We start from the raw sequence: 54,993 nt of genomic DNA, 5'->3' as shown, positions 1-54,993 counted from the left end.
TCGGCCTGTTCATCGGCTCGGTCCTGCTGCTGGGCTTTCTGGGCATGGCCGTCAGGATACCCCGCCTGGTGTACCTGCTCGTCATCCTGGTCGAGCTAAGCCTGATTCTGGGCCTGCGCTACCTGAGCAAGAAGCAGGCGCCCGGCTTTCTGATGGGCTGGCTCTCCTTCACCTTCATCCAGCCCCGCCGCCTGGCGGTGGGGCCCATACCCACCCCTTCCACCCATGACCAAAAAGCCCAAAACGGCCGCGTTTAAGGCCGTGATGCCCGTGCACAGCTTCGAGGGCGACAAGGTGGTCTTCAAGGACGGCCGCGTCGCGGTGGGCTTCCGCGTGGAGCCCGCCGAGATGGAAAGCTGGACCTCGGAGGACTACGACGCCTTCCAGACCGCGCTGGTGGGCGTGCTGCGGCCCCTGCCGGTGGGCACCATCGTGCAGAAAACCGACATCTATTACGACCGGCCTTACCGCGAAGACAAGACGCAGCAGACATACTTCGAGAACAAGATGAACAAGCACTTCTTCGAGCGGCTGGTGCTGTTCCAGAAGTCCTACCTGTTTCTCTCCTTCGCCCCGGTGGCCGTGAAGTCGCCCAAGACAAACGCCGTGAATGCGCTGGTGGCCCGCGCCGGCGAGTCCGTGCTCAAGAATCCATTTGCCCAGCTCGTGCACACGCTCGAAGCGGCCGAAAGCGGGGCCGTAGAATTCATCCAGGGCATCAAAAACCTGGGCGGTGTCACCTTCGAGCGGCTGCCCAGCGCGGAGATTCACCAGCTCTACCTGCAGTACTTCAACCTCAACTTCGACGGCCAGCCCACCCGGCAGGAGCGCGAAATCGGCAACGACCTGGGCACCTTCAGCGTGGGCGAGCACAAGGTCAACGTGCTGAGCATGGTCGGGCAGGGCTCGGATGCCTACCCGGCCGTGCGCAACTCCTACGGGGTGACGGCGCCGATGCTCTACCCGCTGACCCACATCCTGCAGTGCCCGCACGTGCTCACCCAGGCCCTGCTTATTCAGGATACCCGCGCCGAGCTCAGCTCGCTGGACACTGACCGCAAGCTAAACGCCTCGCTCTCGTTTCTGGCCACCCAGGACAACCACCTGCGGGCCGCCGAAGTCGAGGAGTTCACGGCCGAAGTACGGGCCGAAAACAAGCAGATTGTGGGCCTGCACCTGAGCTGCGTGCTCTGGGACACCAACGACACGAGCCGGCGCGAGAACGTGGAGCGGGCCACCGCGGCCTTTCGCTATATGTTCGGCACCGAAAGTGTGGTCGAAAGCTACCTGGCTTTGCCCGTGTTCTTCGGGTTGCTGCCCGGCAACGCCTGGCAGGTGCCGGACCGCTGGCTGACGAGCACCGCCGACCGTGGCGCTTGCTACACCCACTGGACGGCCACCTACAAAACCGACCCGGTAGGGGAGTACCTGACGGACCGGTTCCGGAATCTGGTGCAGGTGAACCTGTTCAACACGGCTCTGGACAACCAGAACGCCATTGTCATCGGCCCCTCGGGCTCGGGCAAGAGTTACACCTTCGGCAACCTGATAGTGCAGCGCTTCGAGAAGGGCGCCCGGCAAATCATTATGGACGTGGGCGGCACCTACCGCAATGTGCTGCAGTCGCTCAACGGCGAGGACTTCGACAACACCTACTTCGAGTACGACCCGCAGCGGCCCATTGAGTTCAACCCCTTCGTCGTGCCGCGCGACACGGCGGGCAAATGGCTCTACAACGACGAGAAAACCAACTTCCACCTGGCATTGCTCGCGGCCCTCTGGAAAGGCGGCAAAGACACGGCGCTCGACAAGTCGGAGCGTACGATTCTCTCGCGCTTTCTGATTGAGTACTACGCCTGTCTCAACGAAAGCCCGCGCCTGAACCAGAAAGACGAGGAATTTCCCGGCATGGAGAGCTTTTACCGCTTCGTCGAGCAGTACGACCAGGAAATGCAGAAGCCGGTAGCCCTGCCCGGCGACGGCGTGGAGCCAGACCCACTGGATGGCGCCCGCCGGCAGTACCAGAAAAACCTGAAGTACATCGACATGCACCAGTTCTTCCTGGTGCTGGGCCAGTACATCACCGGCGGCCGCTACGAGCGGGTGCTTAACGCCAAGCGCGACGTGGATTTGAGCGAGTACCGCCTCATCTGCTTTGACCTGGCCAAGGTGCAGGCTGACCCCGACCTCTACCCCGTGGTGGCTATGCTTATCACCGAGCTGAGCCTGGACCTGTTCCGCAAGTTTCCCGACGACATCAAGTACATCGCCCTGGACGAGGCTTGGACCATGCTTTCGGGGGTGCTCTCGGAGTTCATTGAGTCGATGTACCGCACCATCCGCAAAACCAACGGCTCGGTGACCATCATCACTCAGGGCATCACCGAGATTACCAGCAGCAAAATCGGGCCGGCTATCATCAACAACTCGGCCACCAAGATTATTCTCCGCCACGTCAATCCCGACTCCCTGGCGCAGCTGCAGGCTCCGCTGGGCCTCACCGGCCACGAGATGGATTTGATTAAGTCGGTGCGCTCGACCGAGGCGCTGCGCGAATTCTTCATCAAGCAGGGCGCCAAGGGCAAGGTCTTCGCCCTGGAAGCCTCCCCGCAGCTCGATGCCATCCTGACCTCCAAGCCTGTAGAGCGCAACCACCTCAACAAGCTGGTCAAGTTCTACCAGCAGACCCAGCAGCGGCCCCGCACCGACAAGAACGGCCACGTGCTGCTCAATGCCGAGGGGCAGATAGAGTACGAGCCCGTGCGGGTGCAGCGCTTGGATTACGCCGTTGACCAGTTTGTGGAAGATAAACAGGCCCGACGCGGGGCTCTGGCGAAATGAGCATGCTCGCGATGGTTGCCTATGGCATCGACCCGGGCTTTCTGCGCGCCTGCGACCAGACCCTGCAGGTCGTGCTCACCGCCTGCCGCTTCATCACACCCAGTTTGATGGGCATCGCGCTGCTCTACACCATCGGGCGCGGCTTTATCTCAGGCAGCGGGCTGGCTATGGACTGGGGGCCGATTATCAAGGCCACCTGGATATTCTTTTTGCTCTTCTTCTACCAGACGCTGATGGATACGCTCGGCACGGGGCTGGCGGCTTTCACGGCCATGTTTTCAACCGATAAGTCGGCGGCCGAAGCCATCCGGGACCTGACCACGCCGGCCTCGGTGGCCGCGGCGGCCCGCAACGACTCCATGGGCATCGGCGACATCGTGGCAGGCGCAAGCTCGCTGATGACCAGCATTTCCCAGACGCTGAGCTCGTTCACGCTCTCAGGCATTCTGACGCGGCTGTTTACGGCCACGGCGGTGCTCATCATCCGCCACATCATGCAGTTTATCCAGCAGTTCATTCTGGGTTTTCTGTACGTGTGCGGGCCGATTGCCATGACCCTGTCGGTGATTCCGGCCTTTGGGCAGCTGGCCATGAAGTGGCTGCAGAACTTCCTGGCCGTGCAGCTCTGGGGCCTCACGTTCGTGCTGCTCGACACCATCTACGGCTTCTACGCCGAAACCGCGCAGGCCCCGAACGGGCTATTCAGCGGCCTCACAGGTGGCCCGCAGCAGTCGGTGGACGATGAGAAGTTCATGGTCATGTCCGTGGCCTTCGTGCTGCTCTACGTGATGGTGCCCTACCTCACCTCCATGTTTATTGGCTCTTCGGCCGTGCAGGGCTTTGTGGGCTCCATGGTCGGCTCGGCCGTGGGTGCTGCAACGGCGGTGGCCGGGGTGGCCTCGCCCGGCGGCGGGGGCCTGTCGAGTGCCGTGGGCCGGGCCCTGGGCAACGGGGGCGGCCGCGGCGGGGGAGGTGGTCACAATTCATCCGCTGGGGGAGGAGGTAGTGCCGGCGGCCATGAAGCCGGTGAATCCGCTTCGACCTCCGCTTCCTCGGGCCTGCCCACCATCACCATGTCGGAAGCGCTGAACCCGTCCTACCGCCAGCGGGCCTCGGGCATCTGGACCAAATAACCCATTCCTCTGACTCCCTATTCATGAAGAACCTTCCCTTATTCATCGCCACGGGCTTTACGCTGGGCCTGACCGCAGCTTGTCAATCCAACCCCACGCCGCCAGTAGCAGCATCCACTCCGGCAAAGACGGCCGCCACTCAGCCCACAACCAGTCTTCCTGCTCCACTGCCCATTACAGCAGTGGACTTGAAGCCTGGCGTAGCCGAGCAAACACCCCGGGAGGGCTATCTGCAGGTCGTTTCTGCCAAGGCTCTGAAAGCGGAGCCCATGCAGCTGCGGCTGCCGGCCCTGTGGCAATCGGACCTGGACCGCGCCGGTGGCCAGAAAGCCGCGCCCGGCTACCGCATTTCCTACGAGGCCGTGCTGCAGTGGATACCGCAGGGCTTCGGCCGGCAGAAGGTGCCGGCCTCGCTGCCACTCTACTCGCCCAACGGCCAGGATTCGCTGGCTTCTTTCCGGGTCGGAGGCCTCAACCTGAATGTACCCGGCCGCGAGCGGTACTCGGTTACGCCCATCGAGCCCCGCAGGCCGCTGACGGTGCGCGGCACGCTCTACGCCTTCCTGGGCCAGAATGAGCAAAAACAGCCTGCCCTGGTGGTGTACCCCTACCGGGGCCGTGCCGGCGGCTTCGACGACTCTTTCAAAAAGGTGCTGCTGCCCATCAGCCAGTAAGGGCGGTGGGGAGAAAAGCACCCTATATCACAACCAGACTCTCAACTTCTCAATGGATTCCGCCAAAGACTTAAGTACCTCTTTCTCCACCATGCGCAACCTGGCGCTGGGCAGCCTGCTGGCCCTGCTGCTCGTGGCCCTGGCCTCGGGCTTTTTGGTGTACCGGGCCTATGAAAACAGCGGCCGGCGCGTGTACGTCGTCTCCCAAACCGGCTCGGTCGCGGCCCTTTCGGCCGGCAATGACGCCCACACGCCTTACGAGGCCCGCAACCTGGTGCGCCAGTTCATGCAAACCATGTTCGGCCACGACCAATACACCTACAAGGCCAACCTGGACGCGGCCCTGCCGCTAATTGAAGGCCGCGGCGGCCGGCGCATCTACGAGGGCTTCACCCGCGGGCAGGTGCTGCAGAACTACGAGCGCTACGCCGCCCGCAATGTGGTGACCGTCGACAGTGTGCTGGTGGACATGAGCAAGCGCCCCTGGTCGGGCTCGGTCTACATCAAACAGCGCATTTTCATCGGGGGCCAGCAGAAGGAGCCCCTGCCGCTGGCCGCCAAGTTCAACCTAGTGGAAACCAACCGCTCGGATGCCAACCCCTACGGGCTGCTCATCACCAACTTCGACTACATCCCTTACTCGCCGCAGCTGACGCGGGAAGAACAGGAGCTGCTGCAGGCCCAGGAAGCCGACCGGCAGCGCCGCCTGCAGGAAGCCGAGCGCGGCATGGCCCCCGCGGGCGCGCCGGCCGCACCCGCTGCCACACCTCCAGCTACTGCCCCGGCCCCCGCGGCGCCGGCTAACTAATCACCAATTCCTTTCACCGATGCGACTTTACACCCTTTCGGCCCTTGCGGGGCTGCTCTTCCTTCTTCTCCAAACGGCGCCAGCTGCCGCGCAAAGCGCAGTTACGGCCTCATCGGCTACCGCCGTGGCCACCACCGACAACCTGCTGGACGTGGCTGTATCCGACTCATCTACGACTTACCTCGTTTTTGGCGGGCCCGTGTCGCTGGTCGACGTGGGCATGGCCAATAACTACCTGGTCAAGATTGAAGCCAACGCCGTGTTTGTGCGCGCCAGGCGCAAGCACGCGCCGCCTACGCCCATACTCATTCGTTACGGCTCCAAGTACTGGATGGGCCGGCTCGTGTACGTGAACCGCCCGGTGCTGCAGCTCTACGACTTCCAGAAGGACGGCGCGCTGAGCATCAACGGCAAAAGCGCCAGCTCCACGGGCGCCGCCCCGGAAAACGAGCTGGCCCTGGACAAGGAGCGCGAAAAGAAAGCTGTCGTCGAGGGCAAGCTGCAGACGCTGCGCAAAGCCCGCGAGGAGCATCAGGCCGTGGCCGTGGTCGACAACGACCTAGTGTTGTCGCTGGCCAACGTGCGCAATGACAAGGATTTCACCTACCTGCGCTTCAAGGTCATCAACAAGACTAACATCGACTACAACGTGGACTTCACCGACTTCCAGCTGGTGGAAAACGCGCAGAAGAAGTTTCTAGCCCGCAAAAAGAACGAGGCCCGGCGCCCGCTGGCTCCTTCCGGTGGCCAGCCCAACCAGACGATTACCGGGCGCACCACCGGGTATCTGACCTATGCCATTCCGCTGTACGCAGCCACCGAGCGCGGCTACCTGGAAGTAACCCTGCGCGAACTCAACGGCGCCCGGGTACTGGTGCTGCCTGTGCCTTCCCGCGTGATTAACCGCGCCGCCACCATCTAACGCTGCCGCTATTTCTATGGAACCTATCATTCCCCCTACCCAACCAGCCGCCCCGGTTTCCCGCCCGGAGAGCGAGCAGCCCGCGCCGGCCGCCGCGCCCGTGAAGCGCACCCCCACGGAAATACTACGCTCGAACTGGATGGCTTTTGCCGGCCTGCTGCTGGTGCTCATCATCGGCGGGCTGTTTCTATGGCTGAAAGCAGCTCGGGAAGCAGCCCAGCAGGAACGGGAGCCGGTCGCGGCTGCCTCGGCCAACATCGAGCCTGAAATTCCCTCCGTGGAAACCGCGCCCCCAGCGCCGGCCACCTCCCCCTCGGCCCAGATTGAAGCCCAGCGCCGCGCCGAGCAGGATGCCCAGAGCGCCCGGGCCACGGACCAGGATGTCGTTGACGTGTTTGCCGTCGATACCACTGGCCTGGCCCTACGCAAGCGCCGCCGGGCCCAGGCAGCCGCGCAGGCTGCCACCCGCCGCGCCGAAGCGTCCCGCCTGGCCGCGGCCGACGTGGATACCATTGAAACCACTATCCAGGACCCTTCCACGGGTTCCTACCGTGCGCAGACCCTGGTGGTGCCCCGCCGGCGCCTCACGGCTGGTGGCGGAAGTAGCCGCCGGGCGGGTACCGGTCGAGCCGGGCGCAGTCTGGTACCGGCCCGGGACGTGGACGGCACTCCGTTTGAGACCGACCCGGACGTGCTGGCCATGCTGGGCTCCTCCCCGCCGGAAACCCGCGCGGCCTACGAGCGCATGACCGGCAAGCGCTACCGCGACCCCAACCAGACCGCGCAGCTGCTGGCCAATCGAATGAGTGCCCCCGGCATGGATGGCTTCAACACGGTGAAAGTGGGCAACGCGAGTCGGATGATGGCCCAGGGCAGCCAGCGCGAGCAGCAGCTGGCGCCGGACGTGTTTTTCAAGTGCGTCATCAACGGCGAGCAGAAGGTGCGCACCGGCTCGGTGGTCATCCTGCGCCTGCTGGAGGATGCCGTGGTTTCCGGCGTGACCTTCCCTAAGAACATGGTCTTTGCCGGCGTGGCCACCGTGGGCACCAACAACGTGACGCTGGAAGTTAACCGCCTGGGCCCGACGCGGGTGCAGGCTGACATCTACGACTTCAACTACATGCCGGGCATCATGATAGACCCGGTGAAGCGCGTGGCCAAGGAAGCCGGCATGGCCGGCAACGAGTTGCAGCAGCAGACCACCCAGGAAATCAGCACGGCCATTGACCGCTCGGCTTCGGCGGCCAACTCGGTGGTGGGCGTGGGCGGCCGCGTGGCGGCCTCCGTCCTGTCGCGGCCCAAGACCCGCACCAAACTGCGCGACGTGCTGCTGCCCGACGGCTACCCCATCCTGATTACTACCGCGGCCGCCGGTCAGCTGGGCCCGGAAGCGGCGGCGCGCTGATTCTCTTTCCTTCACTAAACCGCACCCAACGATGAAAAAGACACTTTTGCCGGCCCTCGTAGCCCTGGCGTTGGTTCTGGCTCCCACTACCGATACCGCGGCGCAAGCTGTGGTGAACGACCCGCTGCACATGGGCGTGCACATCGGCGACTTCGCCAAGCGCCTCGCCCAGTGGACTGAAACGGTCAAAAACTACCAGGTCATCAAAGACGCCAAGCAGATTGCCGGCGTCACCAAGGACATTACCGGCCAGGTGAAGGACATCACCGACGAGACCCTGCAGCTGCAGCGCCAGGTGCAGGCCGACCTGCGCAAGGTGCAGAGCATCCAGGACCTGCGCCTCTCCAACCCCCAGGAGCTGTTTGCCCGCGCCCTGGCCATGTCGGGCCGGGGGCAGAGCAACCAGTACATGCCCGTGTTTCAGAAGGCTGAACGCCTGCGCCAGGCCCTGCAGCTCAACAACCCCCAGCAGGACCTGAACACGGTGTACGACGTGTTTTCGCGCTTCGGCTCGGGCTCCACGGCCGGCAACAACCGCATGAGCTCCCAGCAGTACCAGCTCAAGCGCGAGGAAGCCGCCGTCTCCACGTTTGCCTACGAGGAGATGATGCAGAAAAAGAAGATTGCCACCGCCTTCGGCTACTACAAGATTGCCGACGAGATGACCCAGCAGAGCATCGAGATGAATGCTACGCTCAAGAACCCCGGCCGCTACGCCATGACCGAGGGCGAGCGGATGGTGGCCCTGAATACCTCCAACGACAACATGATTAAGGCCATGCAGCTGCGCCAGGAAGCCGACCGGCTGCTGGCCGAAGCCGCCCAGCCCGGCCCCTCGCGGCAGGCCGCCGAAATGGTCTATTCCGATATCCTGGTACAAAACGCCCTCATCAAAGCCGACCGGGCCCGTCCCCGCAACTAACCCCTTATGAAGAACCTATTGCTAGTGGCCCTGCTGCTGGCAGGGGCCGGCGCCGTGCCGGCCTCCGCCCAGCGCCACGTCAAACACATTGCCAGCTGGGGCGCCCACCTGGGCCGCTCCGAGAAGGGCGACTTCTACGAGCTGAGCTACACCTCAATGCTCACCAACCGCCTGGCCCTGCGCGCCAGCGGGCTGCGCGACGCCGGCAACCTGAGCGGCCGCGGCGAATACGCCAGCTACGTGGGCCGGGTGCTGCTCGCCCCGCAGCTGTTTCGCCTGGGCGAAGTGGCCTATGTGCACCTGCTGCTGGGGGCCGGCGCTGGCTACGAGCGCACCGGCGAAAACGGTACCAGCGAGCCGGCCCCTGATGCCAAGGAGCCCCAGCGTTTCGCCTACGGCCCGCAGGCCGGGGCAGAAGTCGACTGCTTCCTGGGCAACCGGCTCTCGCTGGTAGCCACTGCCACTAAAGGCTACCTGTTCAACAACCCCCTTATCGACCAGTGGCCCGGCTACGCCAGCGCCGGCCTGCGCTACCATTTCCGCTAACCCTGCTTTTTGACCAATGAAACGACTGGCTTATCTGCTGCTGAGCACCACCACCCTAGCCATGGCCGGCTGCTCCAAAGACGACGCGACACCCACCGGCCCCAAGGAATACCAGGTCGAGTACCGCATTTCCTCCACCACTGCCCCGCTGTCGGACTACATCAGCTACGACAACGAAAGCGGCGGCACGACCACGCTCAGCAACGTCCCGCTGCCGGCCACCTACCGCTTTAAGCGCACCATGAAGCAGGGCGACCACCTGAGTTTGCTGGCCAGTCTCGACGGGGGCACGGCCGCCTCGGAAATCACGGCTTCCATCCTGCTGGATGGCCGGGAAGTGAAAAAGGAAACCGGCCGCGGGGCTGACGCCCAAGCCGTGCCGGTGTACGTGATAGGGCAGTAGGGAAGAAAGCTGAACTCCGCGGGCCTGCTGCTCTTACACCTTACCTAAGTCAAAGAAAAAGCCCAACCAGATTCCTGGTCGGGCTTTTTCATAAGCCAGGGTTGCTATTCCGCCTTGGTCAGCTCGCGCTGCAGCAAGGCCTGCAGTTGCTGGTAGGATTCCGGACAGAGGCGGATTGTCGGTTCAGCGGCGGTGCAATAGAGGAAAGTGGGGTCGGCCAGCGCCACGGCGTGGGCCCAGGCAGTTTCGGAAACGTCAGCGGAAAGGGATAGTAGTGGGGTGAATTCTTCTTGGATGAGCCGAATGACCAGCTTTTGCACGGTAGGGCAAATGCTGGAAAAGCGGCGATACGGACTCGCGGCCATGGAAAATATCGACGGAAAGGATGGGAAACGCCCCGCCTGCGGCCGCGGGTGTGGCGCCGGGCAGGATATTATCAGCTCAGCGGCCCGTTGCAGGCGCTATCGTTTGCTGATGACAGGAAGTGGGGAGCGTTAGGCCAGGGAGCCCACAAACAGGGCAGGCCGCTGCTGGATGGGCAGCGGCTGCCGGTGAGCCCAGCGCAGCCAGTCCGCAGAGTGAACCGCTGACGAGGGGCAGTTATGCAAAGCGTAGGATTTCTGAGCTAGCATACTCGGCAATCAGTTTGGCAGGCAAAGCTAGCCAATACGGGCAAAACAGGCAGCTGTTGCGCTTTTTAACCTGCAAAATTGATAGCATCCGGCACCAACTTGTACCAGGCCAGCATCTCCCGGCTTATGCTGGCCTGTGGCCTACTCAGCAAAACAGGAGAGTCTGAGCCGTAACCGCGTACCCTATCAGAACCCCACGCAATCAGTTGCGCAGCTGAGCCTACTTGGCGCATTCAAACGCCCCTCATTGGAATTTATTCGCCAATTTCCGCCTCATACTGGAATTTTATCCTCATTCGCTACCCCCTGCGGCTCCGTTAATGGAAAATCAGAACACCTGGGCCAATCTGCCGGAACTGCTGCACCAGGTCGAAAGGGACCTCGCTGACCCGAGCGTGTATTACCTGCTGGGCGGGCATTACTACGACCGCGACAATCACCCGCGGCGCCGGCACTACCCAGCGGTGTTTTCCCTGCACCACGGCGAGGTCGCCAACCTTGAAATCGGTCCCGACTTCGTGGCCTTCGACACGGAGTTCGTGCGCTACCCGGAAGACGATGAGCCGCACGCCCCGGGCCCTTGGGTTGACCGCTTTCGCGCCACGATTCCGTTCGAGCAGCTCTACCAGCTGCTGCGCAAAGTCATCCCGTCTGGGGAGGAAGTGGACGAGCGGCTTACCTTTCTGCCGACCGATTCGGTGTACTACAATGAGCGTATCCACCGCGAGAACTACCCTACCCCGTGGACTATTAACCAACCGTAACGACCGTCTTATGCCCCGCGAGCCGCATGATGTAGCCGCCGTTCTGCACCAGGTGCACGCCGGCCTTTCCACCCCGCAGCATCATTTCATGGTGTGCACGACCTACTTTGAGACGGAGAACGGCCCGGTCATGCTCGGCACACTGCATCTGCACCAGAGCACGGTGTGGAATCTGCAAATCGGTGCCGACGGTTTCACGTGTGAGGTGCTGCTCCAGCCCGGCAGCCAGCAGCCCCGCTCGTCGGTGCGCGTAGCCTACGCCAACATCTGGCAGGTGCTGCGCGGGGATGGGCCCAATTTCAACGCTGGCAAGCGGGCGGGCTTGCTCTACGAAAACAACCACGCCTTATCCAGCTTTGCCAAGCAAGGGCTGGCGGAATAGCATGGAAGAACTGCTGCAACCGCGTCACCCGCTCGACAAGCACCACCAGGCCCAGCTGCAGGCCTTGCAGCAGCTGCCCGAAGGCCAACGGGCCGCGATGGCCCGGCTGTTCCGCCTGGGCAACGCCACGTACCGGTACCAGCAGCTGGCCGACGGCGAAGTCACGGAGGAAGATTATCGGCACTGGCTGGAAGGATTGCCCGAACGTTTTCGCCAAGCTATGGAGAAGGGCGGCTTTGCGGGCGCTAAATCCAGCTTGGCCCTGCGCCGGCATGCGCTGGAGCGGCGCGACGTGGGCTACTCCGCTTTTATGCAGGCCATCTTGTCCCCGGAGGACTGGGCCTTTGAGCAGCAGCAACGGGCTGCCGCTGGGTTATAGAGCAGATTCTCCATTCGGCAGTCCAAGCTGCTTATTTGCCGAAGCATACCAGACCCCGTGAGCCCTTACTGAGCCCATTGCCATGGCGCAGTATTGCACCAAAAACAGTGTTCTAGCGCTACCAAGACACTTTTGTTAAATCCTACCGGAAAGTGATGAGCCCTTTGTGAGCCCTTTAAGAATCAAGCAGCGTGTACTGAGTGCCCACGCCGGTTTTGCCGGATTTCTGCAGCCAGCCGCCCTTTTCCAACTCGCTCAGGTAGCGGGTAGCAGTAGGCTTGCTCACGCTCAGCTGCTGCTGCACCAGGGTGTTGGTAATGCTGCCGTGCTGCCCGGTATAGAGCAGCACCGGCACCAGGTCGGCGCGTACTCCCTGGGCCTGCCAGTAGGCCGGCGAGTACTCGGCAAACGCTACGATAAAACCCGAGGCTTCGAAGTAGAAACGCGGGGCCGGCAAGTGCACCGTACGGCACTCATTCAACATCTTAATGGTGCCCCGGCCCCAGGATTCAATGTAGCCCGCCCGGAAAAGCGTGTTGGCCACGTCCGGGTTGAAGGGCTTGGACGGGTGCTTGCGCAGCAGGTTTTCCACGGTCCAGCTGTCGGGCAGGTGGCCCTCGTTCCAGAACTGCAGCCGGTCCTCGTACACGCTGATTTGCACCGGCGTGCCGCCGCTGTAGTCCTTATGAGCCAATGCATTGAGCAGGGCCTCGCGCAGAGCAGCCGCCGGAAAGGGCGGTTCTTCGATACGGCTGGCGCCTTCGTAGCGCACCTGAGCCTTGGCGTACTTGGTTTGCAACAAGTCCAGCGTCCGCTCCACCTGCAGCAGCAGCGGCCCGTGTACCTCATCCTGGTAGCGCAGGTCATCGTCGGTAGCAAAGAAGCCGATTTTCACGTACGCCCCCGTCACAAACTTCTCGGGGTTCGGGTGAAACAGCAGCACCGCCGCTCGCTTCAGGTAGTCGCCGTCGACCAGGTTCAGGTTATCAAGCAAAGCCTCGTTGCTGTCGTGCAGCACCTGTTCATCGACGCGCCCGCTTTTGGCGGCGCGCTGGCGAAACAAGTCAAAAGCCTCGGCCGACAAATCAGCCGCGGCAACACTCGGCACCGGCACCCCGTCCCAGCGCTTGCCCTGCTTCTGCAGCAGAAACGCGCTCAACGCCGGCCCCTTGAGCTCCTGCTTGGTGCTGCCGCTGCGGTAATGGTACTGCCCGCGGTAGCTAATAGGATATGGGTAGGGCTCGACGACGATTTCCAGGTACTCCAGTCCGGCCTCCTCGTGGCGGTTGACTTCCACCAGGATGCCCATCAGGTCGCGCACTTGGTTGGGCAGGTCCTCCAGCAGCTTGCGAATATTGGACAGGCCTACCACGCGGCCGTCGTCGTTTTTGCCGATGAAGATGCGCCCGCCCTGCGCGTTGGCAAAGCCGCAAATCCACTTGAAGTATTCCTCCCGCCACGATTCCTTCCACTCAATGTTTTGCTGTTCGCGGGCGGTGCTCATGGATGACGGTAACGAAGCGACGGGGTAGGGAAACAAAAAGACCAATAGCAGGCAAGTTACCCAATTCCCACGCTGAAAACCGCTGGTTGGAGCAACAGCAAAGGCCGTGCGCTACCACTCGATAGCTTTATGCTGAAGCATCATCGGATGTTCCACTGGTGGGTGTTGGGGAGGGCGGCGGTGCTGAGCCCAAGCCGGTACGTGGTGAGCGGATTAAGGGTGGCCCGTAGGCTAGCGGCACCGTGTTTATCGCCTTGCAGCTCCAACAGCGCGCCGAGTACTGCGCGGACGCGGGGCGGGGCCTGGCGGCTGGCCAGCTCCACGAGGCGGCGGCGCTCGGTCGAGGCAAGTACTTCGACAAAACGCTGCACCCGGGCTAACACTTTATCGGGCCTGGCATCGGGAATGCGGCGCAGGTCGCGTAGCACCTCCAGCCACTGCAGCAGCGGCACATCGCTGGCATGTTCCGGCACCGGGCGCACTACAAACGCCACCCGCTTTGGCCGGGTGCGCCGCGGCTTGGGGGTCGTTACTTTGATGGTAGCGGGCACCTGGGTAGTCAGGCCTAGCTGGTTATAAAGTGCAACGCCGGTGAGATAGGCTGATACTATCCCTTCTTCAGTAGTAGTCAGGATGCGTAAGATGGCACCTTCGGACGGCGGCAGCTGCCCAAATCGACTGCTCTGAGGCCGGTAGTACTGCCCTTTGGCGTAGCGGACCACCAGCCCATCCCGGCTGAGTCGGCTCAAGGCCGCCGCCACCGCGCCGAACTGCGACGGCTCGGTCACTAGGTCTGCGTAGGTCAGCAGCCGGCCCGGCTCAACCGCCAATACCTGCTGACGGACCCGCTGCATGATAGACTCTGGCATGAGCACGCGGTGAGATTCATTAAGCAAGGTACGTCACAGTGTCAAGTTTTCACAAGTAAAAACTTGACACTATTTTCGGAGAAGGAGTTCCAGCCGTTGAGCTAGTGTCGGCTTATACCCTGGGCAACACGACGCGGTGTTGGCGTGAGTGGGAAGACTGGCTGCGCGCCGCCTGACAGGGCAATAAGTTGCGCGCAGATAATTTCGCAGGGCAAACCTGAACCGGCCCCAGTTTAGACATCATAATTAACACTTATGATACCTAAACTAATTCTTCGTACTTTCGGTCCGATGAGTACTGAAATCACCCTGATTCCGGCCGAGCCCCAACCGCTGGGGTCCCGACTCGCCTCCGCCGCCGACAATGTTGCTCGCTACCTCAAGCTCGGCCTGGAAGGCGCCGACAACACGGTGCTCGCGTACTCGGCCGACTTAAAAAGCTTCGGGGCGTATTGCGCGGAGCACGGGCTGTGCCCGCTGCCGGCTGACGTGGCCACCGTGGCCCGGTACGTGGCTGACCTGGCTGACCTACCCCGCAAGCTCTCGACCATCAAGCGCCACTTGGCCGCCATCCACAAGCACCACCAGTTACGCGGCTATCCGTCGCCGGTGCACGCTGATGAGCTGGCCTTGGTGCTAGACGGCATTACCCGCGCGCTGGGCAAGCGGCAAAAGCAGGCGCCGGCCTTTACGGTCGAGGAGCTTAAGGAGAGCATCCGCCGCCTAGACGTCACCACCACGGCCGGCCTGCGCGACCGGGCGTTGCTGCTGCTGGGGTTCGCTGGTGCCTTCCGGCGCTCCGAGCTCGTGGCCTTGGACGTGGAGCACCTGGAATTTACCGAACGGGCGCTGATTGTACACCTGCCCAAAAGCAAGACCAACCAAGCCGGTGAAGCTGAAGACAAAGCAGTGTTCTACGCTCCCAGCGCAGAATTCTGCCCGGTGCGATGCGTGCGGGCCTGGGTAAAGGTGCTTGGCCAAGCAACCGGGCCTTTGTTTGTTTCCCTTCGCAGGGGTAAAGAAAAAGGAGATGCCTACCCGACAAAGCAGCGGCTATCACCATTGCGAGTTAATCTGCTGGTCCAGCAACACCTTAATTACGATGCTGATGGGCTGCAAATTCAGGGGCGGAATTACTCCGCTCATTCGCTCCGGGTATCATTCATTACTATTGCAGTGGTGAAAGGGCAGTCCAATCGGGCCATTAAGAACCAAACCAAGCAAAAAACGGATGCTATGATTGACCGGTACTCCCGACTGGATGATGTGGTAACGTACAATGCCGCCCAGAGCCTCGGGCTTTAGCTTTTATCCAAGGCAATCAGATTGATATCCAAGCACTCACCATGCAGAATACAACCAACATCCCAACGCTTAATAATCAAAGCCTTGCCGGGTACGTGTCGGCTATCAGCACAAAGTATGCGGATGCAGAATTTTATAAGGAAAAGATGCGGGACAGTGGGCACGGCGAAGGCCCAACACTACTGCTGACCATTTGTAAAGATGATGAGATTCTAGAAGAAGAATCCTTTTTCTACGCCAACCAGTCTAAACTTGACGAGGACTTGAAAAACCTGGTTTTCTATCTGAATTTCGCTTAGACCTGTTACCCTGCACCTACTCAGTTATGGAAGAACATTTGGAAGGAGTGCCGAACCGGGTAGGTAATCTGCATGCGGTTCTCCGGGAATTGGAAATGGAAAGTGACCGTGGGGTAGCTATCCTAGGCGTCAGTATGCTTGACCAGCGTCTACTGGAATTACTTCATCACCTTTTCGTCCCCTGTTCGCAGACAAAACAACTGCTTAGTGGACCTATTAGCTCGTTTGCTAACAGATTGAACTTGGCAATGGCAACGGGTCTGATTGCGGCAGATGAATATGCCGAATGCAACCGATTGCGAGCGATTCGCAATGACTTTGCCCACAAATTCGAATTGGATTTCTCGTTTAGTAACGAACAAGTCAAGAAGCGATGTGAGAAGCTGGAGATGTTTTACGAGCCGGATGGTGAAGAAGAACTACCTGATGACAACCCCGAAGCGGAAGAGCAGTTCGAAAGTGAAATCACCCCCCGTGAGCTTTTTATAAAAAGCGTAGCGGAGGTGTATGTCTGCTGGCTTATTCGTGAATTTCACACGCAGCACCGTCGCATGAAGCGTTCAGGAATGGATGATGCCAACGAGTATCTGAAAAGTCAGGCTCAGAAACAATAAATCAGGTCTGCCTCGCTCAGCAGCTCAGATTAATATAGCATTCCTGCATTTCCAGTCTGATTAAATTCTCCTGCCGCAGTCCAGGCTTACATTCACCCGTCCCAAAGTAAAAAGCCCTGTTATATGCCAAATATTTCTGTTATCCAACCACTTACCAATAGCGCCCTTGCTGATTACCTCAAGGAAGCCCGCAAGCGGTTTCCAATAGCAGAGTTCCGCAAGGAAATGAAGGGAGGTACTACAAATCCCAAAGAAATAATAATAACTATAGCGGATAAAGATGTCATTCTGGAAGAAAAACGCTTTAGCTATTTAGAAGATACAGATTCAGAGTCTGATTTTGAAACCTTGGCTCAGAATCATGATTTTACAGGGGAAGACGCAAACCAGATATACTTCAGGCCTAAAGCCAATATATTGATTCTACTCGGAGAAGAGCTGATAAAAAGCCCAGTGATGGCAATTTACGAGCTTATTAAAAACAGTTATGATGCTGATGCCAAAGTCGTAAGCGTTGATTTTGAACAAGTTGAAGACCCGGCAAACGCTACAATCAGGATTCAGGACGATGGTACCGGTATAACGGAGGAAGTCTTGGAAAATGTCTGGTTTGAACCAGGCTCCGACTTCCGGAAACCCCTAAGGCCAGATGGCACCAGAATCATTAAGCGCAGCCCGGTATTTGGTCGGATACCAATGGGCGAAAAAGGTGTCGGACGCTTTGCCGTTCACAAACTTAGCAGTCGCATCAATCTAATTACCAGACCATTCTCTGTAGAACAGGGCAAACTACTGGATTACGAACTGCACGTAGAGATAGACTGGAGAGCATTTTCGCAGCAGAAATACTTGCAGGATGTAGGCATTTTCTGGACCAAGGAAACAGACCCGGAGAACTTCTTTTTCAAAGAAGCATCGGGCACGTATATTGAATTACAGGAACTGAAAGAGAGTTGGACACGGGGCATGGCCCGCCAGCTAAAAAGAAACACTCTTTCAATGCTTTCTCCGAAGAATGATTCGGACAAATTTCGAATCGACCTGAACTTTAATAATGGCTGGCTCGATTCATTGCCCGACGTCGCAGAGATTCTTAAAGCAGCTCCGTATAAATTAACAGCGTTACTGGATTCTGATTACAATCTGACGTTTGAGTACAGGTTCGAGCTTAAAAACAATCCAAACCTTGGCACACGCGTGATTGATGCCTCATCACCTGAAGGCAGCAATAAACACCAACGAAATATCAGGGATGAAATACGCCCTTTTGTGCAATCGTATTATGCTAAAAGAAAGGAGGTTGCAGCTCCTGAAGTTGATGCAGCTGTTGATGCATTCTTGGCCGAACCAGCCCCTTTCGGCACACTGATGCTCGAATTGTATTCTTACGACTTGGATTCTGAGTCGCTCAGGGACACAATGTCCGATTATACGCTGATTAAGAACCTCCTACGGGAGCACGCGGGTGTCAAAATGTTTAAAGGTGACTTGCGTGTGTACGATTATGGCGACCCGGGAAATGACTGGCTGGGGCTTGACCTCAAACGTGTTCAGAATAAGGATTGGTTTTCCAATAACCAAGTAATAGGTTTTGTCTACCTAGACCCGGCAACATCCGGAGCGTTGATTGAGAAGACAAACCGGGAAGGCTTTATCCTCAATACTGCTTTTGAACGGCTGGAATTATCACTTGATTTTATATTGACTGACTTCAAAGCGGAAAGGTCAGCTGACCGGAGGCTGTGGCTGGCATTCAATCACCGAGGGACACCTGAAACATTTGAAGGAAGTATTGCCGGATTCCGTCAGCTTGTAAACGATGCCGAGATTCCGGATAGCAAAACAAAAGAAAGGTTACTGCTTGAGGCTGGCAGAATTGAGGCCCGCTATGAACAGGACCGTAATTCACTGTTGATTCCTGCCGGTGTTGGAATGACCGCTTCCTTTGCTATCCATGAAATCGAGAAACTCGTTCCCCGGATGCAAACGAGCGTAAGCGAATCGCCACTGGATGTTGTAAGAATGCGGGACCAAGTAGCCGAGCTGGATGACTATGTCAATGGCATTCTGTCAATTATGAAGAAAGGCGGTGTCAAACCTCTTTCTGTAAAAGAAACCATTGACCAGGCAGCGAAGAACTACAACCTCAAAATGCGGCTCAGGAACATTAATCTTACCGTTGATGTGGACCCACAGGCAGAGGAGATTAAAGCTGAAAAACGGCTGTTGCTCACTATGCTTATGAATCTTATTGACAACAGCATCTACTGGCTGGAGGCTGTTAACAGAAAAGAAAAAGGTATTTTTATTTCTGCTCAGCGAAGAGGTACTGATATCTCATTGCTGGTAGTAGATAATGGTACGGGATTCAAGGACAAAGTAGAGGACCTCGTCAAGCCATTCTTCAGCCGTAAAGAGAATGGCATTGGCATAGGCATGTATCTGATTGACACAGCCATGATGCGGTTTGGAAAACTCAACGTTATCTATGACAAGCAGGAACTGCTAGCCCGGAATGTCCCCCCTCTCTTCGACGGGGCTGCCGTTGAGCTTGTGTTTAACAATCAATAACTAAAGCTGGAATGCTACTTGCCCAACTAAGAGAACCACAGGTCGCAATCATTGATGACGTTCAATCCGAAGTACGCCCCATCATTGACAAGTTAAGGGAGCACTCAATCAGTGCCAGATTTTTTGATGCCAGTCCGGAGCACTTGGAGCAGGCTGAACAGCCTATTCAAAGCATTGAGCTGATATTTCTGGACCTGCACTATAATACCAATTTCAACAACTCTGATTTCCAGCCCGAACTGTGTGCACAGATTATTGAAAGTATCGTTCCTCCCGGTAAGAGATACGTTCTGGTAGTATGGACGCGGGACCCGGATAAAGCAGACCAGGTTATTGAGATTCTGAGAATACTTGACCTTCTGCCGGTTAAGACTATCGTCAAGTCCAAGAATGAGTTTCTGTTAGGAAATGATATTGATGTCGAGCGTCTGCTTGCTGAAATTGATGCTGAGATTACCAGCATCACCGATGTCATTATGTTTGACGGGGAGATTGTTGACATCGAAGAAGACAGCGTAATGGTTGATTGCCTCATGGATAAAGAGGGTAAAAAATTTCAACTACGCCGATTTGACCGCCGTCCGCTTGAAGGCGTAGTGGATTTAGACAGAGGGAAATACATTACCATCACAGTAACAACTAAGCCAGGTAGTACAACCTTTGAGTTCTCAAAAGCTGCCGGCGACCCTTCGGGGCTGTTCAGTAAAGCCGGTTATATGCATGATATTGACGAACGGCTGTTCAAAGGCAAATAAATGGCGCGCTTAACATTTAAAGACGTAGGCCAAGGTGACTCTGTCATATTGGAATGGACGGATAATGACGAACAGCACATCGGTATTTTCGACTGTAACAGGAAAGGGAAAACCAATCCGGTCCTTGAGCACATTATTGCTAAGGGCTATCACCATATTGACTTTATCATCCTTTCCCACCCGCACGAAGACCATTATTCTGGCTTCACCGAACTGCTGGAATACTGTTCGGCGCATGGGATTAAGATTGGCTGGTTTGGCAACTCGTCGTTCAATCTCAATAAGCAGTACTGGGTCCAGTTTGAACCTGGCCACGATGCTACCCAAGAGCTGGAAAAGATGCTTCAGCTAATCAGCAAGCTCCTCAACGAGGGGACCCTTGGAGATATAGCACCCCTCCTGCAAGGGGTTACTTTAGAGTTGAGCGAGCACCTGACATTAAAAGTGCTGTCACCGGGGCATCAGGAAATGCAGCAATACCAGGAAAAAGTTGATTCTGACGCGGGAGCCAACAAAAAGGAGGCCAGCCAAGCAGCCAATCTTCTCTCCACAGTGTTCCTGATTACTTCAGGCCAGAACAGGGCTTTGGTTACTGCTGATGCTGTTGCTGTTACGTTCGAGAGAATCCATAGGCAGGCGTTGCTGCCAGCAGTACCTCTGGCTCTGGTGCAGGCTCCGCATCATGGCTCTAGGAAAAACTACTCCGCCACATTCTGGGGTGGATTACTGAACGCTGAAGGCCGCCGCGCAGTAGTCTCGTCCGGGGTAAACGATAAGTACCGGCATCCTCACCTTGAAGTTCTGACTGAACTTGATGGGCTGGGGTTTGCCATACACGCGACCAATATCATTTACGGGATGCAGGAATTCCTTACGCTTAAACAAAAGACCATCGTCTTGGACATGGCCAGTGATTTAATCGATAGGGATGGTGGTGACAAGGAATTTGACCTGTAATCTATAGATTACTGGGACAGAATAAGGGCCCTACACTGATTGCACCTGTGGTAATTCGTAGCCATGGCGTACCACACTGTTCTGCAGGTACCAAACCTTGCCTTTCACAGAGTCACTGAGCCGCAACTCTCCCTTACCTATCTTAATCAGAAAGCCGGCATCATCAGCTTTAAGCTTCTTATTCGCCTTTTCCCATTCCAGCAAGTGTGCCACATCCTCTATGGTAATGATTCTGCGGGGAGCTGTAGCAGTTGCTGAAACCGTTTGTTCCGCATACAGCTCTTCAAGCAGCTGCGGGTTTTTCTCCAGCACCAAGTCGACAACGGACCTGCCGTTTTCAACCTCACTATCCGTAAGAGGACGTTTTTTATTGATGCTTAGGGCGATTGCAGCACATTTCCCCCGTTTATGCGGCGTCAGCAGGTCAGTCTGACGCCCCCATTGCTCAATGATTTCCCAAGCCTTTGCCCCCAGTGAGCGAATTGATTCTTCCTCCTGCCGGCGTTCCTCAGCAGCCAGTTCATCGTTATTTTGACTGTAGCGTTTCTTTTGCTGCTGAGGGTCAGCAAAGTCATCCGCAAGCAGGCTGAGCATCTTTTGACGGCTGTCGCTGGTCGGGGCTTTGGTGAGCAGCAGCTTCCAGTAATCCTCCTGTTTGGCCCGTTCACTCACCAGTTTACCGCCGGCATTGTCCAGCAGGAATTTGTCGACCACGTAGAGCAGCTTGCGGATGACTTCCCGCAGGTTTTCTGATACCTCCTGCTGCTTCCAGATTTTAAACAGGTCAATCCGCCCCCCGGTGAGGTGGTTCAGAAAGGCCAGGGTGTAAGGGACGGTAAGAAACTTGAAATCGCCGATTTTAGTGGCTCCCCGGCCATATTCCGTGTCAGCGGCCCGGAACAGAATGGCTTTGGCAATCAGGTCCTCAAAGAAGACATTATTGGGCAGGTAATCCTTCTTCAGCTTATCCTTCAGAAACTCCGAGTAGTTCTTTTGGGCACCCCTAGCTACGAGGTGGGGGTAGCCGTTCCACATGTGCTCGAACTTGGCAACCATTTCCTTGCTGAAAAGCTGCTTGCGCGGGTTCTGCTTCTCGAAAGCCGTACGCCGGCTCGACGACAGCTCCCGGTTGTAGGCCACCTTGTACTGGCCGCGGGCCCGCTCAAAGAACCAGCGGGTCTGCAGCGCGGAGCCCTTGATTGCCGGTGCCCAGCAGGTGCGGGAAATCTTTTCGAGTTGCCGGTTAAAGGCGTTGTTGGCCGACAGGTCAGCCGCCTGAATACCATTCTGGCTGTTGGCATACTGGGAAATCAGCGGGATGATTTCGTCCATTTCCTCAGGCCGCCGCAGCACCGTCAGCTTCATCTGGACGAAGACCGTACTGATGTCTGCTTTGTCCTGGCGCTGGGTGCGGAAAATAGCGGCCGTGGTCTGGCCCCCGTTTACAATCTGCAGGTCGCGGACCTTGTAGATGGCCCACCCTCCCCCGGGCATCTCCCGCACTTCTGCATCCTCAGCAGTGGCCGCGATGCCGTTGTTATAAGCCAGAAACCGGTGGGGAGCCGTGCGGATGGTGTTGCGGATTCCCTTGTTTACGCCACCCGTAAAATCGAGAAAGGAACGAACGTTCTGCTCCAGCAGACGGGCACCGTAGCGCTCGTAGATTTCCGCCAGCATAGTCCCGGAAACAATCGCCAGACAGGACTGATAATCATTGTTGCTCACCGGCATGGGCAGGCACGCCAGCGGCTTGCCATAGCTCTTTTCAAAATCTATTTCAATGGGCTCCCGACGGTTCCGGCTGGTCCATAGACGATGGAAGCGCTCAAGGTCCCACAGATGGTACTGGACGTGCAGGGTATCCCGCAGTTTGCGGTCCGGCAACACAATGTCCGAGGTCAGCCGGGCATTGGTCAGGATGAAGATGCGCGCCCGCACCACTTTGGCGGCGTGCTCAAACAGCACCTGGGCCAGGTCATAAACCGGAGCCGACTCATCAAGCTTTTCCCGGTAGCCGTTAAATACATCCTTCAGAAAGCGCTCCGACTGGTTGGCAGCCGTTGTCACCTCGCTTTTGGGAAACGAGCGAACCTCCTCGCCCTCCTGGAAAAAGGTAATGAACAGGTCAACGGTTTCGTAGTCCTCGCTGAGCGCGTACCCGTTGATTTTATGCTGAATCTGATTGGCTTTGTTTGCTTTGATGCTGGTGCAAACGCGGGCATCCTCCGTCTCACCGGCGTCAGACAGCATGCCAATCATGTACTCAGTGGCTTTCTCTTCCAGAAGGGCTCCCTCCTGCTCCGCCTCGGTCAGCGCACGGATTTCCTGATTCAGGTCGGTCAGAAAGGTCAGTAATTCGTCGGTATCAGACATGGGACTCGAGGGTAGCAGTGAGGGTAGCGAAAGGAATCAGATAGGGAAGCAACTGGTCGGTGTCGACGGTGTATGAGACGGAACCAAGTCCGGGCGGCAGGTCCGCCGCCCGGATGCGCGGGAAGGCCTCGTGAACCCGGGCCGGCATGGCATGCCGCACCCGGAATCCCTCCGCGTGGTATCGCTCAGCCTGCGCATGGAAGTAGCCGGCTTGGTGCAGGCGGGTTTCAAAAAGCTTGAATGCGGCCGGGTCAGATTCTATCTGTGCAACCAGATGCTGTACAATCTGAGGCAGCGTTTCGCCGGCGTTTTCCGCTACATCCAGAAACAGATGCAGTAGAAAAAGCTGTTCAAAGGGACTCTCATCCAGTTGGGCGGCGCCGCTGACCTGAAAAGACTGACTGCTCCCGGAGCTGGTTTTTACTTCCACCGCGTTTGGCCCGAAGTGAAAATCCTGGGGGTCGTGCAATGGACCTGTCCAGGCATTTATTACCAGACCAGGTGCCAACCCCTCCGCGAGCAGCTCCCTTATCAGGTGCAGTTCCCCGAACAACCCCTGCCGCGCCGGACCACTGAGCCCGGCCGGGTTAAACAAACCGAACAGTTCCTGCCAGCGGTTGAGCCTAGCCATAAAAGCCCGCAGGTGAGCGTTGCTGTCATGAGCAGCCGCCAATGCCGCCACGATATCGGCCGCGAGTATGGAGAAGATGTCCGAAAATCGCTCATCCGTCAGAATAAGGGCCAGCAGAAACGCTTTTTCGGGCTCGTCCGGGTCCGGCAGCGGCTCAAGGCTCAGGCCCGAATAGCGACGGTCAGGGGTTATGCGTGAACGCAGGCGTACTGGCAGCGCCAGCATCAGTACCCGGCGAAGCCCTCCTTCAGGTGCATGAAGTAACCCTGCCGAAAGCGGGCTTTCGGGGTTGGCTGGCAAACACGGGAGGGCCTCTACCTTACCGGATGCCGGCGGTTCGAGCGCAAGTTCTTTCCAGATGGCTTCCAGGCCAGCGGCGGTTCCGGCGTTAGTCATCGTCGCGGGTTATCTGCTGGTCGGCCTCGTCGTCCAAGGCATTATCGTCTTCATTGGTAAACTCGGCCAGCAACTGGGAATTGCCCATATAAGTCACTTTCCGGTCGCCTTTCAGCGCCGGAAAGCTAATGGCATAGCCCATCACCGGAATACCGGGTGCATATCCGGCCGGCTCCGGGTCGAGTGGGTACAGCAGCAGCAACGCTTCAGAAGCCGGTCGCTGCAACCGGATTTGCTCCCCGGAAGGGTAAGCGGCCCCGGAACGCTCCGCCCGGGTGCCCTCCAGGGCCTTGCTCAGTTGCGTGTCGTCGAGGTCAAGCGCTTCGTGACGTGGGCTTATGATATGCGCCTTGGGAATCACGTATTCAACGGTGCTGACCGCTTTGGATTTATCCTTTGCTCCGGCGGCATTACGGAACGTGGTTCGGACCATCTCCGGCTTTTCATTGATGACAAACGGCACCTCCGGGTTTGCATCATTTTCTGCCTGCATCAGGATGACGGTCCATTTGGTCAGGCGTCCGTCCTGCTGCTGTTTACTGATGTAATCCGTAAGCTTCCCCGGCTCAATGTTACGCTGGGTCGTCAGGTACTCCAGCAGGAAACCCTGCACCGTGTCGGCGCTTACCCCACGCCAGGCGTAGGGCTGTCTGCCCACCGGGGCGGGTACACCCAACTGGCTGATGAGCTTCTGCACCGCCTCGTAATTGGTCTTTATAAAATCGGGGTCGTGACGGGGGAAAGCATAGGTCTCCATCAGCTCGCCTGCAAAACTCAGCTGCAGGGGCCAGGCCCCGCGCATCCGGTTGGTGGCCGTAATCTGCAGCACCCCGGGCTTGGAGCGGATTTTCAGACCGTACTCTTCCGGCGTGCGGCGCTGCCGTACCATCCGGTCAAACTCCAGACGCAGCTCTTCGGTGGCCAGGGTAATGTGACGGTACCAGCTGATGATTTCCCCGCTGGTAAACAGCCGGCACAGGTCGGCATACCCGGGACGGTAGCCGAACCAGCGCCCCATCTGCATGAGTGTATCGTACATCCGCGAGGCCCGCAGGTAATAACTCACGCACAACCCCTCCAGAGTAAGCCCACGGGAGAGCTTGTTTCCGCCGATGGCAATGACAAACAACCCCGTATCGTCGTAATCGCTGTAAGCCAGCGGCAGGTGCAGGGTATCGCCGGTCCGGTCCGGGGTGCCGTGCACCACCCGCACCTTGATGCGTTCCATGGCCGGCCGGAGCTGCTTGCGCACCGCCTCCCAGCTCAGGGGTTTGATGGCGTGGTCATCCAGCAGCTTTTCATCGATAAAACGCGCCGTGACCGGCTCGTACTCGTTTTCCCATAATTCCTTCAGCGCGGGCTCCAGACTGTTCTTGCGCAGGGCCAGCTTGGAGCGGCAGTCGCTCAGGTATTCGCTTACCAGTTTTCCGGTCTGGTTCTGCCAGCGTACAAAGCGCGAGACGTGGATGAGCATCGAGCTGTGCTGCCGGGTCTGCCCACGGGCCATGCGGGCCGCGCAGGTCAGGAAAAAGTGATTCACTGCATCTTCCAGGGAATCCGGCAGGGATGTGGGCAGGTCGTCGTCCTTTTTGTGTTTGTTGGGAAACAGCTCCAGGTAATTGTCGGTCTCCTCGTCCAGCTCATGCACCACCGGCAGGACGTTCTCATGGGAGCCGTCCTCTTCGTCGTCCGGGTCGCCGATGCCAAAAATCTTGTCGGGGCCGATGTAGTTGGTCGGCGGGGGAATATTGACAATAAAGTCCCGGGGGAACAGCTCCTGTCCGACGGCAGCGTCCAGGGTATTGTGACGCCCTTTAATGCTCAGGTTTAATGCTTCGAAGTCGGCCCGGCTTAGTACGGGAATGAAAATATTGGCAAACGGAGTCGCCGTGTAGCCTACGTAAGCCTTCTGCTCAAACAGAGAAAGCAGCACCCGCACGGCGGCGTTCACGGCCGATATATTCTCCTTGCTGACGTTAATCGAGGCGTTGTCGGCCTCGTCGTCAATCAGCAGCAGCGGCATATCACTCAGCAAGCGGTGCCCTTTCTCGGTCTCCTCCCCCTTGGCGGCGAGCCACAGAATCAGGTTGCGCAGGATGCTGACATTCTTTTTCACCACTATCAGCACCGGGTCCGACCCGAAAATGGTAGCGGGTACACTGTCCGCCAGGGAGGTTTTAAAATCCCCGTTTGACGCGCTGGTGGTCAGCGAGTGAGCCGGCACCTTGCGGTCACGCTTCCCCACACCAATCCAGTGGTTTCCGGTGCGGTGAGTGCGGGCTGTCTGGGTATTATACCCAACGAAGCCCTCGTCCAGACGTTCCTGCGTCTGGCTACGGAGGCTGCTGTGAATGCCAGCCAGCACAATGATGAGCTTGTAGCCGGCATCCGCCGCCTTGCAGATAAGGCCGGTGTAGTTGCCGGTCTTGCCGGACTGTACTTGCCCCACAACCATACCGCGCCGGTCAAAAGGCAGGGTGCTGCGGGGGTTACTCAGGCGGTCCAGGATGTCATCGGTCAGGTCGCCCAGCTGGTCTACGGTATGAGCGGCCATCCGCCGGTCGAACTGCATGTAGTCGCGGTAGCGGCTCCAGAACTTCCATTTGATGTCCTCACGGGCCTTATCCAGCCACGGGGGCTGCCGGTTGGCCTTGTCCTCCAGAATGGCGTAATCCAGCGATTTCACCCGGTAGTAGGCCAGCAGGTCCGCCTGCAGCCGCTCTTTGTCGGCCTCGGGGTAGAGCATCCCGACCCGGCCCACCGTTTCGGTTATAACAGCCGGGGTTTTGTGGGCTTTCGGCGTGAGCATGGTGATGGCCACGCTCAGGGCCTCCTCGTGGGAATCAGGCATTCGGAAGCTTGTCAATGAGGTGAGGAAAATAATTGAAAGGCTCCATGTTGAGCAGCATCTGCCGCACGTCCGCTGCAGAGCGGCCGGCCGCCCGGAAGTCCTTGAACAGGTCCTGCAGCAACGGCATGATTTCCTCGTCGCCGACATTTTCGTACGGCACGGCCTGTTCGCGGGGCTTTTCCGCCTCACTCAGCACAATCAGGGGTACGGGGATGGTTTCCTCACACATCCGCAGCACGGCATGGAGCAGCGCGGAAGACTGGCCTTTGCTCTTTTCGAGCAGGTCCTTCACCAGCGGGTGCTGGCGGTTGATGGTGTAGTGCCGCTGCCCCAGGCGGACATTTTCCTGCCAGACCGGGGTGAATCCAATGCTATGGGTATGCTTGAGCTTGCGCCCACGGGCCCGGTAGACTTCCACCGCCCGGGTGCGGGCATGGGTACCGATTCGCTTGAAGTCGCCCTGCAGCGTGGTCGGCGGGAAGGACTGTGCTTTGCGGATATCAATCTGCCAGGCATCGTCCAGCGTGTTGGGCAGGTCCACCATGATGCGGGCCAGCTTGCAGTGCTCCTCGCGGCGGAACAGGCCCAGCCAGTCTCCGGCGACCAGCAGCCGCCGGTTACGGTAGATGTAAAAACCCTGATGAGCACCCCAGCCGCGCAGGCCCCCTGCTTCCTCAAACAGGTCGGGATGGGAAAGCCGGCGGTGATGCGGCAGAATGTAGGGCCGGATAACTACCTGCCCGCTGAGCAGGGTTTCGTCAATCAGACGCTGGGTGAAGGGCTCGGCCGTGAGAAACGGGTCCCAGGGACTCAGCTTTTCCCCGTTGACGTAAATCGTCAGGCTGTTGTCTTCCAGATACCGGTGAAAGACCATGGCCAGATGATGCTCGACCATCTTGACGTACTGGCCAAAAAGCGCCTCGTGCTTTGAGTTGCCCAGCTGCAGATTTCCGACCAGCCGGTCCATTTTCTCCCAGAACACAATGGTCCCCTGCGGCTGGGCTGCCAGCTGTTCCACGAGGGATTCATCCGAGACGTGGCACAACAGGTTCCAGGCCTTTGCCTCATTTACATAGTCCAAGTCCCAGCAGCGAAAGGTTACTTCGCCTGCCTGGGGCTTTGAAAGAACCGTGAACCGGCGACATTGGGAGAAAGAGGCAGTTTTCAGGCCAAGACCGAAACGTCCCAGGTCGTCTTTGTGTCGCACCTGGCCCGGGTGCCGGCTGCCCGGCCGCATCGCTTCCCGTAGCGCCTCGGGGCTCATCCCCCGGCCATTATCCGACAGCGTCAGGGTGGATTGCTGCCCCTGCCAGACGATTTCAAGCTGTACGTCCGTTGCCCCCGCCGCAATGCTGTTATCGATTATATCGGCCACAGCCGTGTCCAGCGTGTAGCCGATGGAGCGGAGGGTTTCGAGCATGGAATCAGCACGCGGGCCGGCCTCCTCGAACAGAATTGTCTCAAAGCTCATTGATAGCCGGCCTGTTGCCGGGACGTAGAAGTCCGATAGTGGTGGTATCGGATGAGGGTAAGAGTTATATCAGATTTGGCATGGGGGAAGAAAACAGCTGGTGCACCTCGTGAACGAAGATGACACTTCCTGTCTGACTGAAATTCAGATTAATATGCAGTAAGAAACTGACATAATTCCTACTGCGCGTAGTTTAGCGCCAACTGTTTGTCTTTTTTGCCGGAGCGACGTTTACCTACCGGAGAGTCTGGCCGCAGAAAATTTCCGACACCATTCAGGGCATTGCGAACGCTCAGGGCAATTCGTTCACCCATCAGCGGCGGCACTGCATTGCCAATCTGTTTCAGCGCTGAAGTCCGGGGTCCTTCAAAGTAATAGTTGTCAGGAAACGACTGCAATCTGGCAGCCTCCCGTACTGAAAGCGAACGGCGTTGTTTGATATCCGGGTGAATGTAATAGTGGCCGTCTTTACTGATATGTGCCACCACAGTCTGTGAGTAATGCATATCCGAGGCCACGACCTTGAACCTGTCGGTGAAGTCCGTCTTATTCACGTGAAAAATAAGGTGCCCCGGCAGCTCATTATATCGCATTCGCTGATATTCATCGCCCCCGTCGTTCCAGTGTTCAATAAACAGCCGGTAAATCTCCCGGTCTTCCTCCCGATGCGGCCGGGCGTGATGCCAGGTTATTACCGGGCATTTTTGGCGTAAACCTGACCATTTCAGATATGGCGTAATGGTCTTGGGTTCGTAAGGAGTAGGCGGAAGAACTTGGCCAGGCTCAAGAGGCGGCAGGTCACTCAGCAATTCCTCCACTGTGAATCGCTTCTGTTCTTCTGCCGTCAGGGTCCCGAATGCCGGATAGCCTAACGCCGGCTGGTCGAGACGCCAGCCGATGATAATCAGTCGCTCGCGGCTTTGCAGCACCCCGAAGCTGCGGGCATTCCACTCCCGCACATCCATAGCGTAGCCCGCCTCCAGAAACGTTTCCCGGATGAGGTCCAGCTGCTGTCCGTTCTTAAAGCTCAGCATCCCCAGCACGTTCTCAAACACGAACATGCGGGGACGGTACTTTACCAGGAATTCTGCATACTGCAGATAGAGCTTACTGCGAGGGTCGTTTTCCATCACTGCGCGCCCCAGCCGGGCGCGTCCGGCAACGGAAAAGGTCTGACAGGGAGGACCTCCGATAATCAGGTCTACTTCCTGCTTTCCTTCCGGCAGGCGTTTCAGTTGCTGGTCAATCTTATCAAATATCCCCTGCCGCGTTTCTTCACCAATAGCCTCGTTGATGACTGAATCCAGTAATCCTGGCTGAATCTGTTCAATCAGTTCATACAACTCCTCACGTGGGAGCTTGCCGCGCAGGTAATTGAAGTATGGCTGGTAATCTTTTTTCTCGTGCAGACAATACCAGGCCAGTCTTGTGCGGATGGTGTCGCAGGCATGGGCATCCATTTCCACGTGCGCCACCGGAGTGAAGCCCGCATTATGGAAGCCTTCGGACAAGCCACCTGCGCCCGCGAACAGGTCGATATAGTTCATTGTTAGCTATTTAGCGAAAATACTCGCTTTTCCAGCACACAAGTACGGGATTTTTCGTCCATTTGCCAGCAGAATTAGCATTCCAGTTCATCCGATTCGGGGGCTGTCAGGGAATAAAAGAGCCTTTCCAGCGTGCGTTCCCGGTGCGGTGGCCGAAGCTCACATTCCCACACAACCAGCACTCGCCACCCCTGATTTTTTAATTCTGCCTGCTGGCGTTCATCGTTGGTTACGTTGCGCCCGATTTTTCCCATCCAGAACTCGGTCCGGGTTTTCGGCACCACAAAATACCGGCATCCTTCGTGCTGATGCCAGAAGCAGCCATGTATGAAAACCACGGTGTGCAGCCCGGGAAATACGAGGTCCGGCTTGCCGGGAAGGTGCTTTGCATGCAGCCGGTAACGTAATCCGCGGGAATGCAGGTACTGTCGAACCAGCAATTCCGGCTTGGTGTCTTTGCCCCGAATACGGGACATGTTGAAGCTGCGCGTGGAAGGAGTATGAACGTCGGCCATCAGCATGTAAACGTCACAGCAGCAGATAAGGTGCTTTTTGCTGAACCCCACCTTAACCGAATGCGGTATCCTCTCAGGCCGGATACTCGCGGTTTATTTCTTCCTTTACAGGACAGTATTCCGCTTTCAGATGCCTGCAACACTATATCAACCGGCTGCTGCCCCGCTGGCAGTATCAGACCAGGGACTATGGGTGCCCGGTCGGACCCCGGAATTCAGTGGCCTTGAAGACTTGGTGCCGGCTCTGTTACGCTGTCATCCCACTTTGGTAGATGTTCAGGCGAACGGTCCTGGGTATGTTGTATATACTGTATTCGACTGCGAGGGTGAAGTAAATCCGGCCGCAATGGAAGTAATTGGAGAGCTGACAGGACACGCGTTCGATATTGAAAACGAAGATGATATACTGCGTGGGCCGGTTCTTGTCGTCTTAGCGGAAAACACATAAGGACCACCATGGCCTGCTTGTGTCGCTTTCACCACCAGCCATTGTACACTGCTGACTGGCATGACAGCCATGATTCCGATGCTCACTCCGAAACTCTTTCCCTGCCTGCGCTATGCGGATGCCCTCAGAAATCCTAGAATCAATACTTGATGCTGAACTGGAAAAGTTCTCGGAGATAAGTGGGTTGCCAGGAAGCGCTGTAGTCAACATTGTCAGGGAAATGGACATTGTCTACCTGTACCTGCGTGGTAGCGGGCAGTTTGACGCTGCTTACACAGACTATTTTGAAACCATTCATCAGTATGGATGGCCATTGCTGCTCCAGGCATGGTATTCAAAAATCGAACAGTCAGAGTTTCAGCAAATCCTGTACTCAAACAACGATATTACTGCCTGGGCCGACTCTGTCATTCATGCAACCGGTAAGCTTGCCTTTGCCCGGCAGCTGGTGATGTTCTGTAAAATGGGCTTTGCCTCAATTAGTCAGCCAACTGAGAGCGAGTTTGTATTCGCCATTACGGACTCCTATTCCAATGCTGAATTTTTTGACCTGCATGACTGGCAGTTTGTGCAGAAGCATATAGTCGGGCAGCTTACAAGCAAAAAAGCCGACAAGGACAGATTCGACGCTAACCGGGTCTACAAGCGGATTATGCTCTCGGTAAAGAGCCCCGACAGACGAACCATTGCCTATCAGGCAACCCCTTACGTTACGGAATACTTCATTCAACAGGGCCGGCAGCACATTTTTCGCAAACAGGTCCACGACGATTTTGACGAAGCAGACCTGTTCGGTCAGGTACCTTACGGGGCCTACGTCACCATGGTCGAGTACTTGGCTGGTTTAGCGTTGCTCCATAAGGCGTTCTGTGAAGCGGCACACAAAAAATATGACCGCCTCGAACTGCGAAACATCATATCCTTATTCTGTTCCAGAGAAGGTGTTGTGGCTGACCTTGCCCGGTACCTGGGTCGTACCGGGCAGGAGGTTAGCGGCATGCTGAATCATATCACGCTGAACAATGACAATTACCAGGCTTACCTGTCAATTCCCCGCATAGCTCCGCCGCCTTTCGTTCAGGTTTCAGATTCGCAGCTGCTACGCTCGACCGCCGGATGCCTCAACAACCCTTTTCAGTTTCTGAATCATGAATTGAAAAGAACCTGCGAGCTGGATTACTCCAAAGCAGTGAACAACCGGGAGGAACGGTTCAGGAGAATGATATTTGGCTTCTTCACGGAAGACAGATTCGTGCGTATTCCAGTCGAAATACGCATGTCTATTGACGGGCGCGAGACGGATATCGACGCGGTTGTCTTTGATAAAGTAACCAAGTCGTTGGGGTTATTCCAGCTAAAATGGCAGGACCCGTTTGCCAACTCCATGCAAAAGCGACGCAGCGTCATCAGCAACCTACAGAAGAACGCCCTGAGCTGGCTTGATAAGGTAGTAACGTGGGTAGAGCGAACCGATGTAAAAACGACCCTTAACGCGCTGCAGATTACCCGGCATTCACCGGCAGAAAAGGCCATAGGGAACGTGTACTTCTTTATCATTGGTCGTCACGGTATCCATTTCACAGGAGTTGAGCAGGATGAGCGAGCCGCCTGGGGTTCCTGGCCACAATTATTGGCCGGAGCCGTCCGTATCACCAAGCAGGAGACAGAACATGACCCGATTAAACATATGCACAGTCGTTTAAAGCATGATGCGCCACGGTTGAGAATGGAGCGTGACGGTTCTCCGGTGCTGGCAGATTTCAACCTCCGGTTTGAAAACTTTCAGGTGCGTCACGAAAGCCGAACTCAATAGTGGGTAACTACTTGTCAGTGTCGGCTTACGCATGATGAGTCTGAAGCCACTTCCGACTGGTGTCGCGACAGGTGCAACGCATTCGTATCTCCGTAGCGTGCGGCCAAAGCTCCAGAATCTTTCCGTGGGCGAGGTGGGTTTCCTCATTGCAGTTTCGCAGCGTAACAACCCGTTATGTTTCGCTTTGACCATCAGCGCTCCACGCCACCGGCTTCGCGACCAGAAATGCCGGCAGAGCTTCGCTCCTGCACAGGGGGTGCTTTCTCCATAATTCCCACCGCACTTTTGAGTTCACCTAGGTGCTGGCTGGCACTCAGAGCCGGAATCCGGTCGGCCGCATCCAAGGACTTACCTACGTTTTCACGGTTCAACCCACCGATAAACGGTGTGCGCTCGACGTGCTTGGCTACTTCCTGTAGACGCGCAGCATCCAGTCCCTTTCCGTGTTCGTGTAATGCCTGAGCTACTTGGCCAGCTGCCCGTTTGAAAACAGCCTGTGCCTCCTCGTGGGTTTGAAGCAGCATCGGCATCTTCACTCCTGCTTCCTTCACCACAGCCAACGTCTGAATCTGCTCAGCCGCCGCTCGAAACCGCCTAGCGTCCGACTGGTCCTGCTTTGCATCGGGCCCCTGCAAAGCAGGGTGCTTGATTATTTTCTCCGCTGCCTGCTGAAACTGCTCCAAGTGGGTCTGAATAGCCGCCGGATTCAGGTTGGTCGCTTCCACCCCCTTCCCTACTGCGACGCCCTTTTCGTAATTACCAGCGCCCGGCATGTTAGCCACAATGTCCATCACCCGGTAGCCCGTCACCTCCAGCTCACGCCGAGCATCCAGGGCGTTCATCTCCGCGGATAGGGCCGCCAGTGGCCGCGCCAGGCTGGGGTCGCGGAGCTTTTCGGCTTCAAGGCCCGGCGCTGGGCTGATTACCTGCTCAAACATGGATTTCAGCGCCTGCAGATTCTTCTCCGCTTCCTGGGGCGCATGCGGGCGCACCATGGCCAGGTCGCGGGCCCGGTTCAGCGTGGCCGGGTCGATGCGGGCAAAGTCGACCTGGTAGCCGGCCTCTTTACCGAGCTGCACAAACGTGGCCTGCAACGTGCGCCCGTTGCCGTCGCGAAAGGCATGGGTGTGGTTGTACTGGTCGAGGTAATAGGCGGCGCGCTCGGCAAACTTCTCCTCCGACAGTCCCTTCAGGTTGTTCTCCTTGCCCAGCTGCTCGCCGATGGCATTCAGGCGCAACTCAATCTCCTTGTAAGGCGCGTAAGTCATCGTCTCCTTGAAACCGGTGACGTAGGTGGGTTTGTGCCCCTGAAACCCCCGGTCGGCCCGGGTTTCGCCGGCCCAAGGGTACACGCCTTCAAAAAGCTTCTGGTGCACCTGCTTGAGGTGGGCGTAGTCGTAGCGCCCGCCGGGAATGCCGCCCTGCACATTAAGCCGCTGCAAGCGCAGCAGCGAGGAGTCGGTTTCGGCCTGGGCCAGCTGCTGGGGGTCGGTAATGCCCAGCCGGTTTATCCGTACTCCGTTTTCGTCGCTGAAACGGTCGCCGGCTACCATCAGCGTGCGTGGTTAGGCTCTGTGCTCCCTGAGCCGGCACCCGGCCGGTAGCGGGCCAGCAGCATGGCGTCGGTCAGCTCAATGGCTTCCTCAATGCTAATCTCCCCGTCCACGTGCCGCTGCATGATGGCCAGGGCCTCCGGGCTGGGTGCGGGCCCGTTGCTCATCAGAATGGCAATGGAGTTATTGGCATGCCGCTCCCGTTCCTGGCGGGCAGTCAGCTGCTCAGGGGTGAGGCCGGCCGGGGCGGGCGTGAAAAAGCTCTTCATCATAGGGTTTGGGGCGTAGGTTTTGGGTACTTACTTAACAGCAAAAAGGGCCTAAACGTCGCATTTGCGGGGTTCTGGCGGCTAATCTGCCTCATTCTTTGTGCCTCCTGCTAAGGTGTTTGCGTGCAGGGCCAGGGTTTCTTTTACCTGCTGGCTGACCCGCCGGTAGTTCTCCTGCACCACCACGGAAAGCGTAGCAGCGCTATCCTCTTCGCTGGTGCCAAACGTGGCCACGGGGTGCAGCGGAAACCGCTCCGGGGTCGCGTCGGCCCGGGAGATGACGCCCTGGAAGAAGGTGCGCTCGGTTTCTACCGTCTGCCCGATAAACTCGCCCTGCTGCAGGGCGATGGCATCCTGCACCCTCACCAGGTTGCGCTCCTGGTAGCTGGTGCTCAGGTTCGAGCTGTGGCTGCCGTGGCCTCCTCCCCCGCCCTGGCTCTTGCCGGTACTGGTGCTGTGCATCTGCTTATCCTCACGGCCCACGAGCTCGGAGATGAACTTGGCCGTGTCGAGCGAGTTGACCTTGCCGAAAAACTGGTTGTTGAGGTTGGAGACCATAACCTTCATCTTTTCAGGCCCATAGGCGTCGGTCATTTGAGCCAGGTCCTGGGTCATGTAGATGGTGGCTACCTTATTGCTGCGGGCTGTGGCCGGCAGCAGCTCCAGCCCCGGCACGTACACCGTGGCGGCCTCGTCGAGGAACACGTAGCTGCGGTGCTTGTGCTGCTGGTTCATGAGCTTGATGGCGACGGTGATAATGCAGCTGACCACCGGCGAGAAGGTTTCCTTCAGCGTGGGGTCGTTGCCGATGCAGAGCAGCGCCGGCTGCTTCGGGTCGTTCAGATTCAGCGAAAACCCCTCCCCTTTCGCCTCGTCGGGCGTAAGCACCCACACGATTTCCGGTGAGTTAATCCGGTTGAGAATCACCTGCAGCGTGCCCACGACGGCGGCCACCTGCTTCTCGGCCCGCTGCTCGACGGCCGTCACGATGCTGCGCACCATGCCGGCGCACTCCGGGTCGGTTTCCAGCATCGAGAGCACGTGCTTGAAGTCCTTGTGGATGGCCGTGGCCACCACGTGCGGAATGGTGCAGTAGCGCGGGAAGTGCTTTTTATAAAACCAGATGATGCCCGTCAGGTAGGCCACCGCGCTGATGTCGAAGAACTCCATCTTGCGGATGCTGGCCGGGTTGAGGTTGTTGATAATGGCCCGCGAGTATTCTTCGGCAAACGCCACCACCGGCATGTCCTCGGCCCGCAGCGGGTTCACCCGCTCGCTGCGCTGCAGGTCGCGGAAGTTGATGACGTGCAGCACCACCGTCGGCTCGGGCTCCCCGCTGGGCAGCAGCCGCGGCGGGCTTTGCTGGCGCCCGGCCAGCTCCAGCGCCTTCTGGGCTACTTCGGCCAGCACCGGAAACTTGAAGTCGTAGATGAGCCCGGCAAAGTTCTTAGCCGCCAGCTGCTCAATCACCGGCTCCCCGATGGAATAGGTCTTGCCCGCCCCGGCGCCGCCGAGCACCAGCACGCCGCGGTAGGGATTGGGTACGTTCACCCAACCGCCCCCTTCCGTGGGCAGGTTGAACCCATCGGGCGTCTCCAGCTTCCTGCGCTCCACGCTCAGCCCAAACTCCGGGCTTTTGGTCGCGGCCCGCAATAGCCCCACCACAAAGCCGCTGGCCAGCGCCACAATTACTCCAACCGGGTAGCCCACCCGGATAAAGCCCGGCTGGTAGGAGGCCATGGTCAGTAGCACGTAGGCGCTGAGCAGAAACAAGCCCGCGCAGCTGGCCACGACCACGCGCACGGCCTCAGGCCGCAGCGGCTTGCGCTGGGCCGACCCGCCGGGTTTGCGCTCGGGTGCCGGCAGCACGAATACCAGCACCCCGGCCGCGAGCAGCACCAGCGCCCGCAGGAAGATGCCGGCCGCTCCATAGAGCCGGCCCGCCTTCACCAGTAGCTTGCCTTTGAACCCCTGCCCGGCCGTGGCCACGCGCAACGCGGCGGCCCCTCCCCTGCGCACTACCTGGTCGCCGGCCTGGCTCGTGGCCGTGGCCAGCTCGGCGGCCGGCTGGCCTACCACCGGCGCCGCCTGCCGCTGCAGCCGCTTCCGCCGGGCTTCGGCGCGTTGCTGGTTGATGATGACCATCCGGGCCGCCAGGCGCTGGCGGGGAGTTAGCGTGGGCGCCTGCCCGGCCTGGTGCTGGGCGGCCCGCGCCGACGCTAATTCCGCCGGGTGTTGCAGCACGTACCATTCGCCGGCCAGTAAGGCCAGCAGCAGCACGCCGATGAGCAGGCCGATGGAGTGGGACTGGGCCGCCGGCCGAGTAGGTAAACTGGTCATAGGGGAGTAGAAATAGTGAGTGGATTGCTGGCCGGCCTTACATGTCGATGTCCAGCTCTGCGCCGCGGCGCCCGGTCTTCTCGGCCACGTGCTCGGTGCGCTCTTCCTGAGCGGCCTCCCGGCCACGGCGTACTAGGTGCTGCACCGCGTGCAGGGCCGTAGCCGCCTGGCGCTGCGGGGCAGCGGCCTGCTCCCGCCCCGTGCGCAGCAGCTGCAGGGCGTTGTCGATGGGCCGGCCGTCGCGGGCCCGCTCCTCGACCCGGGCCAGCATCCGGTAAAAGGTCTTGTCAAACTCCCGGGCCACGGCAATGCCCTGCACTTTCTCGGGCACCAGGTGCTGTTCGCGGGGCACCAGCAGGTTGATGCGCGCCACGCGCCCGGCAATCTTCTCCAGCCGGCCCGCGTCGTGGGTAGTGTCCCGCTGCCGCGTGGCCTTAGCCCGTAGCTTTTCATGCTCCTGGGCCACGTAGCCAAACTGCCGCTCAAACTGCCGGCCCGCGGCGGCCTGCCAGCGCATCAAATCAAACCGCTGCCGGCGCCCGCCGGGGTTAAGGGTTATCTTCTGCTCCGCATCGCGGGCGCTGACAATGACGTGCACGTGGGCCTGCTGGCCTGCCCGCTTCTGGCCCGCTTTAGCCGTGCCCGCCACGACTTCGGGGTCCGTGCCCCGGTGGGTGCGGTCCTGGTGCAGCACGGCGCCCCACACAATGTCCTGGCTGCCCAGCTGGCGGCCGCCGGGCAGCGTAAAGTTCTGCGCGTACTGCTGCATTACCTGCCGGGTGTAGGCCCTGAGCTTTTCGGGGTCGCTGCCGATGTGAGCCAGTTCCTGCTCGCTTGGGCTCAGCACCAGGGAGTAGAACTTGGCCTCGCCAGACCGCAGGCCTTTGACGTTGGTGTCGATGGACTGCTGCACGTGCGCGGCGCTCAGCTCGTCCGCGACGGCGCTGAAAAACGTGGCTTCCCGCCCCTCCCCTACCGCTTCGTGCTGCAGGTATTGCAGCGTCTGCGCGCTGCTGCCAGTGTTGGTATAGGCGGCTTTGCCGTGCGTTTTGGGGTTGATTAATTTGACGTACATCCGAGCGTTGACGGGTATTTTGCTTGCGTATTGTGAGTACTTTTTCCTGCCTATTGCCCCTGCCCTGCTACCGCGTCATCTGGCTTGCTGCGCTTGCCCGGCCCTGCTTTTTGGGCTGCCTCCAGGGCTTCCTTTACCTGCTTTTCCACTGCTTCCTCATTGCGCTGGCGCAGCAGCTGCAGGGCCTGCTGCTGCCGTTGCAGCTGCGCCTCACTGAGCGATTCCAGCTGCGCGTTGAGGTTGCCCACCAGGATTTCATTCAGGCGCAGCACCCGCTCCAGCGTGACGCGGGTGCGCAGCATCTCCTCCAGCATGGCCGTGAGCAGCGTGCGCTCCTGCTCCTGCATGAACCCGAATACCCGGTCCCCGAGCTTCTTTATCTGCTGCATGATGAGCTGCCCCTCGCGGGCCTCCGTCTCGCGCGGGTCCAGGCCCCGGGTGGCAAAGTATTCCACGGCCGCGCTGGCGTACACGCCCAGGCTGGTACCGACTTCCGCGGCGGCCGCTTCGGCTTTCCGGTGGGCGTTGTTGTCGAGGGTCACCCGCTTGCGTAACTCCGTACTCATCGTGCTGTTTCCAGTTTGGCAGCCCTGGTGGGCCATTTTTAATGCTTAAAATCAGCTACTTACCTTTGTGTGGCCCACAAATCAGCTCTGCTGATTTACAAACTACTCAGGATCAATGCGTTAGCCTTTGGGTGGGGTTGTTCTTCTTGCTGAGACTAATTAGCGGTTAGTAAAAAGTTAGTCAGAAGCTAGTACGCAGCTTTGCATCGCCGTGTTAGCAGCTGGCGCTTTTTTCCCTATTGCCCTTTTCTATCGTGCCCTGCTGGCCGGCGGATTGGACCGCTGCTTGCGGCTTCGGCAGTTGGCCTCGCGTACTGATTTGGCGTCAGCCAGGCCTTCTCCACCCTCGGAACAGCTTTGCAGAGCTATCCAGTGGGGTTTCGTTCGGCGCCCACTGCCTGTAGTTCTGCGATTCTGCATTTCTGTTGCTAAAGGCAAAATGCATACTCCAGCAGTAAAGCGGCGTCACTATCGACTTCCTGCTTTTCTGTTGTTCTGCATTTCTGCAGCTCCATACGAATGGCAGCTACGCAAGCCTCGCTTGTATTTTCTGCTTTTATACCATTCTGCTTTCTTGTATTTCTGTTGTCAGAGAAATACCACCTGTTGGCGCTGTTTGCAGATGTCCCATTCTGCAGCCACACAGTTCTGCAGAACAACCATTCTGTTAATCTGGTGTAATGTTGCTTTTCTTTTCTGTTTTTCTGTTGTCTTGCATTTGTATTGAAAGGCTGATTGGCAGAAATACTTTTCTACTTTCTTGCGTAACAACATTTCTGCTTTTCCGCAAAAGGGTGGTTCTGTGTTTCTGCTTTTCTATTACTTTTGACTCCACGTCCCACTGGTCCCTGTGACCGGCCGCTACTCACGCCCTCAACCCCGCACCAACTATGTCCAAGGTTATCAGTTTTGCCACCCAGAAGGGGGGCTCCGGTAAATCCACCCTGGCCCTCGTGCTCGCCGCCCCGCTGGCCACCGAGTACGGCCTGCGCATCGCCGTGCTCGACTGCGACTACCAGCAGAGCATCGTCAAGACCCGCGAGCAGGTCGACGCGGCCAACTTCGCCAAGCTGCGCGAAGCCAACCCCGACGCCCAGTACCCCTACGACGTGTACCCCTGGCAGCTGAGCCGGATTTTCGACTTCATCGACAACCCCGAGCACAACTACGACCTGATTATCATCGACGTGCCGGGCCGGGCCGATGGCGACGACGTGTTCAACGCCCTGACGGCCTGCGACGCGGTGATTGTGCCTCTGGTATCGGATTACCTGGACCGGGCCTCCACGGCCGAGTTTATGACCATCCTGGAGGCCATTAAGAAAGCGGCCGACGATGCGCAGATTGACTTCCAGTACTACGGCCTGCCCACCAAGCGCGTGGCGGGGCAGCGGGAGGAAAAGGAGATGGACGACTACATCGACGGGCTGGGCCTCTCGCGCTTCAACTCCTACCTGGGCCACCGCAAGGCCTACACCCGGGCCTCGACCCTCTACAGTCTGCTCAACCCGGCCTGGGCCCGCTACGCCGGCGGCACCAAGGACACCAGCGACGAAATCCGCCGAGTGTGCGAGGAACTCATCGAGCGCCTGGGACTGCCCGACCGCCGCGCCACGGCCGCCGCTTCCGTATCCACCGCTTCAACCTCCGCGAAATAATGGGCTTCGAGAAACCACAAATCACGCCGCGCCGCCGCATTGAAGTCCCCGAAGAAGCCCGCCAGCAGGCCCGGGCCGGCATGGGAGGGGAGGCCACCCGCACGGCCACCGCGCCACCCGCGCCGGTAGAGCCCATCGCGGCGCCGGCCACCGCTCCTGCAGCGGCTGTTTCAGCGCCGGCGCCTGTTCCTGCTGAAGCACCTGCTCCCGCTGCCGCCCCCGCTCCGGCCGCTGCTGCGTCGGTGGCCCCGGCTGCCGCTTCTGTACGGGCCTCCACACGGGGCCGCAAGCAGGCTGCGGCAGCTGCGCCCGCGCCGGAGGCCGAAGTGCCGCTACACACGGTCCAAATCGCCAAATCCGTGGTGCAGGAGATTAAGATGAGCCTGCTGCTGGCCACGCCCGGCCCGGACACGCCCACGACCATCAAGAATTACCTGGAAGCTGCCCACCGGCACTACGACGCGCACCTGCGCAAAACCGGCAAGCTGCCGCCGGCCAAGTAGGGGAGGGGTAGACAGAGCGGAACCAGCAAAGCCAGCCTCTTCGGGGGCTGGCTTTGTTTTTTGGGCAGTGGGGGAGGGGCTAGTGGTGCCCCGATTGACGTCGCCGCTGGCTCTTTTTGGGATGGGCTTACCTGCCCGTAAGGGTTGCTAACAGGTTGTCCAGGTTGCGCAAGGACATTTTCATGCCCGCGGTGAAGCCCTCGAGGATTCTTTCCATCCGTTCAAGGGATTCATTGTACACCGTGATGCGCACGGTGGTGGTGCCGTTTTGCTCACTGAACGTATGATTCCACTCCGACCCGGGCAGTTCAACGTTTTCGTCTTTGTCGGCAAACGCATTGTACAGGCTAAAGTGGGTCTTGGGCGTAATGGCGGTGTATTCCTGCAGGGCCCAGCGCTCCTCGCCGGCGGGGGTGACCATGGCATAAAACCGCTTTCCGCCCACGCGGAAGTCCTGGTATCTGGTTTTGGCGGTCATGGGGTGCGGGGGCAGCCATTGGTCCAATAGGTCGGCCCTGGTAAACGCGTCCCAAACCAAGGACAAGTCCGCGTCAAACTCCCGGGTGATGGTGACGGTGTGGGCGGCTTTGTCAACCGCAAAATCAAAGGCTACCGTGTCGCTCATTTTTTCTGGTTTTTTAGGGTTGATAATACCTGGTCTAGTTGCGTGAACCGCGTTTCCCACAGGTTTCGGTACTGGCTCAGCCAGTGGTCCACTTCCTGCAGCCGTTCCAGCTGCAGGGAGTAGTGAATCTCGCGGCCGTGTTGCTGCTGGGTGACCAGTTCACATTCCGTTAGCACCCGAAGGTGTTTGGACACCGCTTGCCGGCTGGTCTGGAAGTGTTCGGCAATGGCGTTGGGGGTCAGTGCCTGCAAGGCAATCAAGGCGATGATAGCCCGCCGGGTCGGGTCGGCGATGGCTTGGAAGATATCTCTGCGCATGGGGCCAGGAAATTTTTATGAAACCGATTGGTTGCAAATTTATGTGCAACCAATCGGTTTCGCAAATAGCTTCGCAATCATTTTTTCCGAACTTGTCTAAACAAGTGGCTGGCGCACGGTGAAAACTGGACGCCCCTGCAAAAGCGACACAGTCAGGCAATAGAGAACAGCCGGCAATACACTCATAAAGGCCATCTCTCACATTTTATAAGCGAGGTTACCGAAGCCGCTCTCTGCAGCAGTGCGGTTCGCGATTCATTACCTGGGGCTAAAAAATGCAATAAATCTGCCCAGTAGGCCCAAAACGGGGTTTGTAAAGACTAAAACCGATGCTTTACTGCCGTTGCTGAGCTAGGGTTTTGCTTATAAAACGTGCTAGTTTGCCCTTTACCGGGCTTGGTCTGCTTATAAAACGTGGTAATTCACTATTAGTCAAAAGTTAGTATAAAGTTAGTAACATTAGCCGAGTCCGTGAAAAAAGTCGAAATGACTTATAAAAAGTGGTGCAAGGCCTTCAGAAGCCCATGGCTCAGTGGCAACTGAAACTACTTATAAAACGTGGTTTTAAGCGGCTATTATGCTGTGTTCACTTAGAATAGTGCAATCCCTGTGGACGTTAGGTCCGCCTGTTTTTTTGTTGTTTCTTGTTTGTTCTGGCCCGTGGTTTGAACTACCTCCCTAAAAGCTATTGTGAATGTGCATCAACAACCTTTGTGAGTTTATTTGTTTTTCCTTGTCTATTTGTAGGGCTTGTAAGTGCCTGATATTCAATAGTATATAATGGTATAAAACCACTTTTTATAAGCGAAAAACCACTTTTTATACCTTTTATTACCACGTTTTATAAGTCAACTCTCACGTTTTATAAGTCTATGGACCACGTTTTATAAGTAAAAAACCACGCCTAACTACCACTGTGGTTTTTTATCTACCGGCGACTTACATTTGCTTTATCCCGCGTCCTTATGTCCTAGTCTATGAAGCCTGAAGATACTGCCGTTGTACTTGTGGAGCCGGCCCCGGTCCCCGTTGTCCGCCAGCACAACGCCATCACGCAGGCCCGCTACGACTACACGGCGTGTCAGCTGGACATCTTCTTCTACCTGCTCTCCCGGCTGCGCCGGGATGACACGCCGGACCAGGAGTACACCATCTACGTGAAGGACGTGGAAGCCCTGACCGGGCGGCAATGGAATTACCAGCAGCTGCGCGAGGCGACGGCCGATATGGGCTCGCGTATGTTCGAGGTGGAAAACGAGCGCACCTACCAGCAGCTCTGGATGTTTCAGCGGGTGGAATACATCAAGGGTAAGGGCTGCCTACAGATTCAGCTGGCGGCGCCCATCCGGCCTTTCCTGTTCAACCTCAAGGAAAACTTCACCTCCTACCAACTGCACTCGGCCCTGAAGCTGAGCAGTAAGTATGCCAAGCGCATCTACCAGCTCGTGAGCCAGTGGAAGGACAAGACGTCGACGCGGACCTACCCGCTGGACGAGTTCAAGCAGATGCTCCACCTGAAAGACCCCAAGGGCAAGGAGCCAGAGCTATTTCAGAACATCAGCCAGCTCAAGGCCCGGGTGCTCGACATCGCCGTGCGCCAGGTCAGCGAGCACACCGACCTCAAGATTGACTACGAGCTGGTGAAGAAGGGGCGGGCCTACGATGCCCTGCGCTTTACCATCGCCCGCCAGCAGCCCCAGCAGCTACCCATTCCCTTTGAGCAGCCGGCGGAGGACGCCCGTGCACACGCGGCCCGGCAGCACCTGGAGGCCCTCGGCATCAATCAACCGCAGCTGGTGGCCACCATCCTCGGCGACCCCAAGCACCTGGACCAGCTCTTCAAATTCACGTACCAGCTGAAAACCGATAAGGTCAAGGCGACGAAGAACCCCGGGGGGCTGTTCCTGAAAATCTGCGGCCTGCGTTAGGGTTGTGCTATGCCTTCTCCCTACACCTACCGGGGCATCAGCTCCCGCGCGTATGCAGACCTTAACGGCGGCATAGTAGCTGACCGGCTTGGCGTACCTGCTGGTTTGAGAGGCAGCCTGCTGACCTTTCTGCACCGGGGCATGGGGGTGATGAACTTCACCTGTTTGGGCGGCGAAATCACCTATTCTGTAGGCCCGCTGCCGGCTGGCTACCACTTTGCGGTGCGCTGGCCCGTTTCCACGGTTAAGGCCAACCTGGTCTCGACCTGGCTCGGTGAACTGCACCAGGGGCAACAGCCGGCGCCCGGTGCCACGCAATGGAAGCAGGTCGTATGCACGTACCTGGCAGGGTTGCTAAGCAGTGGCGCAGCGGTTCAGGTAAGCTACGAGCCGGGCGATGCGCAGACCGGCTACGGCAACCTGACGGCGGAAATCACCACCGAGGCCCTGACCGCCGCGGCGACCCAGGAAGATACTGGCCCACCTCCGCAGCTGCCTGACTTGTTGCCGGCTCCATTTCTGGTACCCTATGAGCTGGTGGCGGGCGTGATTGGCGAGAACCTGGCCGCCGCACGGGCCGTGTACGGCCAGGACCATACCGCCTTACTAGCCCTGCTTTTACCCCTGACCGGGCGCGAGCTGATGGCTGACGTGCTGGTGGGGTTTACCTATCACATTTACCTGAAGCAGCCCAACCGGGCCTATCCGTTTCTGCGGCGCGCGGCGGACAACATCCGGCTCCTGGACCGGCGGGTGGCCAAGTGGGTGTTGGACCTGGTGGGCAGCATTGAATTCCAGCACCTGCGCTGGCCGGAGCAGGCCGAAGCCACCCTGGTACAAAGCATGACCGTTGGCAATGAGTACGCCCTGCTAAAGCTGGCGTACCTCTACCTGCAGCAGGCCAGTGCCGTGAATCGCAAGCAGGCGCACGAACTGGCCCGGTACGGTGAGTTGCTGCTCTCCGTCTCTCAGCCCGACAAAGGTCCCTCCCCGCACGATGCTGACCACAGCCGGGCCGGCTACCACATCGTGGCGTCGGTGTACCTGTGGAAAATTGACCTGGAAGCCGCGACGCGCACTCACGCCCCCTTTTTAGGGGATACAGACTGGTGTCTTCGACACCGCAAGCTGGTCGAGGCCTACCTGCTGCTGGCTTTTGCCCTCAACGACGACGATTTCATCAACAACCTCGTGCTTGATTACCCCATTGTTCGGCAGGAATTCGCGCTGGTACTCGGGGCTTGGCAGCACAATGAGCAGCGACCGGAAGCGCAGGGGTTCAGCATGGCCATGATACCCTACATCAATCAGATTCGGGGAGCTCGTCGCCGGTATTACGACTAATTTTTGCCGCCACTAAGCCCGGAAACGGGTGGCTGACCTGAGAAGGTAATGCGCAATATGCTGGACGCCACGCGGCATTATTGCGCATTATATTGCGCCTTATGGCCAAAGAACCCGTCGTCCTGCTACCTCGCCTAGTGCAGCTGCTGGCCCAATCGGGTGAGAACATCCGACTGGCCCGTCTGCGCCGCAAGCTCAGCGCGGCGCTCGTAGCCGAGCGCGCGGGCATCAGCCGTAACACGCTGCATGCCATTGAGCAGGGGAGTTCCACAGTAAGCATGGGCGGCTACCTGCAGGTGTTGTTCGTGCTGGGGCTGGAACAAACCATTCTGGACCTAGCCGCCGACGATGTGCTGGGCCGTAAGCTGCAGGACGCCGGGCTGCATGTTCGGGCGCGGGCTCCCAAACAGCCTCCTCAACAGTAACTTTTGACCCAATAGGTCTGCCATTGGCATGCCTCATGTTATACCTTCTCGGGTATAATTTATTCTAAATTGCGTAACTTTATACCCGTTCGGGTGTTAAATTTTTTCTTTACATTCGTGATTACCCCCGAACGGGTATAGCCTATGACCTCTCCGCTGGCCGCCTTCGTTAAGCAGCGCCGCAAGCTGCTGCAGTTGTCCCAGCCCGACTTGGCCGCGAAAGCGGGGGTGGGGCTGCGCTTCGTGCGCGAGCTGGAGCAGGGCAAAGCCACCCTACGGCTGGACAAGGTCAATCTGGTACTGCGCCTGTTTGGCCATGAACTGGCGCCCGCCCCGCTGGACCGCGCGCACTTGGTAACCGAGCAACCATGAGAAAAGCCGAAGTCTACCTGCACGCGCAACTAGCCGGGCACCTGACGCAGGACGAGCAGGGCTACACCTTCGCCTACGCGCCGGCCTACCTGGCCACGGCCGGCGCGGAGGCCGTCAGCCTGACGCTGCCGCTGCGCCCGGCGCCCTACGTGGAGCGCGTGCTGTTTCCTTTTTTCGACGGGCTCATCCCGGAGGGCTGGCTGCTGGAGGTGGCGGAGAAAAACTGGAAGCTCAACGCCCGCGACCGAATGGGCCTGCTGCTGGCCTGCTGCCGGGACTGCATCGGCGCTGTGAGCATTCACCCCGTGGAAACCGAAGACGCGTCATGAGCCGCTGCCTGTCCTGCTATCAGACTCTGCCGGAAGGCGCCGGCCCGGACTACCACCCGGCCTGCAGCCGCCGCCTGTTCGGGAAGTCCGTGCCGCCCGCCTTTCCCTACACCGAGGCCGAGATGCTGGCTTTGGCTGAGGCCGTCGTGCGCCAGCACATCACCGTGACGGGCGTGCAGCCCAAGCTGTCACTGACTATTGCGCCGGCGGGCACGGCCGGGCAGCCCCCACGCTTTACCATTGTGGGGGCGCTGAACGGCGAGTACATCCTCAAGCCGCCGACGCCCCGTTACCCGCATTTGCCGGAAGTAGAAGACCTGACCATGCACCTGGCGTCGCTGGCCAAACTGCCCACGGTGCCCCACGGCCTGCTGCGCCTCGAAGGCGGCGCCCTGGCCTACGTCACGCGCCGCGTCGACCGGGTGAAGGGCCAGAAGCGGGCCATGGAAGACATGTGCCAGCTCACCGGGCGGCTGACCGAAAACAAGTACGACGGCTCCCACGAGCAGGTGGCCAAGGCCATTCTGCAGTACTCGGCCAATCCCGGCCTGGACGTGGTCAACTACTACGAGCTGGTGCTCTTCAGCTTTCTGACCGGCAACGCCGACATGCACTTGAAGAACTTCTCCCTGCTGCAGACGCCCGGGCTGGGCTATGGCCTGGCGCCGGCCTACGACCTGGTGGCCACGGCCCTGGTGAACCCTGCTGACACCGAGGAACTGGCCCTGACGCTCAACGGCAAAAAACGGCGACTGCGGCAAGTCGACTTCCGCCAGGCTGCCGCGCGGGCGGGCATCGACGGGAAGGTGGTGACCGGCATGCTCACGCGCTTCGTCAAAGCCCGGGCGGCCTGGGAGTCATTTATCGACCAGAGCTTTCTGCCTGCAGCCCTGCAGGCGCAGTTTCATGCCTTGCTCGCGCAGCGGTTCGCGCAACTGGACCTAGTCTAGGGTCCGGGCTTGGCAATGCCGGTCAAGTGATTGTGGCAACGGGCTCCGCCGTCCGGGCGGCCTCGGCCCGCACGACGGCAAAGAGTTCTTCCTCGGAAACGTGGAGCACCCGCGCCAGCTGCTGCAGTTCGCCGACCGTGCAGGTTCCGGGGCTGCGCTTGCGGGTGTCGTAGGTGCGGGCCGATACGCCCCAGGCTTCCACAATGCGCTTGCGCGTGCCAGCTACTTCCAGCAGTTCCGCTAGCGTCGTGGGGTGATGTACACGCGGTGGGCTGGTTAGGGGCTCAGTAAAAGCCACGGTGGGGGCAGGCACTTTGGGCATGGAAGGAAGGCTAAAAAGGCACAGAATAAAGCGCGAAAGGTAGTCCGTTTACGCGCTGGCCGCTCCCTTGATTAAAAATTACCTTTTCCAAGTGCTTTCGGCGGCCAGCACCTGCTCTTCCCAACGCCCACACTCGCCCACCGCCAAGGCTAGCCACCGCTCCAATTGAGCCGCATCGGTACACCGGCCCATAAACGTTTCGGCGGCCTGCCGGCGTGCCAGCGCAATGGCCGGGTGCTGGAGGATACAGCGCAGCTCCGCGCGCAGGGCCTCCAGCCGGGCACAGCGGCTGGCAGCGGAGGCAGCGGGTATGTTCGAGAAGACGGGCATCGGGGGTAGGCGGAGGGAGTGGAACGGGCAAGCGCACCGGCAGCCGCTCCGATACCGAAGCGACTGCCGGCCTGAGCCTAGCGCAGCAGGGCGGACTTCATCAGCAGCACTGGCCCGGCCACCACGTCGACGGGCGCGTAGTATTCCAGCGGGTAGGTTTCGTACCACGCGGCCGTGGCCAGCGGGTTGATGGGGCGCCGGCGGTCTTTGCCCTCGTCGTCAAACACCAGAATGTACCCCTCGTAAGGCCCGTGCTGCGGGCAGTGCACGTCGATGTAGTTGGCCTCCAGCGCGGCGTACAGCTGGGCCAGACCAAAGCTTTTGCGGCCCTTCTCGGGAAGCACCTCGCGGGTGCTGCCGTCCACGCCCAGCAGCGTGGCAGCTCCCTCGGCGGGTAGCATGCCGGCGTGCTGGTGCTGGAAAAAGGCACCCAGGGCCTGCCGGGTGGCGTAGGTCTCGCCGCCTACTATCTGAAACGGGCCACCGTCGTAGCTCGTCGTCGAAAAGAGGTTGCCCATGGTACCGCACAGAGCGACAATCGCTGCGGGCTGGCCGGGCGCAGTGCGTAGAAACAGGCGAGGTGGCAGCGGTAAGTTGGCGCCCTCGTGCTTTACCAGTTCGGTGGTGTGCAGGCTAAAAAGTAGCGGTTTGGCGACGACTGAACGGAGCGCATTTGCCATAATACAGAGCTGATTTATTGTGGATTGCTTCTGTATTATAAACGAAAACCGCGCTTTATACGTTCTCTTTTTTGTTTATATTTTATTCCTTTTTGCTCTTTTTAACCAACCTTCTTTTGCCTCACCGCCCACTCTGCACAGCAGGCAATAAAGCGCAGCCGACATATCTGGCTGCCCCCGGCTGGCACACAGGCAGTGCTCATTCCTGTTCGGGGACTGGGCCAATTGGCTCTCCGGAAAGGCGCCGACGCGGGGTGCGGCTGGTAGCGGGCGCATCGAGCAGCGGCTCAAACCAGTCCCGGTAGGCCGTCGTCAGCCGGTCGGCCACAATGGCCAGACGCTGCGGCTCGCCGGCACGCTGCACCCAGATATGGGCGCTGCCACAGCCGACCTCGTAGCCGGGGCCCAGGAACTTCTTCACCGCTCCCGTCAGCCCGCGCAAATCGGTGGTGTGGGTGTGAGCCTGCACGTGGCGCCGCAAGGCCAGCAGGCGTCGTTTTTCGGCCCCGTCTGCGGGCTGCAGCTCAATAGCCAGGTAGGCCTGCTGCGGCGGAAACGGATTGGAGGGGGTGGCGGAGTTGGTTTGCTGATGCATGGGGAGAGAGTAAGAAGAGGTAAGAGAAAGCGCGGCTACCGGGGCCGCTCAGGGCACGTCCAGGTAGCGGGGGTCCTGGAAGCCGGCCAGCAGCCGGGCCGTGGCGAAGGCGGCGGCAAAGAGGCCGCGGTGGTAGTCGGCGTGCAGTTGGCCCACGTGGGTGAATTCGTAGCGCAGGCCCGTGTGTTCCAGGGGCTGCAGGAACCGGTCGGCCTCCTCGGCACTGAAGCCGCTCAGGTCGCGTCCGCCCCGGCTGAGCAGCAGCTGCACGCCGGGCCGTTCGCCCGGGCCCCGCTCGTACACCTTGTAAATCAGGCCCACGGCCCGCTCGCGCGAGTACAGCACGGCCTCGCCGACGGTTAGCTGGGGGAGGTTGGTCATGGCAGGAAAGCGGAAGAAAAGAGGGTTAAACCAGCAGCAGGCAGTACTGCCCGGCCTAGTCCTCGCGGGTGGCACGCACGGCCTCCCGGGCCACTGGCAGCAGGGCTTTTACCAGGGCTTCGAGCACCTCAAAGTCCTCGACAGTGGCCACGCCCAGCTGCAGGCGCTCGGCTACTTCCAGCGTAAGGCCTTCGCAGTTGAGCCCGTAGCCGCGCTGCTGCATGTCGGCTTCGACGTCGGTCAGTGCGGCGGCTACCCGGGCGCGGTACTGGTTCCAGTTGGCATCGCCGAAAACGGGTGCTTCGCTTGCATTCATGGGCGGTGGGGAGAAAAGGATAAGACAAGAGCCGGGAGGGCCGCCGAAGACAGCGGCCCGCCGCATCGGCTTAGGCAGCAGCCAACCAGCTGAGTTCGGCTTCCCGGTACTGCCGGCTGACTTCGTCTTCTTCGGGAGCGAATTCCAGCACGCGGGCAGGAGCGGGGGCGGCCTCTTCCTCCTCCGGTACCCCCAGAATCAGCTTAGACGCGCGCTGGGCCTTGCTGGCAGCCTGCAGCACCAGCTTTTTGTCATTTTTTAAGCGCTCCAGCCACGTCTGGATGTAGGCCACAGCATTCTCTTCGGTCTGGGCCGTATCGAGGCCGGCAGCCGCGCAGAGAAACGACGCACCCATTTCCGCCGTCAGCTCCTCGCGGGCGTAGCTGGCCGACTGCTTGCCCTCGCCGGCGGTCAGGTCCGGGCGGTCCAGGCGGGAGGCGTGCCCGGTGCTGTGCGTCAGCTCGTGAAACAGGGTAGCGTAGTAGCCCTCGGCCGTGGTGAAGGTGGCCCGCTCGGGCATGTTGACCATATCCAGCGACGGGGAGTAGTACGCCCGCTGGTGCAGGTGCTCAATCACGGGACGGCCGTCCCAGCCGCTGACAATGGCTTCGGCAGCGGCAATGGGCGTGTGCGCGTGGCGCTCCACCTCGGGCAGCACAAAGTCAATGTTTTCAATGTCCTCCACCGAAAACACGGTGTAGTATTTCAGGAAAGGCAGCTTTTCCTCCTTGCCGGTCTGCTCATTCTCGCGCACCGACACGTTGTAGTACACCACTGGATGCCCTTTGGCACCCTTGCGCACGTTGCCGCCCAGGGCCAGCGCCTGTTTGAACGTCAGAAAGAAGGGGAGGGCCCCGCTGAAGTGCAGCAGAAAGGCGTTGATGCCCGAGTAAGCGGCCCCTGTGGCGTAGTTACGGGGCAGGCCATAAACGGTGTTCCACGGCTTGCGCCACGGGATGATGCCGCCTTCCAGCGCGGCCACAATGCGGTCGGTCACAATCTGGTACACATCGGGGCGGGGCGCGGCGCAGGAGGCAGCGGTACGGGCGGCGAGCTTGCGGGTCTTCTTCATGATAAAGCGCTGTTTTTGTGGGCGTTTATTATACTTATTAAACGAAAACAGACCGCCCATAGTTTACATTTTGCTCTTTATTTTGTATCTTTTTGCTCTTTTTATTCAACTTTATCCCCCACTGCCCCTCCTGCAAAAGGATTTAATCTGCTGCACTCTCTATGTGTTTGGCCTGCGGGCTCCCTAGTTGAAAAACCACTTTTCATAAGTGGGCACTGCCCTATAACGGATGCTAAGTCACGATACAATGGTTTGTGTCAGGCAGTCAACAGCTCCTAGTAATGCTGCCCGTACCTGCAGCATGGGAGGAAAATGGTCCAAGCCAGCCCAGTAGCGTGTTTGCAACTGGCAGCGAGTGCAGACATGTTACTCGAGGGAGTATTGCTGCACCACAGTCGAATATTTACCCAGTATTGCCACCCCGTGAAAACAAGCCACGGGTGAAAACCCCATGGTCAGATTCTCGTCAGAATCGGCGACTACGTTTGTTTCGCCTCACCCATAGCCGAGTTAGGCCGGGTAAGAATTAGCCCCATTTCCGAGTCCCCAAAGCCCGCTACAAACGACGGCGGGGGTTCCCAAGCTTTCCAATTGCATGAACAAACTGCTCATTTCCGCATTACTGACTTGCAGCTTCGGGGCCGCGCAGGCCCAGCAGGCTGCTCCCTACCACCTGCTCCATACCATCCCGATTGGCGGCGAAGGGGGCTGGGACTACCTGACTGTCGAACCGGCCGGGAAGCGCCTCTACGTGTCGCACGGCACCCGGGTAGATGTGGTGGACCTGCAAACCCGCAAGGTCATCGGCACCATTGCCAACACGCCCGGCGTGCACGGCATCGAGGTGGTGCCGGCGGCCGGGCGCGGCTACATTACCTGCGGACGCACCAACACGTGCGTGGTGTTCGACCTGAAAACTCTGCAGCCCATCGGAGCGCCCATTCCCACGGGGCCCAAGCCGGACGCCCTATTCTATGATGCTTTCTCGAAGCGGGTGTTCCTCTTCAGCAACGCCGGCGGCAACAGCACCGTGCTCGACGGGGCCACCGGCGCCGTGGTCGGCACCGCCGAGCTGGGCGGCGACGTGGAAGCCCCCGCCTCCGACGGCCAGGGCACCATTTTCGTCAACCTAGAAGACAAAGGTGAGGTCATTGCCTTCGACGCCAAAACGCTGGCTGTTAAGGCCCGCCACTCCCTGGCCCCCGGCGAAGAGCCCACCGGCCTGGGCTTCGACCCCAGAACGCACCGCCTATTTAGCGCCTGCGCCAATGAAAAGCTGGTGGTGACGGACAGCAAAACCGGCCAGCAGGTGGCCGTGCTGCCCATCGGCAAAGGCGCCGACGGCGCCGTGTTTGACCCCACCACAGGCAACGTCATCACCTCGAACGGGGCGGGTGGCACCTTCACGGTCATCCACCAGGACTCGCCCGCCCAGTACCGCGTAGTGGGCAACGTGGCCACGGCCCGCGGGGCCCGCACCATTGCCATGGACCCGAAAACCCACCACCTGTTTACGTGCACGGCGGACTATGGGCCGGCCCCGGCCCCCACCGCGGAAAACCCGCACCCGCGGCCCAGCATTGTGCCGGGCACATTTCGGGTGCTGGAATACGGAAGATAGCCGTACTGGCTAGGAAGAGCCCTTGGGCGCTGCTTGGCGGTTGAGTGTAATGCACACCGCACACCGGGCACGGGTTTCGGCGATGGAGTGGGGCTCGTAGTACTTCCAGTTACCACTCTGCTTTATCTCCTGGCCGATGGGGCACTCGTCGTTGTCGTGAAACGGATACCGCTCCGGTTCCGGGGCCTTGGCCATTAAGCCGGTAACGTGCTGGGTATGCTGAAAGAACGGGGGGGTGTGCATAAGGTGGGTGGTGGCGGGCAGGCTTTGTGGGAAGCTCGCTGATTTCAGGAAGCGGCAAGCTACCCGGCAAATCTGTGCACAATCGGGAGGACCAGTAGGGAGGCGGGTAGTGACCCGGCAAGGGCTCCGGGCAAGAGCGCTGTGCTGACTTCGGAAAAAGCTGGCAGTTGGTCGGGGATTTCAGGTGGTTGTTCGTGGTTTTGCTTCCTATTAGCGATTCCCGGAAGCAGGTGTTTCATTCTGGTACAGTTTTTTCAATTAGTGCTACCTGCCTGCTGCGAAACGGAGTGCTTTCCCTGGCCATGCTGATAGTCTGCACCAGTCCGGAAGGTGCGTAAGTCCGGGCAATGCCAGGCCTGGGCGCCGTACGGTTATGCGAGCCCGCCTCGGCGGCTTGGTACCCGGCTACGACATTTCCCGAATCAAAGCGCAGCCCTGGGTTGCCGTTTGTGCCGACCCGTCCATTCACTATTACTGTCCTTTATCAATGGAATACCTCTTGCTTTTTGTGGTTGCCTACCTGGCGGCCACGGTTTCTGCCTCGGTCGGCTTTGGCGGGGCACTGATTTTTTTGCCTATCCTGGCCAACATTGTCGGGATTAAAGAGGCGGTTCCGGTGCTCACCGTCGCGCAGATATTCGGCAATGCCTCCCGCTTCTGGTTTGGCCGGCACGAGCTGCAGTGGAAGCCCATTCTCTATTTCCTGGCTGGTTCGATTCCCTTCGCCATTCTTTCCAGCAGCCTGTACTCGGGCCTGAACGCCGACTGGGTATTCAAGCTGGTGGGCGGTTTTCTGGTGCTGGTGGTGGTGTATCGCCACCTGAACGTGGCCAAAAAGGTGGAGCTGGGCAACCCCGGCATGGTGCTGGGCGGCGCGCTCACCGGCTTCTTGTCGGGCCTGACGGGCAGCGCCGGCCCCACCGGGGCCCTGTTTTTCCTGGGTCTGAACCTGCCGCCGGTGGCCTACGTGGCCAGCGATGCCTTTGCCTCCCTGGTACTGCACCTCACCAAAATAGTGGTCTATAGCAAGTACTCGCTGGTCACCACCAAGGGGCTGCTGGTGGGCACCTTCGCCGGCGTGGCCATGATTGGCGGCAGCTACACCGGCAAACTGCTGCTGAGCCGCATCTCCAAAGAGAAGTTCCTGATGGTAGTGGAAGGCCTGATTGTGGTTTTCGGGCTGCAGATGATGTTTCTGGCGTAACGAGGCCAGCATGACCGAACCGGGCCTTCGCCACCACGCTGGTGGGGCCCGGTTGCCTGGCGGGAAGGTTATCTCGTTGAATTCTGTGCAAACGCTACAAAATTCCTCCAGAATGCTTCCGTACACGGACGTTCCTGGCTGAAAGACTGGCCAGGAGTTAACCGTCTTTCACCGCCTTGCCTTCTTCCTTCATGCACTGCCTTACTATTCGCTTCGCACTGGCCCTGACTTTGGGAACGACTTCCTATGCCACGGTTCAGGCCCAGGTCACCCCGCCGACGGCCCCGGCCGACACCACCAAAAAATACGAAAACCCCGGTGGCGTACCGTCGGCCGTGAAGCAGCCCTTGCTGAAGAGCAAGTTGTTCAAAGCCGTAGCCATTCCGGCCGTGCTCATCACCTACGGCGCCATCACGGCGCAGGGCGACGCGGGCATCAACCACCGCGAGCGGACGTTTGTGCAGCAGCAGTTTCGACCCGTCAACACCATGATTGACAACACGGTCATTTTCCTGCCCTACCTGGAGCTGGGTGCCGTGGCACTGGCCGGCGTTGAGTCGCGCAACGACCGCATCAACACGCTGCTCATCATTGCCAAGGGCGAGGCCATCATGCTGGCGTCCACGTTCGCCGTGAAGTACCTGGCGGGCGAGACCCGGCCCAACGGCTCCGACAACCTGTCGTTTCCCTCGGGCCACACGGCCCAGGCGTTTCTGGCGGCCAGCATCGTGCACACCGAATTCCGCGACAAAAGCCAGTGGTACGGCGTGGGCGCCTACACCATTGCCACGAGCGTGGCCGCCCTGCGCATGATAAACGACAAGCACTGGCAGAGTGACGTGGTGGCCGGGGCAGGCTTTGGCATCCTCTCGGCTCACCTGGCCTACCTCACCCACCGCAACCGCTGGGGCCGCAAGTCCATCGGCCGCGACATTGGCATGGCGCCCGCCTATTTTGGCAGCGGTGCCTCGGGTCTCACCCTCAGCTGGCACCCCAGCAAGTAGGTGCTGTTCAGGCCACCGGCGTCAACGGGGCCGGCGCTACGGGGGCGGGCTCGTTCTTATACGCTAGGCGCAGCAGGCTAGGCAGCACCACCAGCAGCAAGGGCAGGGCCAGGAGCAGCCCGCCAATCACGGCAATGGCCAGGGGCTGGTGCAGCTGCGCGCCCGCCCCGAGGCCCAGCGCCAGCGGCAGCAGCGCGGCAATGGCCGCCAGCGCCGTCATCAGCTTGGGACGCAGGCGGGC

Annotated in this window: 56 protein-coding genes (1 of these 56 only partly in view); 31 read left to right on the top strand and 25 right to left on the bottom strand. The window is 59.1% G+C overall.

Annotated elements, in window-relative coordinates; genetic code table 11:
• The 10 genes in view from I2I01_RS23005 to I2I01_RS22960 are tightly spaced (at most 52 nt apart) and all read left to right on the top strand, a layout consistent with a single transcriptional unit that may run on beyond the window.
• A protein-coding gene (locus I2I01_RS23005) for a hypothetical protein (RefSeq protein ID WP_196288887.1) crosses the window boundary here: on the top strand, positions 1 to 257 show its 3' portion. It extends 73 nt beyond the left edge of the window; the window shows 257 of its 330 coding nt (coding positions 74-330); the start codon falls outside the window, past its left edge; its stop codon occupies positions 255 to 257.
• The gene (locus tag I2I01_RS23000) at positions 226 to 2,841 is read left to right on the top strand and encodes a TraG/VirB4 family ATPase (RefSeq protein ID WP_196288886.1); all 2,616 of its coding nucleotides are present in this window, start codon (positions 226 to 228) and stop codon (positions 2,839 to 2,841) included. The genes I2I01_RS23005 and I2I01_RS23000 overlap by 32 nt, the downstream gene beginning before the upstream one ends.
• Positions 2,842 to 2,843: 2 nt before the next feature.
• A complete protein-coding gene (locus I2I01_RS22995) occupies positions 2,844 to 3,974 on the top strand; it encodes a conjugal transfer protein TraG N-terminal domain-containing protein (RefSeq protein ID WP_196288885.1) in 1,131 nt (376 codons plus the stop codon).
• A 23-nt stretch (positions 3,975 to 3,997) separates the two neighbouring features.
• Positions 3,998 to 4,648: a hypothetical protein gene (locus I2I01_RS22990; RefSeq protein WP_196288884.1), complete on the top strand. Its 651-nt coding sequence runs from the start codon at positions 3,998 to 4,000 to the stop codon at positions 4,646 to 4,648.
• Between the two features lie 52 nt (positions 4,649 to 4,700).
• Positions 4,701 to 5,456 carry a conjugal transfer protein TraK gene (locus I2I01_RS22985; RefSeq protein WP_196288883.1) on the top strand — a complete coding sequence of 252 codons (756 nt, stop codon included), beginning with the start codon at positions 4,701 to 4,703 and terminating at the stop codon, positions 5,454 to 5,456.
• Between the two features lie 19 nt (positions 5,457 to 5,475).
• On the top strand, positions 5,476 to 6,378 hold the full coding sequence (locus I2I01_RS22980) for a DUF4138 domain-containing protein (protein ID WP_196288882.1): 903 nt from the start codon (positions 5,476 to 5,478) through the stop codon (positions 6,376 to 6,378).
• 16 nt (positions 6,379 to 6,394) lie between these two features.
• The gene (traM, locus tag I2I01_RS22975) at positions 6,395 to 7,783 is read left to right on the top strand and encodes a conjugative transposon protein TraM (RefSeq protein WP_196288881.1); all 1,389 of its coding nucleotides are present in this window, start codon (positions 6,395 to 6,397) and stop codon (positions 7,781 to 7,783) included.
• 31 nt (positions 7,784 to 7,814) lie between these two features.
• Positions 7,815 to 8,705, top strand: a complete 891-nt coding sequence (locus tag I2I01_RS22970) for a hypothetical protein (RefSeq protein WP_196288880.1) — start codon at positions 7,815 to 7,817, stop codon at positions 8,703 to 8,705.
• 6 nt (positions 8,706 to 8,711) lie between these two features.
• Positions 8,712 to 9,251, top strand: a complete 540-nt coding sequence (locus I2I01_RS22965) for a hypothetical protein (protein ID WP_196288879.1) — start codon at positions 8,712 to 8,714, stop codon at positions 9,249 to 9,251.
• A gap of 16 nt (positions 9,252 to 9,267) precedes the next feature.
• A complete protein-coding gene (locus I2I01_RS22960; protein ID WP_196288878.1) occupies positions 9,268 to 9,654 on the top strand; it encodes a hypothetical protein in 387 nt (128 codons plus the stop codon).
• A gap of 104 nt (positions 9,655 to 9,758) precedes the next feature.
• Here I2I01_RS22960 and I2I01_RS22955 read toward each other — a convergent pair whose 3' ends face one another.
• Positions 9,759 to 9,974 carry a hypothetical protein gene (locus I2I01_RS22955; RefSeq protein WP_196288877.1) on the bottom strand — a complete coding sequence of 72 codons (216 nt, stop codon included), beginning with the start codon at positions 9,972 to 9,974 and terminating at the stop codon, positions 9,759 to 9,761.
• Between the two features lie 632 nt (positions 9,975 to 10,606).
• On the opposite strand from I2I01_RS22955, the gene I2I01_RS22950 reads away from it, so the two are divergent.
• Genes I2I01_RS22950 through I2I01_RS22940 form a run of 3 tightly spaced genes read left to right on the top strand, consistent with a single transcriptional unit; the run spans position 10,607 to position 11,811 of the window.
• Positions 10,607 to 11,050 (top strand): hypothetical protein, encoded by a 444-nt coding sequence (locus I2I01_RS22950; RefSeq protein WP_196288876.1) that lies wholly within the window; start codon positions 10,607 to 10,609, stop codon positions 11,048 to 11,050.
• A gap of 10 nt (positions 11,051 to 11,060) precedes the next feature.
• Entirely contained in the window at positions 11,061 to 11,432 is a 372-nt protein-coding gene (locus I2I01_RS22945; RefSeq protein ID WP_191006168.1) for a hypothetical protein, read from the top strand.
• 1 nt (position 11,433) lies between these two features.
• Positions 11,434 to 11,811 carry a hypothetical protein gene (locus tag I2I01_RS22940; RefSeq protein ID WP_196288875.1) on the top strand — a complete coding sequence of 126 codons (378 nt, stop codon included), beginning with the start codon at positions 11,434 to 11,436 and terminating at the stop codon, positions 11,809 to 11,811.
• A 175-nt stretch (positions 11,812 to 11,986) separates the two neighbouring features.
• On the opposite strand, the gene I2I01_RS22935 is transcribed toward I2I01_RS22940, so the two are convergent.
• Both I2I01_RS22935 and I2I01_RS22930 read right to left on the bottom strand, forming a co-directional pair.
• Complete coding sequence (locus tag I2I01_RS22935) at positions 11,987 to 13,315, bottom strand: ATP-binding protein (protein ID WP_196288874.1); 1,329 nt, start codon at positions 13,313 to 13,315, stop codon at positions 11,987 to 11,989.
• A 140-nt stretch (positions 13,316 to 13,455) separates the two neighbouring features.
• Positions 13,456 to 14,184, bottom strand: a complete 729-nt coding sequence (locus tag I2I01_RS22930; RefSeq protein ID WP_196288873.1) for a DUF6088 family protein — start codon at positions 14,182 to 14,184, stop codon at positions 13,456 to 13,458.
• Positions 14,185 to 14,475: 291 nt separating this feature from the next.
• On the opposite strand from I2I01_RS22930, the gene I2I01_RS22925 reads away from it, so the two are divergent.
• From I2I01_RS22925 to I2I01_RS22900, 6 genes are all read left to right on the top strand, one after another.
• Positions 14,476 to 15,489: a tyrosine-type recombinase/integrase gene (locus I2I01_RS22925; RefSeq protein WP_196288872.1), complete on the top strand. Its 1,014-nt coding sequence runs from the start codon at positions 14,476 to 14,478 to the stop codon at positions 15,487 to 15,489.
• 41 nt (positions 15,490 to 15,530) lie between these two features.
• On the top strand, positions 15,531 to 15,788 hold the full coding sequence (locus I2I01_RS22920) for a hypothetical protein (protein WP_196288871.1): 258 nt from the start codon (positions 15,531 to 15,533) through the stop codon (positions 15,786 to 15,788).
• 26 nt (positions 15,789 to 15,814) lie between these two features.
• The gene (locus I2I01_RS22915; protein ID WP_196288870.1) at positions 15,815 to 16,402 is read left to right on the top strand and encodes a hypothetical protein; all 588 of its coding nucleotides are present in this window, start codon (positions 15,815 to 15,817) and stop codon (positions 16,400 to 16,402) included.
• Positions 16,403 to 16,525: 123 nt separating this feature from the next.
• The gene (locus I2I01_RS22910; protein ID WP_196288869.1) at positions 16,526 to 18,973 is read left to right on the top strand and encodes a sensor histidine kinase; all 2,448 of its coding nucleotides are present in this window, start codon (positions 16,526 to 16,528) and stop codon (positions 18,971 to 18,973) included.
• Positions 18,974 to 18,984: 11 nt separating this feature from the next.
• Positions 18,985 to 19,728, top strand: coding sequence for a hypothetical protein (locus I2I01_RS22905; protein ID WP_196288868.1), 744 nt, complete (start codon positions 18,985 to 18,987; stop codon positions 19,726 to 19,728).
• A complete protein-coding gene (locus tag I2I01_RS22900) occupies positions 19,729 to 20,685 on the top strand; it encodes a ComEC/Rec2 family competence protein (protein WP_196288867.1) in 957 nt (318 codons plus the stop codon).
• A gap of 30 nt (positions 20,686 to 20,715) precedes the next feature.
• Here the strand turns inward: I2I01_RS22900 and I2I01_RS22895 are convergent, their stop codons facing one another.
• The 6 genes from I2I01_RS22895 to I2I01_RS22870 all read right to left on the bottom strand — a co-directional run bounded on the left by I2I01_RS22895 (position 20,716) and on the right by I2I01_RS22870 (position 30,475).
• The gene (locus I2I01_RS22895; RefSeq protein ID WP_196288866.1) at positions 20,716 to 23,058 is read right to left on the bottom strand and encodes an AIPR family protein; all 2,343 of its coding nucleotides are present in this window, start codon (positions 23,056 to 23,058) and stop codon (positions 20,716 to 20,718) included.
• A complete protein-coding gene (locus I2I01_RS22890) occupies positions 23,051 to 24,085 on the bottom strand; it encodes a PD-(D/E)XK motif protein (RefSeq protein WP_196288865.1) in 1,035 nt (344 codons plus the stop codon). Before I2I01_RS22890 ends, I2I01_RS22895 begins: the two co-directional genes overlap by 8 nt.
• On the bottom strand, positions 24,078 to 26,936 hold the full coding sequence (locus tag I2I01_RS22885) for a Z1 domain-containing protein (protein ID WP_196288864.1): 2,859 nt from the start codon (positions 26,934 to 26,936) through the stop codon (positions 24,078 to 24,080). The genes I2I01_RS22890 and I2I01_RS22885 overlap by 8 nt, the downstream gene beginning before the upstream one ends.
• On the bottom strand, positions 26,929 to 28,356 hold the full coding sequence (locus I2I01_RS22880; RefSeq protein ID WP_196288863.1) for an ATP-binding protein: 1,428 nt from the start codon (positions 28,354 to 28,356) through the stop codon (positions 26,929 to 26,931). Before I2I01_RS22880 ends, I2I01_RS22885 begins: the two co-directional genes overlap by 8 nt.
• Before the next feature lie 230 nt (positions 28,357 to 28,586).
• On the bottom strand, positions 28,587 to 29,954 hold the full coding sequence (locus I2I01_RS22875) for a DNA cytosine methyltransferase (protein ID WP_196288862.1): 1,368 nt from the start codon (positions 29,952 to 29,954) through the stop codon (positions 28,587 to 28,589).
• A gap of 74 nt (positions 29,955 to 30,028) precedes the next feature.
• Entirely contained in the window at positions 30,029 to 30,475 is a 447-nt protein-coding gene (locus tag I2I01_RS22870; RefSeq protein WP_211538142.1) for a very short patch repair endonuclease, read from the bottom strand.
• Positions 30,476 to 31,029: 554 nt separating this feature from the next.
• Here I2I01_RS22870 and I2I01_RS22865 point away from each other — a divergent pair.
• A complete protein-coding gene (locus tag I2I01_RS22865; RefSeq protein WP_196288861.1) occupies positions 31,030 to 32,730 on the top strand; it encodes a hypothetical protein in 1,701 nt (566 codons plus the stop codon).
• A 191-nt stretch (positions 32,731 to 32,921) separates the two neighbouring features.
• On the opposite strand, the gene I2I01_RS22860 is transcribed toward I2I01_RS22865, so the two are convergent.
• The 5 genes from I2I01_RS22860 to I2I01_RS22840 form a co-directional block, all read right to left on the bottom strand.
• A complete protein-coding gene (locus I2I01_RS22860) occupies positions 32,922 to 34,283 on the bottom strand; it encodes a Fic/DOC family protein (RefSeq protein ID WP_196288860.1) in 1,362 nt (453 codons plus the stop codon).
• Positions 34,283 to 34,555: an antitoxin VbhA family protein gene (locus I2I01_RS22855; RefSeq protein ID WP_196288859.1), complete on the bottom strand. Its 273-nt coding sequence runs from the start codon at positions 34,553 to 34,555 to the stop codon at positions 34,283 to 34,285. Before I2I01_RS22855 ends, I2I01_RS22860 begins: the two co-directional genes overlap by 1 nt.
• A gap of 78 nt (positions 34,556 to 34,633) precedes the next feature.
• Entirely contained in the window at positions 34,634 to 36,892 is a 2,259-nt protein-coding gene (locus tag I2I01_RS22850; RefSeq protein ID WP_196288858.1) for a TraM recognition domain-containing protein, read from the bottom strand.
• Positions 36,893 to 36,929: 37 nt separating this feature from the next.
• Complete coding sequence (locus I2I01_RS22845) at positions 36,930 to 37,967, bottom strand: DUF5712 family protein (RefSeq protein ID WP_196288857.1); 1,038 nt, start codon at positions 37,965 to 37,967, stop codon at positions 36,930 to 36,932.
• Positions 37,968 to 38,017: 50 nt separating this feature from the next.
• Positions 38,018 to 38,533 (bottom strand): BfmA/BtgA family mobilization protein, encoded by a 516-nt coding sequence (locus I2I01_RS22840; protein ID WP_196288856.1) that lies wholly within the window; start codon positions 38,531 to 38,533, stop codon positions 38,018 to 38,020.
• 890 nt (positions 38,534 to 39,423) lie between these two features.
• Here I2I01_RS22840 and I2I01_RS22835 point away from each other — a divergent pair.
• Entirely contained in the window at positions 39,424 to 40,191 is a 768-nt protein-coding gene (locus I2I01_RS22835) for a ParA family protein (protein WP_196288855.1), read from the top strand.
• Positions 40,191 to 40,694, top strand: a complete 504-nt coding sequence (locus tag I2I01_RS22830; protein ID WP_196288854.1) for a hypothetical protein — start codon at positions 40,191 to 40,193, stop codon at positions 40,692 to 40,694. Before I2I01_RS22835 ends, I2I01_RS22830 begins: the two co-directional genes overlap by 1 nt.
• 127 nt (positions 40,695 to 40,821) lie before the next feature.
• Here the strand turns inward: I2I01_RS22830 and I2I01_RS22825 are convergent, their stop codons facing one another.
• On the bottom strand, positions 40,822 to 41,319 hold the full coding sequence (locus I2I01_RS22825) for an SRPBCC family protein (RefSeq protein ID WP_196288853.1): 498 nt from the start codon (positions 41,317 to 41,319) through the stop codon (positions 40,822 to 40,824).
• On the bottom strand, positions 41,316 to 41,636 hold the full coding sequence (locus tag I2I01_RS22820; protein WP_196288852.1) for an ArsR/SmtB family transcription factor: 321 nt from the start codon (positions 41,634 to 41,636) through the stop codon (positions 41,316 to 41,318). The genes I2I01_RS22825 and I2I01_RS22820 overlap by 4 nt, the downstream gene beginning before the upstream one ends.
• A gap of 977 nt (positions 41,637 to 42,613) precedes the next feature.
• Here I2I01_RS22820 and I2I01_RS22815 point away from each other — a divergent pair.
• From I2I01_RS22815 to I2I01_RS22790, 6 genes are all read left to right on the top strand, one after another.
• The gene (locus I2I01_RS22815; protein WP_211538141.1) at positions 42,614 to 43,564 is read left to right on the top strand and encodes a replication initiation protein; all 951 of its coding nucleotides are present in this window, start codon (positions 42,614 to 42,616) and stop codon (positions 43,562 to 43,564) included.
• Between the two features lie 9 nt (positions 43,565 to 43,573).
• A complete protein-coding gene (locus I2I01_RS22810) occupies positions 43,574 to 44,908 on the top strand; it encodes a hypothetical protein (RefSeq protein WP_196288851.1) in 1,335 nt (444 codons plus the stop codon).
• Between the two features lie 101 nt (positions 44,909 to 45,009).
• Complete coding sequence (locus I2I01_RS22805) at positions 45,010 to 45,333, top strand: helix-turn-helix domain-containing protein (protein ID WP_196288850.1); 324 nt, start codon at positions 45,010 to 45,012, stop codon at positions 45,331 to 45,333.
• 144 nt (positions 45,334 to 45,477) lie between these two features.
• The gene (locus tag I2I01_RS22800) at positions 45,478 to 45,705 is read left to right on the top strand and encodes a helix-turn-helix transcriptional regulator (RefSeq protein ID WP_191006215.1); all 228 of its coding nucleotides are present in this window, start codon (positions 45,478 to 45,480) and stop codon (positions 45,703 to 45,705) included.
• On the top strand, positions 45,702 to 46,034 hold the full coding sequence (locus I2I01_RS22795; RefSeq protein WP_196288849.1) for a HipA N-terminal domain-containing protein: 333 nt from the start codon (positions 45,702 to 45,704) through the stop codon (positions 46,032 to 46,034). The genes I2I01_RS22800 and I2I01_RS22795 overlap by 4 nt, the downstream gene beginning before the upstream one ends.
• Positions 46,031 to 46,984 carry a HipA domain-containing protein gene (locus I2I01_RS22790; RefSeq protein ID WP_196288848.1) on the top strand — a complete coding sequence of 318 codons (954 nt, stop codon included), beginning with the start codon at positions 46,031 to 46,033 and terminating at the stop codon, positions 46,982 to 46,984. The genes I2I01_RS22795 and I2I01_RS22790 overlap by 4 nt, the downstream gene beginning before the upstream one ends.
• 22 nt (positions 46,985 to 47,006) lie before the next feature.
• On the opposite strand, the gene I2I01_RS22785 is transcribed toward I2I01_RS22790, so the two are convergent.
• The 7 genes from I2I01_RS22785 to I2I01_RS22755 form a co-directional block, all read right to left on the bottom strand.
• Positions 47,007 to 47,306, bottom strand: coding sequence for a hypothetical protein (locus tag I2I01_RS22785; RefSeq protein ID WP_196288847.1), 300 nt, complete (start codon positions 47,304 to 47,306; stop codon positions 47,007 to 47,009).
• A gap of 78 nt (positions 47,307 to 47,384) precedes the next feature.
• Positions 47,385 to 47,636, bottom strand: a complete 252-nt coding sequence (locus I2I01_RS22780; protein WP_196288846.1) for a hypothetical protein — start codon at positions 47,634 to 47,636, stop codon at positions 47,385 to 47,387.
• Between the two features lie 77 nt (positions 47,637 to 47,713).
• Positions 47,714 to 48,154, bottom strand: coding sequence for a hypothetical protein (locus tag I2I01_RS22775; protein WP_196288845.1), 441 nt, complete (start codon positions 48,152 to 48,154; stop codon positions 47,714 to 47,716).
• A gap of 361 nt (positions 48,155 to 48,515) precedes the next feature.
• Positions 48,516 to 48,911 carry a hypothetical protein gene (locus I2I01_RS22770; protein WP_196288844.1) on the bottom strand — a complete coding sequence of 132 codons (396 nt, stop codon included), beginning with the start codon at positions 48,909 to 48,911 and terminating at the stop codon, positions 48,516 to 48,518.
• A 48-nt stretch (positions 48,912 to 48,959) separates the two neighbouring features.
• Positions 48,960 to 49,292, bottom strand: a complete 333-nt coding sequence (locus tag I2I01_RS22765; protein WP_196288843.1) for a hypothetical protein — start codon at positions 49,290 to 49,292, stop codon at positions 48,960 to 48,962.
• Positions 49,293 to 49,347: 55 nt separating this feature from the next.
• Entirely contained in the window at positions 49,348 to 49,608 is a 261-nt protein-coding gene (locus I2I01_RS22760) for a hypothetical protein (RefSeq protein ID WP_196288842.1), read from the bottom strand.
• A gap of 70 nt (positions 49,609 to 49,678) precedes the next feature.
• Positions 49,679 to 50,680, bottom strand: a complete 1,002-nt coding sequence (locus I2I01_RS22755) for an ArdC family protein (protein ID WP_196288841.1) — start codon at positions 50,678 to 50,680, stop codon at positions 49,679 to 49,681.
• A gap of 595 nt (positions 50,681 to 51,275) precedes the next feature.
• Between I2I01_RS22755 and I2I01_RS22750 the strand changes: the two genes are divergently transcribed.
• Complete coding sequence (locus tag I2I01_RS22750; protein ID WP_196288840.1) at positions 51,276 to 52,301, top strand: YncE family protein; 1,026 nt, start codon at positions 51,276 to 51,278, stop codon at positions 52,299 to 52,301.
• Positions 52,302 to 52,310: 9 nt separating this feature from the next.
• Here I2I01_RS22750 and I2I01_RS22745 read toward each other — a convergent pair whose 3' ends face one another.
• On the bottom strand, positions 52,311 to 52,544 hold the full coding sequence (locus tag I2I01_RS22745) for a hypothetical protein (protein WP_196288839.1): 234 nt from the start codon (positions 52,542 to 52,544) through the stop codon (positions 52,311 to 52,313).
• 487 nt (positions 52,545 to 53,031) lie between these two features.
• Here I2I01_RS22745 and I2I01_RS22740 point away from each other — a divergent pair, with 487 nt between their 5' ends.
• Positions 53,032 to 53,748: a sulfite exporter TauE/SafE family protein gene (locus I2I01_RS22740; RefSeq protein WP_196288838.1), complete on the top strand. Its 717-nt coding sequence runs from the start codon at positions 53,032 to 53,034 to the stop codon at positions 53,746 to 53,748.
• Between the two features lie 191 nt (positions 53,749 to 53,939).
• Positions 53,940 to 54,752 (top strand): phosphatase PAP2 family protein, encoded by an 813-nt coding sequence (locus tag I2I01_RS22735; RefSeq protein WP_196288837.1) that lies wholly within the window; start codon positions 53,940 to 53,942, stop codon positions 54,750 to 54,752.
• Positions 54,753 to 54,759: 7 nt separating this feature from the next.
• Here the strand turns inward: I2I01_RS22735 and I2I01_RS22730 are convergent.
• Positions 54,760 to 54,993, bottom strand: a 234-nt coding sequence (locus I2I01_RS22730; RefSeq protein ID WP_196288836.1) for an efflux RND transporter permease subunit, incomplete at its 5' end; no start/stop codon positions are given.

Origin of the sequence: Hymenobacter properus (genome assembly GCF_015694735.1) — a bacterium.
In the GTDB taxonomy this organism is placed as follows: domain Bacteria; phylum Bacteroidota; class Bacteroidia; order Cytophagales; family Hymenobacteraceae; genus Hymenobacter; species Hymenobacter properus.
This window is presented reverse-complemented; position numbering and strand designations above follow the sequence as displayed.

What these genes read in the sequence shown, in the direction of transcription:
- I2I01_RS22930 (WP_196288873.1), bottom strand. Translation starts at nt 14,184, where the DNA reads ATGCCAGAGTCTATCATGCAGCGGGTCCGTCAGCAGGTATTGGCGGTT.
- I2I01_RS22920 (WP_196288871.1), top strand. Translation starts at nt 15,531, where the DNA reads ATGCAGAATACAACCAACATCCCAACGCTTAATAATCAAAGCCTTGCC.
- I2I01_RS22760 (WP_196288842.1), bottom strand. Translation starts at nt 49,608, where the DNA reads ATGAATGCAAGCGAAGCACCCGTTTTCGGCGATGCCAACTGGAACCAG.
- I2I01_RS22740 (WP_196288838.1), top strand. Translation starts at nt 53,032, where the DNA reads ATGGAATACCTCTTGCTTTTTGTGGTTGCCTACCTGGCGGCCACGGTT.
- I2I01_RS22945 (WP_191006168.1), top strand. Translation starts at nt 11,061, where the DNA reads ATGCCCCGCGAGCCGCATGATGTAGCCGCCGTTCTGCACCAGGTGCAC.
- I2I01_RS22990 (WP_196288884.1), top strand. Translation starts at nt 3,998, where the DNA reads ATGAAGAACCTTCCCTTATTCATCGCCACGGGCTTTACGCTGGGCCTG.
- I2I01_RS22900 (WP_196288867.1), top strand. Translation starts at nt 19,729, where the DNA reads ATGGCGCGCTTAACATTTAAAGACGTAGGCCAAGGTGACTCTGTCATA.
- I2I01_RS22950 (WP_196288876.1), top strand. Translation starts at nt 10,607, where the DNA reads ATGGAAAATCAGAACACCTGGGCCAATCTGCCGGAACTGCTGCACCAG.
- I2I01_RS22735 (WP_196288837.1), top strand. Translation starts at nt 53,940, where the DNA reads ATGCACTGCCTTACTATTCGCTTCGCACTGGCCCTGACTTTGGGAACG.
- I2I01_RS22750 (WP_196288840.1), top strand. Translation starts at nt 51,276, where the DNA reads ATGAACAAACTGCTCATTTCCGCATTACTGACTTGCAGCTTCGGGGCC.
- I2I01_RS22965 (WP_196288879.1), top strand. Translation starts at nt 8,712, where the DNA reads ATGAAGAACCTATTGCTAGTGGCCCTGCTGCTGGCAGGGGCCGGCGCC.
- I2I01_RS22935 (WP_196288874.1), bottom strand. Translation starts at nt 13,315, where the DNA reads ATGAGCACCGCCCGCGAACAGCAAAACATTGAGTGGAAGGAATCGTGG.
- I2I01_RS22745 (WP_196288839.1), bottom strand. Translation starts at nt 52,544, where the DNA reads ATGCACACCCCCCCGTTCTTTCAGCATACCCAGCACGTTACCGGCTTA.
- I2I01_RS22905 (WP_196288868.1), top strand. Translation starts at nt 18,985, where the DNA reads ATGCTACTTGCCCAACTAAGAGAACCACAGGTCGCAATCATTGATGAC.
- I2I01_RS22785 (WP_196288847.1), bottom strand. Translation starts at nt 47,306, where the DNA reads ATGCCCAAAGTGCCTGCCCCCACCGTGGCTTTTACTGAGCCCCTAACC.
- I2I01_RS22795 (WP_196288849.1), top strand. Translation starts at nt 45,702, where the DNA reads ATGAGAAAAGCCGAAGTCTACCTGCACGCGCAACTAGCCGGGCACCTG.
- I2I01_RS22835 (WP_196288855.1), top strand. Translation starts at nt 39,424, where the DNA reads ATGTCCAAGGTTATCAGTTTTGCCACCCAGAAGGGGGGCTCCGGTAAA.
- I2I01_RS22770 (WP_196288844.1), bottom strand. Translation starts at nt 48,911, where the DNA reads ATGCATCAGCAAACCAACTCCGCCACCCCCTCCAATCCGTTTCCGCCG.
- I2I01_RS22800 (WP_191006215.1), top strand. Translation starts at nt 45,478, where the DNA reads ATGACCTCTCCGCTGGCCGCCTTCGTTAAGCAGCGCCGCAAGCTGCTG.
- I2I01_RS22895 (WP_196288866.1), bottom strand. Translation starts at nt 23,058, where the DNA reads ATGTCTGATACCGACGAATTACTGACCTTTCTGACCGACCTGAATCAG.
- I2I01_RS23000 (WP_196288886.1), top strand. Translation starts at nt 226, where the DNA reads ATGACCAAAAAGCCCAAAACGGCCGCGTTTAAGGCCGTGATGCCCGTG.
- traM (WP_196288881.1), top strand. Translation starts at nt 6,395, where the DNA reads ATGGAACCTATCATTCCCCCTACCCAACCAGCCGCCCCGGTTTCCCGC.
- I2I01_RS22980 (WP_196288882.1), top strand. Translation starts at nt 5,476, where the DNA reads ATGCGACTTTACACCCTTTCGGCCCTTGCGGGGCTGCTCTTCCTTCTT.
- I2I01_RS22805 (WP_196288850.1), top strand. Translation starts at nt 45,010, where the DNA reads ATGGCCAAAGAACCCGTCGTCCTGCTACCTCGCCTAGTGCAGCTGCTG.
- I2I01_RS22875 (WP_196288862.1), bottom strand. Translation starts at nt 29,954, where the DNA reads ATGAACTATATCGACCTGTTCGCGGGCGCAGGTGGCTTGTCCGAAGGC.
- I2I01_RS22995 (WP_196288885.1), top strand. Translation starts at nt 2,844, where the DNA reads ATGCTCGCGATGGTTGCCTATGGCATCGACCCGGGCTTTCTGCGCGCC.
- I2I01_RS22890 (WP_196288865.1), bottom strand. Translation starts at nt 24,085, where the DNA reads ATGACTAACGCCGGAACCGCCGCTGGCCTGGAAGCCATCTGGAAAGAA.
- I2I01_RS22755 (WP_196288841.1), bottom strand. Translation starts at nt 50,680, where the DNA reads ATGAAGAAGACCCGCAAGCTCGCCGCCCGTACCGCTGCCTCCTGCGCC.
- I2I01_RS22840 (WP_196288856.1), bottom strand. Translation starts at nt 38,533, where the DNA reads ATGAGTACGGAGTTACGCAAGCGGGTGACCCTCGACAACAACGCCCAC.
- I2I01_RS22915 (WP_196288870.1), top strand. Translation starts at nt 15,815, where the DNA reads ATGGAAGAACATTTGGAAGGAGTGCCGAACCGGGTAGGTAATCTGCAT.
- I2I01_RS22790 (WP_196288848.1), top strand. Translation starts at nt 46,031, where the DNA reads ATGAGCCGCTGCCTGTCCTGCTATCAGACTCTGCCGGAAGGCGCCGGC.
- I2I01_RS22830 (WP_196288854.1), top strand. Translation starts at nt 40,191, where the DNA reads ATGGGCTTCGAGAAACCACAAATCACGCCGCGCCGCCGCATTGAAGTC.
- I2I01_RS22880 (WP_196288863.1), bottom strand. Translation starts at nt 28,356, where the DNA reads ATGCTCGAAACCCTCCGCTCCATCGGCTACACGCTGGACACGGCTGTG.
- I2I01_RS22925 (WP_196288872.1), top strand. Translation starts at nt 14,476, where the DNA reads ATGAGTACTGAAATCACCCTGATTCCGGCCGAGCCCCAACCGCTGGGG.
- I2I01_RS22765 (WP_196288843.1), bottom strand. Translation starts at nt 49,292, where the DNA reads ATGACCAACCTCCCCCAGCTAACCGTCGGCGAGGCCGTGCTGTACTCG.
- I2I01_RS22845 (WP_196288857.1), bottom strand. Translation starts at nt 37,967, where the DNA reads ATGTACGTCAAATTAATCAACCCCAAAACGCACGGCAAAGCCGCCTAT.
- I2I01_RS22780 (WP_196288846.1), bottom strand. Translation starts at nt 47,636, where the DNA reads ATGCCCGTCTTCTCGAACATACCCGCTGCCTCCGCTGCCAGCCGCTGT.
- I2I01_RS22860 (WP_196288860.1), bottom strand. Translation starts at nt 34,283, where the DNA reads ATGGTAGCCGGCGACCGTTTCAGCGACGAAAACGGAGTACGGATAAAC.
- I2I01_RS22970 (WP_196288880.1), top strand. Translation starts at nt 7,815, where the DNA reads ATGAAAAAGACACTTTTGCCGGCCCTCGTAGCCCTGGCGTTGGTTCTG.
- I2I01_RS22855 (WP_196288859.1), bottom strand. Translation starts at nt 34,555, where the DNA reads ATGATGAAGAGCTTTTTCACGCCCGCCCCGGCCGGCCTCACCCCTGAG.
- I2I01_RS22775 (WP_196288845.1), bottom strand. Translation starts at nt 48,154, where the DNA reads ATGGGCAACCTCTTTTCGACGACGAGCTACGACGGTGGCCCGTTTCAG.
- I2I01_RS22850 (WP_196288858.1), bottom strand. Translation starts at nt 36,892, where the DNA reads ATGACCAGTTTACCTACTCGGCCGGCGGCCCAGTCCCACTCCATCGGC.
- I2I01_RS22960 (WP_196288878.1), top strand. Translation starts at nt 9,268, where the DNA reads ATGAAACGACTGGCTTATCTGCTGCTGAGCACCACCACCCTAGCCATG.
- I2I01_RS22985 (WP_196288883.1), top strand. Translation starts at nt 4,701, where the DNA reads ATGGATTCCGCCAAAGACTTAAGTACCTCTTTCTCCACCATGCGCAAC.
- I2I01_RS22820 (WP_196288852.1), bottom strand. Translation starts at nt 41,636, where the DNA reads ATGCGCAGAGATATCTTCCAAGCCATCGCCGACCCGACCCGGCGGGCT.
- I2I01_RS22825 (WP_196288853.1), bottom strand. Translation starts at nt 41,319, where the DNA reads ATGAGCGACACGGTAGCCTTTGATTTTGCGGTTGACAAAGCCGCCCAC.
- I2I01_RS22865 (WP_196288861.1), top strand. Translation starts at nt 31,030, where the DNA reads ATGCGGATGCCCTCAGAAATCCTAGAATCAATACTTGATGCTGAACTG.
- I2I01_RS22810 (WP_196288851.1), top strand. Translation starts at nt 43,574, where the DNA reads ATGCCTTCTCCCTACACCTACCGGGGCATCAGCTCCCGCGCGTATGCA.
- I2I01_RS22815 (WP_211538141.1), top strand. Translation starts at nt 42,614, where the DNA reads ATGAAGCCTGAAGATACTGCCGTTGTACTTGTGGAGCCGGCCCCGGTC.
- I2I01_RS22910 (WP_196288869.1), top strand. Translation starts at nt 16,526, where the DNA reads ATGCCAAATATTTCTGTTATCCAACCACTTACCAATAGCGCCCTTGCT.
- I2I01_RS22870 (WP_211538142.1), bottom strand. Translation starts at nt 30,475, where the DNA reads ATGCTGATGGCCGACGTTCATACTCCTTCCACGCGCAGCTTCAACATG.
- I2I01_RS22885 (WP_196288864.1), bottom strand. Translation starts at nt 26,936, where the DNA reads ATGCCTGATTCCCACGAGGAGGCCCTGAGCGTGGCCATCACCATGCTC.
- I2I01_RS22940 (WP_196288875.1), top strand. Translation starts at nt 11,434, where the DNA reads ATGGAAGAACTGCTGCAACCGCGTCACCCGCTCGACAAGCACCACCAG.